Origin of the sequence: Actinomyces sp. 2119, from assembly GCF_003591215.1 — a bacterium.
Classification (GTDB): domain Bacteria; phylum Actinomycetota; class Actinomycetes; order Actinomycetales; family Actinomycetaceae; genus Actinomyces; species Actinomyces lilanjuaniae.
Window position 1 is genome coordinate 57672 of sequence record NZ_QYRR01000002.1, and the last position, 57671, is coordinate 115342.

The 57671-nt window shown below is 66.4% G+C and carries 53 protein-coding genes (2 of these 53 cut by a window edge); 40 read left to right on the top strand and 13 right to left on the bottom strand.

From position 1 onward, the window contains the following. The 7 genes from D4740_RS02095 to D4740_RS02125 form a co-directional block, all read left to right on the top strand. On the top strand, positions 1 to 945 hold the end of the coding sequence (locus D4740_RS02095; RefSeq protein WP_119835304.1) for an AAA family ATPase. It extends 1470 nt beyond the left edge of the window; the window shows 945 of its 2415 coding nt (coding positions 1471-2415); its start codon lies off the left edge, out of view; it ends in the stop codon at positions 943 to 945. A 12-nt stretch (positions 946 to 957) separates the two neighbouring features. Then, positions 958 to 2529 carry an ATP-binding protein gene (locus D4740_RS02100; protein ID WP_119835305.1) on the top strand — a complete coding sequence of 524 codons (1572 nt, stop codon included), beginning with the start codon at positions 958 to 960 and terminating at the stop codon, positions 2527 to 2529. Further along, the gene (gene pglZ, locus D4740_RS02105) at positions 2526 to 5063 is read left to right on the top strand and encodes a BREX-1 system phosphatase PglZ type A (protein WP_119835306.1); all 2538 of its coding nucleotides are present in this window, start codon (positions 2526 to 2528) and stop codon (positions 5061 to 5063) included. The genes D4740_RS02100 and pglZ overlap by 4 nt, the downstream gene beginning before the upstream one ends. A gap of 9 nt (positions 5064 to 5072) precedes the next feature. After that, positions 5073 to 7217 carry a BREX system Lon protease-like protein BrxL gene (gene brxL / locus D4740_RS02110; RefSeq protein WP_119835307.1) on the top strand — a complete coding sequence of 715 codons (2145 nt, stop codon included), beginning with the start codon at positions 5073 to 5075 and terminating at the stop codon, positions 7215 to 7217. A gap of 517 nt (positions 7218 to 7734) precedes the next feature. Continuing rightward, on the top strand, positions 7735 to 8871 hold the full coding sequence (locus tag D4740_RS02115; RefSeq protein WP_259390602.1) for an ABC transporter ATP-binding protein: 1137 nt from the start codon (positions 7735 to 7737) through the stop codon (positions 8869 to 8871). Next, on the top strand, positions 8868 to 9629 hold the full coding sequence (locus D4740_RS02120) for an ABC transporter permease (RefSeq protein ID WP_119835309.1): 762 nt from the start codon (positions 8868 to 8870) through the stop codon (positions 9627 to 9629). The genes D4740_RS02115 and D4740_RS02120 overlap by 4 nt, the downstream gene beginning before the upstream one ends. Positions 9630 to 9673: 44 nt before the next feature. After that, positions 9674 to 10564 (top strand): ABC transporter permease, encoded by an 891-nt coding sequence (locus tag D4740_RS02125; protein ID WP_119835310.1) that lies wholly within the window; start codon positions 9674 to 9676, stop codon positions 10562 to 10564. A 107-nt stretch (positions 10565 to 10671) separates the two neighbouring features. Here the strand turns inward: D4740_RS02125 and D4740_RS12805 are convergent, their stop codons facing one another. From D4740_RS12805 to D4740_RS13490, 4 genes are all read right to left on the bottom strand, one after another. Continuing rightward, positions 10672 to 10809 carry a hypothetical protein gene (locus tag D4740_RS12805; protein ID WP_182911318.1) on the bottom strand — a complete coding sequence of 46 codons (138 nt, stop codon included), beginning with the start codon at positions 10807 to 10809 and terminating at the stop codon, positions 10672 to 10674. A 330-nt stretch (positions 10810 to 11139) separates the two neighbouring features. Continuing rightward, a complete protein-coding gene (locus tag D4740_RS02130; protein WP_119835311.1) occupies positions 11140 to 11325 on the bottom strand; it encodes a hypothetical protein in 186 nt (61 codons plus the stop codon). 84 nt (positions 11326 to 11409) lie between these two features. Further along, positions 11410 to 11544, bottom strand: a complete 135-nt coding sequence (locus tag D4740_RS13100) for a hypothetical protein (protein ID WP_259390603.1) — start codon at positions 11542 to 11544, stop codon at positions 11410 to 11412. 56 nt (positions 11545 to 11600) lie between these two features. Further along, positions 11601 to 11735, bottom strand: a complete 135-nt coding sequence (locus D4740_RS13490; RefSeq protein WP_396027216.1) for a daptide-type RiPP — start codon at positions 11733 to 11735, stop codon at positions 11601 to 11603. A 571-nt stretch (positions 11736 to 12306) separates the two neighbouring features. On the opposite strand from D4740_RS13490, the gene D4740_RS02135 reads away from it, so the two are divergent. The 23 genes from D4740_RS02135 to D4740_RS02245 all read left to right on the top strand — a co-directional run bounded on the left by D4740_RS02135 (position 12307) and on the right by D4740_RS02245 (position 35642). Beyond that, positions 12307 to 13035, top strand: a complete 729-nt coding sequence (locus D4740_RS02135; protein WP_119835312.1) for an ABC transporter ATP-binding protein — start codon at positions 12307 to 12309, stop codon at positions 13033 to 13035. Between the two features lie 212 nt (positions 13036 to 13247). Continuing rightward, positions 13248 to 13922 (top strand): hypothetical protein, encoded by a 675-nt coding sequence (locus D4740_RS02140; protein WP_147392819.1) that lies wholly within the window; start codon positions 13248 to 13250, stop codon positions 13920 to 13922. Between the two features lie 22 nt (positions 13923 to 13944). Next, entirely contained in the window at positions 13945 to 15513 is a 1569-nt protein-coding gene (mpaP, locus tag D4740_RS02145) for a daptide biosynthesis intramembrane metalloprotease (RefSeq protein ID WP_182911319.1), read from the top strand. Between the two features lie 91 nt (positions 15514 to 15604). Continuing rightward, complete coding sequence (locus tag D4740_RS02150) at positions 15605 to 16510, top strand: hypothetical protein (RefSeq protein ID WP_119835315.1); 906 nt, start codon at positions 15605 to 15607, stop codon at positions 16508 to 16510. Next, positions 16503 to 17270, top strand: coding sequence for a daptide-type RiPP biosynthesis methyltransferase (mpaM, locus tag D4740_RS02155; RefSeq protein WP_119835316.1), 768 nt, complete (start codon positions 16503 to 16505; stop codon positions 17268 to 17270). Before D4740_RS02150 ends, mpaM begins: the two co-directional genes overlap by 8 nt. 46 nt (positions 17271 to 17316) lie before the next feature. Beyond that, positions 17317 to 18576, top strand: coding sequence for a daptide-type RiPP biosynthesis aminotransferase (gene mpaD / locus D4740_RS02160; RefSeq protein ID WP_119835317.1), 1260 nt, complete (start codon positions 17317 to 17319; stop codon positions 18574 to 18576). Then, positions 18573 to 19709 (top strand): iron-containing alcohol dehydrogenase, encoded by a 1137-nt coding sequence (locus D4740_RS02165; RefSeq protein WP_119835318.1) that lies wholly within the window; start codon positions 18573 to 18575, stop codon positions 19707 to 19709. The genes mpaD and D4740_RS02165 overlap by 4 nt, the downstream gene beginning before the upstream one ends. 137 nt (positions 19710 to 19846) lie before the next feature. Then, positions 19847 to 21040 carry a sensor histidine kinase gene (locus tag D4740_RS02170; protein ID WP_259390604.1) on the top strand — a complete coding sequence of 398 codons (1194 nt, stop codon included), beginning with the start codon at positions 19847 to 19849 and terminating at the stop codon, positions 21038 to 21040. Continuing rightward, entirely contained in the window at positions 21037 to 21762 is a 726-nt protein-coding gene (locus D4740_RS02175; protein ID WP_119835319.1) for a response regulator transcription factor, read from the top strand. The genes D4740_RS02170 and D4740_RS02175 overlap by 4 nt, the downstream gene beginning before the upstream one ends. Positions 21763 to 22503: 741 nt before the next feature. After that, positions 22504 to 23592: a sensor histidine kinase gene (locus tag D4740_RS02180; protein ID WP_259390605.1), complete on the top strand. Its 1089-nt coding sequence runs from the start codon at positions 22504 to 22506 to the stop codon at positions 23590 to 23592. Beyond that, positions 23592 to 24293, top strand: a complete 702-nt coding sequence (locus D4740_RS02185) for a response regulator (protein WP_119835320.1) — start codon at positions 23592 to 23594, stop codon at positions 24291 to 24293. The genes D4740_RS02180 and D4740_RS02185 overlap by 1 nt, the downstream gene beginning before the upstream one ends. A gap of 655 nt (positions 24294 to 24948) precedes the next feature. Next, positions 24949 to 25380 carry a thioesterase family protein gene (locus D4740_RS02190; RefSeq protein WP_119835321.1) on the top strand — a complete coding sequence of 144 codons (432 nt, stop codon included), beginning with the start codon at positions 24949 to 24951 and terminating at the stop codon, positions 25378 to 25380. 120 nt (positions 25381 to 25500) lie between these two features. Next, positions 25501 to 26919, top strand: a complete 1419-nt coding sequence (locus D4740_RS02195; RefSeq protein ID WP_119835322.1) for an MFS transporter — start codon at positions 25501 to 25503, stop codon at positions 26917 to 26919. Positions 26920 to 27516: 597 nt separating this feature from the next. Then, on the top strand, positions 27517 to 28680 hold the full coding sequence (locus tag D4740_RS02200; protein WP_182911320.1) for an NAD(P)/FAD-dependent oxidoreductase: 1164 nt from the start codon (positions 27517 to 27519) through the stop codon (positions 28678 to 28680). Between the two features lie 96 nt (positions 28681 to 28776). Continuing rightward, positions 28777 to 29052 carry an acyl carrier protein gene (locus D4740_RS02205; protein ID WP_119835324.1) on the top strand — a complete coding sequence of 92 codons (276 nt, stop codon included), beginning with the start codon at positions 28777 to 28779 and terminating at the stop codon, positions 29050 to 29052. Next, positions 29049 to 30290 carry a beta-ketoacyl synthase gene (locus D4740_RS02210; RefSeq protein WP_119835325.1) on the top strand — a complete coding sequence of 414 codons (1242 nt, stop codon included), beginning with the start codon at positions 29049 to 29051 and terminating at the stop codon, positions 30288 to 30290. Before D4740_RS02205 ends, D4740_RS02210 begins: the two co-directional genes overlap by 4 nt. 3 nt (positions 30291 to 30293) lie before the next feature. Then, entirely contained in the window at positions 30294 to 31370 is a 1077-nt protein-coding gene (locus tag D4740_RS02215; protein WP_119835326.1) for a beta-ketoacyl synthase N-terminal-like domain-containing protein, read from the top strand. A gap of 86 nt (positions 31371 to 31456) precedes the next feature. Then, the gene (locus D4740_RS02220) at positions 31457 to 32386 is read left to right on the top strand and encodes an AfsA-related hotdog domain-containing protein (RefSeq protein WP_119835327.1); all 930 of its coding nucleotides are present in this window, start codon (positions 31457 to 31459) and stop codon (positions 32384 to 32386) included. Continuing rightward, positions 32383 to 33051, top strand: coding sequence for an HAD-IA family hydrolase (locus tag D4740_RS02225; RefSeq protein ID WP_119835328.1), 669 nt, complete (start codon positions 32383 to 32385; stop codon positions 33049 to 33051). Before D4740_RS02220 ends, D4740_RS02225 begins: the two co-directional genes overlap by 4 nt. Then, positions 33048 to 33779: an SDR family oxidoreductase gene (locus D4740_RS02230; protein ID WP_119835329.1), complete on the top strand. Its 732-nt coding sequence runs from the start codon at positions 33048 to 33050 to the stop codon at positions 33777 to 33779. Before D4740_RS02225 ends, D4740_RS02230 begins: the two co-directional genes overlap by 4 nt. Positions 33780 to 33781: 2 nt before the next feature. Further along, positions 33782 to 34216, top strand: a complete 435-nt coding sequence (locus D4740_RS02235) for a hypothetical protein (RefSeq protein ID WP_147392821.1) — start codon at positions 33782 to 33784, stop codon at positions 34214 to 34216. Continuing rightward, positions 34213 to 34668 (top strand): hypothetical protein, encoded by a 456-nt coding sequence (locus D4740_RS02240; RefSeq protein WP_119835331.1) that lies wholly within the window; start codon positions 34213 to 34215, stop codon positions 34666 to 34668. The genes D4740_RS02235 and D4740_RS02240 overlap by 4 nt, the downstream gene beginning before the upstream one ends. 38 nt (positions 34669 to 34706) lie before the next feature. After that, on the top strand, positions 34707 to 35642 hold the full coding sequence (locus tag D4740_RS02245) for an ACP S-malonyltransferase (protein ID WP_119835332.1): 936 nt from the start codon (positions 34707 to 34709) through the stop codon (positions 35640 to 35642). Between the two features lie 184 nt (positions 35643 to 35826). On the opposite strand, the gene D4740_RS02250 is transcribed toward D4740_RS02245, so the two are convergent. Both D4740_RS02250 and D4740_RS02255 read right to left on the bottom strand, forming a co-directional pair. Beyond that, positions 35827 to 36897 (bottom strand): SGNH/GDSL hydrolase family protein, encoded by a 1071-nt coding sequence (locus D4740_RS02250; RefSeq protein WP_119835333.1) that lies wholly within the window; start codon positions 36895 to 36897, stop codon positions 35827 to 35829. Positions 36898 to 37584: 687 nt separating this feature from the next. Further along, complete coding sequence (locus tag D4740_RS02255) at positions 37585 to 38985, bottom strand: amino acid permease (protein ID WP_119835334.1); 1401 nt, start codon at positions 38983 to 38985, stop codon at positions 37585 to 37587. 344 nt (positions 38986 to 39329) lie between these two features. On the opposite strand from D4740_RS02255, the gene D4740_RS02260 reads away from it, so the two are divergent. From D4740_RS02260 to D4740_RS02290, 7 genes are all read left to right on the top strand, one after another. Continuing rightward, entirely contained in the window at positions 39330 to 40841 is a 1512-nt protein-coding gene (locus D4740_RS02260) for a DUF2079 domain-containing protein (protein ID WP_119835584.1), read from the top strand. A gap of 188 nt (positions 40842 to 41029) precedes the next feature. Continuing rightward, complete coding sequence (locus D4740_RS02265; RefSeq protein ID WP_119835335.1) at positions 41030 to 41977, top strand: ROK family glucokinase; 948 nt, start codon at positions 41030 to 41032, stop codon at positions 41975 to 41977. A gap of 136 nt (positions 41978 to 42113) precedes the next feature. After that, the gene (locus D4740_RS02270) at positions 42114 to 43163 is read left to right on the top strand and encodes an iron-siderophore ABC transporter substrate-binding protein (RefSeq protein WP_119835336.1); all 1050 of its coding nucleotides are present in this window, start codon (positions 42114 to 42116) and stop codon (positions 43161 to 43163) included. Then, positions 43160 to 44290, top strand: coding sequence for an iron ABC transporter permease (locus D4740_RS02275; protein WP_243106833.1), 1131 nt, complete (start codon positions 43160 to 43162; stop codon positions 44288 to 44290). Before D4740_RS02270 ends, D4740_RS02275 begins: the two co-directional genes overlap by 4 nt. Next, positions 44287 to 45432 carry an iron chelate uptake ABC transporter family permease subunit gene (locus tag D4740_RS02280; RefSeq protein WP_259390606.1) on the top strand — a complete coding sequence of 382 codons (1146 nt, stop codon included), beginning with the start codon at positions 44287 to 44289 and terminating at the stop codon, positions 45430 to 45432. Before D4740_RS02275 ends, D4740_RS02280 begins: the two co-directional genes overlap by 4 nt. Beyond that, positions 45429 to 46451: an ABC transporter ATP-binding protein gene (locus D4740_RS02285; protein ID WP_259390607.1), complete on the top strand. Its 1023-nt coding sequence runs from the start codon at positions 45429 to 45431 to the stop codon at positions 46449 to 46451. Before D4740_RS02280 ends, D4740_RS02285 begins: the two co-directional genes overlap by 4 nt. Positions 46452 to 46552: 101 nt before the next feature. After that, complete coding sequence (locus tag D4740_RS02290; RefSeq protein ID WP_120203063.1) at positions 46553 to 47503, top strand: siderophore-interacting protein; 951 nt, start codon at positions 46553 to 46555, stop codon at positions 47501 to 47503. A 120-nt stretch (positions 47504 to 47623) separates the two neighbouring features. Here the strand turns inward: D4740_RS02290 and D4740_RS02295 are convergent, their stop codons facing one another. The 3 genes from D4740_RS02295 to D4740_RS02305 are packed head-to-tail and all read right to left on the bottom strand — an operon-like array spanning position 47624 to position 49789. Continuing rightward, a complete protein-coding gene (locus tag D4740_RS02295) occupies positions 47624 to 48310 on the bottom strand; it encodes a hypothetical protein (protein WP_119835338.1) in 687 nt (228 codons plus the stop codon). A gap of 1 nt (position 48311) precedes the next feature. After that, entirely contained in the window at positions 48312 to 49088 is a 777-nt protein-coding gene (locus D4740_RS02300) for an ABC transporter permease (RefSeq protein WP_119835339.1), read from the bottom strand. Then, entirely contained in the window at positions 49082 to 49789 is a 708-nt protein-coding gene (locus D4740_RS02305; protein ID WP_119835340.1) for an ABC transporter ATP-binding protein, read from the bottom strand. Before D4740_RS02305 ends, D4740_RS02300 begins: the two co-directional genes overlap by 7 nt. Before the next feature lie 191 nt (positions 49790 to 49980). On the opposite strand from D4740_RS02305, the gene D4740_RS02310 reads away from it, so the two are divergent. Both D4740_RS02310 and D4740_RS02315 read left to right on the top strand, forming a co-directional pair. Then, positions 49981 to 50871, top strand: a complete 891-nt coding sequence (locus D4740_RS02310; RefSeq protein ID WP_119835341.1) for a sensor histidine kinase — start codon at positions 49981 to 49983, stop codon at positions 50869 to 50871. Further along, on the top strand, positions 50868 to 51527 hold the full coding sequence (locus D4740_RS02315) for a response regulator transcription factor (protein WP_119835342.1): 660 nt from the start codon (positions 50868 to 50870) through the stop codon (positions 51525 to 51527). The genes D4740_RS02310 and D4740_RS02315 overlap by 4 nt, the downstream gene beginning before the upstream one ends. A 71-nt stretch (positions 51528 to 51598) precedes the next feature. Here D4740_RS02315 and D4740_RS02320 read toward each other — a convergent pair whose 3' ends face one another. Next, positions 51599 to 53002, bottom strand: a complete 1404-nt coding sequence (locus tag D4740_RS02320) for a hypothetical protein (RefSeq protein WP_220475009.1) — start codon at positions 53000 to 53002, stop codon at positions 51599 to 51601. A 176-nt stretch (positions 53003 to 53178) separates the two neighbouring features. On the opposite strand from D4740_RS02320, the gene D4740_RS02325 reads away from it, so the two are divergent. After that, positions 53179 to 53436 (top strand): hypothetical protein, encoded by a 258-nt coding sequence (locus D4740_RS02325; protein WP_119835343.1) that lies wholly within the window; start codon positions 53179 to 53181, stop codon positions 53434 to 53436. Between the two features lie 753 nt (positions 53437 to 54189). On the opposite strand, the gene D4740_RS02335 is transcribed toward D4740_RS02325, so the two are convergent. The 3 genes from D4740_RS02335 to D4740_RS02345 form a co-directional block, all read right to left on the bottom strand. Beyond that, positions 54190 to 55341: an AI-2E family transporter gene (locus D4740_RS02335; RefSeq protein ID WP_396027218.1), complete on the bottom strand. Its 1152-nt coding sequence runs from the start codon at positions 55339 to 55341 to the stop codon at positions 54190 to 54192. Between the two features lie 221 nt (positions 55342 to 55562). After that, positions 55563 to 56033, bottom strand: a complete 471-nt coding sequence (locus D4740_RS02340; protein WP_119835346.1) for a response regulator — start codon at positions 56031 to 56033, stop codon at positions 55563 to 55565. Next, positions 56030 to 57671 carry the 3' portion of a sensor histidine kinase gene (locus D4740_RS02345; RefSeq protein ID WP_119835347.1) on the bottom strand. It continues 443 nt past the right edge of the window, so only the last 1642 of its 2085 coding nucleotides appear in the window; its start codon lies beyond the right edge, outside the window; it ends in the stop codon at positions 56030 to 56032. The genes D4740_RS02340 and D4740_RS02345 overlap by 4 nt, the downstream gene beginning before the upstream one ends.

Below are 57671 nucleotides of genomic sequence, written 5' to 3' on the forward strand. Positions count from 1 at the left end.
GGAGCGACAGAACTCACCGAGGGGCTGCGGAGACTCCTGGGACGCGATGAACTCAAGTTCAGCGCCCAAGATTCTAATCACTACACCATCAAGCGAGAAGGATCCCCTGCGACGCACCTCAGCGAAGGCGAACAGACGGCAATTGCGCTACTGTACTTTCTATCGAGTGTCAGGGAAGACAAGATCTCAGGGGATCCTCCGATCGTCATCATCGATGACCCCGTTTCCAGTCTGGACAACGAGATTCTCTTCGGTGTCTCTGCACATATATGGTCCGAGTTCATCGACAACACCTATGCCAGTCAACTATTCCTAATGACCCACAACTTCGAGCTTTTTCGTCAATGGCTCATCCAGCTCGAAGCCCGGCAGCAGTACGAAGACTGCAACTACGCTGCATATGAGATGACACCAGTATACGCCCCCCGAGGTCGCGACGAGTTCCTACGCAAACCTCGCCTCGCCCGGTGGGAAACCGATAAGGATCGCACCAAAGTACTGCGCTCCGAATACCATTTTTTATTTTCTAAGGTGGCACACGCCGTTGCGGATCGACGGGAAGACGAAACCAAAGCCGATCAGTTGATGGAACTCGCGCTCATCCCCAACGCCGCGAGACGCATGCTTGAAGCTTTCCTTAGTTTCCGCTGTCCCAACAGGGTCGGCTCTTTCCATGTAGCACTTGAAGAAGTTATGAACAGCGCACCGAATCTAGATATGACCGTTCGCACGCGTGTCGAGAAGTACCTACACGCCTACTCTCACTTCGACGGAGGCAATTTCTCACAGCCACTTAGACTCAACGAGGCGACAACCGTTCTCCGTTCACTGTTCCAGCTTATGTATTGCCTGGATTCCAGGCATGTCTCTTCAATGTGTGAAGCGCTAAGTATCGAAGAACATAAGCTGTTAGGCATGCTCACGCCGGTAGCGTCTAAGGGGTAGGGGTGCTGGCTCATGGCTGACTCTCTGAGACTTGATCAGGAAGGGCGGATCACGACCTCTGAGGGCAAGACCCTCGAGTTCAAGCGTGATCTGTCTTCACCCGACGGGCCACTGCGGACGGTTGTTGCCTTCGCCAACTCCGCGGGCGGGCGGCTCGTTATTGGTGTCGCGAACGATGGCGCGGTGGTTGGCGTCGAGGACCCGCTCGCCGAGGAGGAGCGCATTGCCAGCCTCATCGATGACCGGATCTCACCCCAACTGGTCCCCGCGATCGACCTGGTGACGCTGGTAGACAAGACGGTGCTGGTTGTTGACGTGCCGCTCAGCACGCGCCGTCCTCACTACATCACCCGCCAGGGTGCCGACGCAGGGGTCTACGTGCGCCTCGGCTCCACCACCCGGCAAGCGGACCCGGCGCTGGTCGCCGAGCTCGAGCGCAACGCTCGCGGCATCGCCTTCGAAGACCTGCCCGAACCACGTGCCACCTTGGACGACCTGGATCTGGAGATCCTTTCCGAGTTGCGCGGACGCACCACGTCGGTCGATGACCTCCTGGCGCTCGGACTTGCCGTCAGGCAGGGCGACCAGATCGTCCCCACCAATGCGGGCATCCTCGCCGCCTGCTCTGATCCCACCCGTTTCCTCCCCTCTGCCTGGGTCCAGTGCGGGCGCCTGCGCGGCCCGCACGGAACCGACATCTTCGACCAGACCGAGATTCACGGCCCCATGCCGCTGGCCGTCGACCCCGCCGTGGAGTTCCTGCTCAAGCACGCCTACAAGACCGCGGTCTTCGGCGAGGTCCGGCGCCGGGATGTCTACTCGATCCCCATCGAGCCGATCCGCGAGGTGATCGTCAACGCTCTCGTGCACGCCTCCTATGCGGAACGCGGAACGCCCATCCGCATCGGCTTCTACGACGACCGCATCCAAGTGGACAGCCCCGGCCTGCTGCTGCCGGGCATGACCATTGACTCGATGCGGCGTGTGTCCCGCCTACGTAACCCCGCCCTCGCGCGCATCTTCCGCGAGGCCGGGATCATGGAGCAGTGGGGCACCGGCGTTCAGCGCGTCTTCGAGCAGGTGGCCGAGGCCGGTCTGCCCGAGCCCGTTATTGAGGAGATCCAGGACCGCGTGCGGGTCACGATCTACGTGCCCAGCCACGATCCGGCCAAGGTCAGTGAACAGGCGAGCAAGTTGGGCGCGGATGGAGGTACTCCAAGCGAACCGGGCGAGTCACCAAGTCGAAGCACCAAGTCGAAGCACCAAGTCGAAGCACCAAGGCACCAAGATGAGGCACTAAGACACCAAGTCGGCGCGGCGAACACACCGCCCGCCACGCCGACTCCTAGTGAGTTGGCTGTCCTCCGTCTAGTGGAGTCAGCTCCAGCAAGCAGGGCAGAGATCATGGAAGGGCTGGGCATCATCAACCAGACGCGCGCATTCCGTCGTCACGTAATACCACTGATCGATGCAGGACTCGTTGAGCGGACCATTCCCGACAGGCCAACCAGCGGACACCAGCGCTACCGGATCACCGACGCCGGCCGCGCCTACCTGCGCAACCTCACAGGAGACGCCGAATGAACGCCATGTCAGCCATCCAGCGTCAGCTTCGCGAGCGCTTCGACCGCCCCGGGGAAGCCGGACGGATCGTCATCTGGTCGGACCCGGAAGGCAGGTACGGCGACTCTCTCGATGACCTCAACCTGCCCGACGTCACCGTGTTGCAGGTCGAGAGCAATGAGTTCGCCATCAAGCGCCGGGTACTGGTCACCGAGCCGAAGACCAAGTTCCTGCTCTACCGCCACCGCCAGCCAGATACGCCGGAGACCGTGACGGACAACTGGCTCAAGGACATGGAACTCGCTTACGGGACCTTCACCGCGGACCACGACTCACTCCTTACGCAGGAGCTCGGGGGCGGTCCGGCGCTGCGCGGCGTCGTCGAGCAGTACCCGCGCTTCTTCGACAGTAAGCGACGCCGTGAGGAGCTCAAACCGCGACTGCGTCCGAGCGACGACGCTACTGCCATCACTGCCTCCATGATCGCCGTCGTGCTGGGCACCGATGAGCGCTCACTGGAGGCGCTCTGGCGGGAGCTGCTGATGGAGAACGCAGAAGGCAAGTCGGACGGCATTGATGAGATCACCCGCCTGGGGCTGGCCGACTTCCATTGGAAGGGGACGCATGAAATCTACGGTTACGCCCCCGACGAAGCGCCCAGCGTCGATGACTTCGTGGCGTGGCTGTTCAACCGGGCATGGGAGCAGTTCGCTCCCACCCAGGCGGACTTGGGCGCCGATCAGTACGCCAATATCCGCCGCGACTTCAGCACCTGGCACAACGACTTCCGCTTCGCTCACACCTACCGAGTCCTGGCCGATCGCGCGGCAGAGCTGCTCGGCATCGACGAGCAGGTGGCCGACCTTGACCTACCCGAGCTGCTGGGGCGGAAGACATTCCCCCTGGTGGACCAGGAACTCGTCCGCCGACTGGCACACCAGGTGCACGAGCGCGCCCTCGCGGACACGGAAGCGCAGAATGCTGTGCACAGCCGTATCGCTCTGCCGTGGTACAGCGAGTTCGAGCACGGCTATGGGGCCGTCAGCGCGGCGTCAGCCTTGCTAACGCGTATCGACTCCGGCTCATGGAACTGCTCCTCCCCGCGGGAGGGCTTCGACCACTACACCCAGCAGTGGTTCGCCATCGACCAGGCCTACCGGCAGTTCAACCGACACCTCGACCTATATGAGCCGGACTCCCCCCTCGACGCCCTGAAGGCGACGGTCGAAGCCGCCTACATCAATGACTTCCTCACTCCCCTCGGACAATCCTGGCGCAAGCAAGTCGCCGGCATGGAGCGCTGGCAGATCGAATCGGTCCCCTCGGCCACGTCCTTCTTCACCGAGCAGGTCAGTCGGCCTTGGCTGGACAAGGGCAAGAAGGTCGTCGTCATTGTCTCCGACGCGCTGCGCTACGAGGTGGGTGAGGAACTGGGCCGGCGCATTAGCCAGGAGGACCGCTTTACGGCTCAGCTGTCCGCCATGCTCTCGGCCCTTCCGTCCTACACCCAGCTCGGCATGGCTGCGCTGCTACCACACGAGTCGCTGGCCTTCGCGCACACCGACGACGGATCGGTTGAGGTTGACCGCGCGCCCAGCGGAGGAACCGAGAACCGGGCCAAGCTGCTCGCGCCCATGAGCGGCACCGCGATCCAGGCCAATCAGCTCTTGAGCCTGAAGCCCGGTCAAACCCGTGAGATCATCAAGAACCACCGGTTGCTATACGTCTACCACAACCAGATCGACGCCACCGGAGACAAGCAGACCACCGAGCCGGACACCTTCCGTGCCTGTGAGGACGCCATCGCAGACCTGGTAAGGCTCGTCAAGAAGCTGGCGAACGCCAACGTCAACAACATCCTCATCACCGCCGATCACGGCTTCCTCTACCAGGAGAGCCAGCTGAAGGAGCAGGACCTGTCGGTCAAACCGCATGGTGACGCCCTGCTGCATGTGAACCACCGCTTCGTGCTGGGGCGCGGTCTCAAGCGGGACAACGCGTTCATCACCTACTCCCCCAACCAGCTCCGGATGTCCGGGGACATCGAGGCGCAGGTGCCCGGATCCATTCACCGCATCCGTACGGCGGGCTCCAGCACGCGCTTCGTGCACGGCGGGGCTTCTCTCCAGGAGGTCGTGGTGCCCGTCATTGCCGTCAACAAGCGGCGCGCATCAGACACTCGCCAGACCCCCGTGAAGATCGTCGCCGAGACGAACAGGATCACCACCGGGCAGATCACCGTGATGCTGTTCCAGCAAGAGCCGGTCAGCGAGAAGGTCAAGCCGCGCCGTCTGATCGCGGGCCTGTACGCAGGCGACACATTGATATCCGACGAGGTCACGGTGGACTGCTCTCAGGACTCCGCAGAGGCCCGGGACCGGTTCTTCCCAGTCACCCTGGTATTGAGCAGGGATGCGGATACCTTCAACGGTGAGACCGTTGAGCTTCGGCTGGCCGAACCGGTCGGCTCACAGCGTCGTCCCTACGGGGACAAGGCCCGTTTCACCCTGTCGCGCACCTTCACCAGCGACTTCGGCGCCGACTTCGACTTCTAGGATGCAAGCATGATCACCCCGCACCCCGCCAAGCCGGAGCCCACCGAGCCGGAGCCGACCGACCAGGATCAGCGCCCCTCCCCCACGCCGCTGGACCGTAAGATCGCGGCAGCATTCCCCGGCGTCGTCGTGCGCAAGGACCTCGTCAAGGCCGTCAAGGGCAACGCCATCGTGCCCACCTACGTGCTGGAGTACCTGCTGGGCCAGTACGCCGCCACGGATGACGACGCCACCATTCACTCCGGCATTGAACAGGTCAGACGCATCCTCCGGGACCATTACGTGCACCGGGGCGAGAACCGCCTCATCCAGTCGCGCATCCGAGAGAAGGGTCGCCACCGCGTCATCGATAAGGTATCCGTCTCCCTCAACGAGAAACTGGACATCTATGAGGCCGAGTTCTCCAACCTGGGCATCAGCAAGGTGGAGATCGGCGCCGAGACCGTGCGCAGCCACCCCAAGCTCCTGACCGGCGGGGTCTGGTGCATCTGCGGCATCGTCTACGCCTACTCGGGCGACCCGAAGGACGTTCCCTGGCGGCTGCACTCCCTCAAGCCCATCCAGCTCTCGCGCCTGGACCTGGACTCCTACACCACCGCCCGGGAGCAGTTCAGCACCGAGGAGTGGATCGACCTGCTCATCCAGTCCATCGGCTTCAACCCCGCCATGTTCGGCCCCCGGGCCAAGCTCCTCCACCTGGTGCGCCTGATCCCCTTCGTGGAGCGCAACTACAACCTGGTGGAGCTCGGTCCCAAGGGGACCGGCAAGTCGCACATCTACTCCGAGTTCTCGCCGCACGGCATGCTGATCTCCGGGGGTGAGGTGACCGTGCCGAAGCTCTTCGTGAACAACGCCTCCGGGCGGATCGGCCTGGTGGGTTACTGGGACTGCGTCGCCTTCGACGAGTTCGCCGGCAAGAAGAAGCGGGCCGACCGGGCGCTGGTCGACATCATGAAGAACTACATGGCCAACAAGTCCTTCTCCCGTGGCGTCGAGACGCTCGGCGCGGAGGCCTCAATGGTGTTCGTCGGCAACACCTCCCACACCGTGCCCTACATGCTCAAGAACTCTGACCTGTTCGAGGAGCTGCCCGAGCAGTACCACGATCCCGCCTTCCTGGACCGCATCCACTGCTACGTGCCCGGATGGGAGTTCGAGCAGATCCGCGGCGAGATGTTCTCGTCCGGCTATGGATTCGTCGTCGACTACCTGGCCGAGGTGCTCCGCTCCCTGCGCGACACCGACTACTCCGACCGCTACCAGGACTCCTTCGCGCTGTCAGACGACCTATCCACTCGTGACCGCGACGGCATCCACAAGACCTTCTCCGGCCTGATGAAACTCATCCACCCCTCCGGGCAGGCCAGCCCCGAGGAGATCGACGCCCTGCTGCGGATTGCGCTCGAAGGACGTAAGCGCGTCAAGGACCAGCTTGTGCGTATTGATAGCACCATGAAGGCGGTCCATTTCGATTACACCTGCTCAGGGGAATCGCGGTCTGTGACTACCCTGGAGGAAGAGGAATATCCCCGGCTCTACCACCAGGTCACCGAAGCGGATGAGGCTGGCACAGACAGCTCCGATGATGTCCCCTTAGCCAGTGCCCAGCAGCCCCAGAAAGAAACTGCCAGGCAGGCCAGTGCGCACTCCAAGCCCCAGGAGGGGCACCTGGAGTTCACCGAGGGCAGGCGGGGCTTCACTTACGACCGCTATATCGGCCCCTACCTGCATGGCGCCACACGAATCGACGTTATTGACCCCTATATTCGTCAGCCTTACCAGGCACGCAACCTGATGGAACTTATTGAGACTATCGCCAAGTTTACTGACACCACGAGCGATGTGACCGTACATCTGACTACCAAGCGTGACGATGACGGAGTCTTCTCAGCAAGACAGCAGGAGAGTCTGGAGACGATTCGCACCAATTCCGCCGTTGCCGGCATTAGTTTTGAGTACTCCTTCAGGCAGACGATTCACGACCGCACCATCACTACTGATAGTGGATGGCGCATCCTGCTGGGACGCGGTTTGGACGTGTTCCAGCCCTTCAACACCGACTGGCTCGACCTGCGACTGCGCCAGCAGTTCTTCCGGCAGCTCAAGGAGTTCACCATCACTTACGTGAAGCAGGATTCAGGTATCCGGTCCTGACAGGCTCTCTCGCGTGCTACCACCTAGCCCACAGCCAGCGCCGCAGGAGCACCTGATCAAGTCAGGTGAAATATGACCCTGCCCACCGTGGTACGCAGGGGCGTGCTCGGCGACGGCGTGCAGGATGCCAGGCAGCCCGCTCACCGCCCAGAGGTGCCCAGGCGCACACGGTCACGCAGCCGAGCACGTCCCCGTACAGCGTCAAGGTCAGAGAAAGGGCGTCCCAGATGGGTCAGGACCCCTTCCTGACACTAATTTTTACCGCGCGCTAGCACCACTGGCTCTTGACGTCGATACGACAGTGGGACGACGTCAGCGCTACCGTCGGCCAAGACTCAGCAGCACGTGAGCGTCCCCCTCCAGGGCGTCGGTGCGACGATCGGACTAGGTCGGTCGTCGCAGGAGAATCCTGGGTCACCACGGCCATCGCATTCTTGCCGATGTTATGGTGCATACACCTGTCACGCAGTCAGCGCCTCAGCGCCTGACGGGGGTGGAGCCGGAAAGGAGCTCAGCGGTGAGCAGTCAGCACCTGGTGGTGCGCAGTACCGGACTAACCAAGCGATACGGGACTGCTGAGGTGGTCAGTGGTGTGGGCCTGGAGGTGCCCGCGGGGCAGGTCTACGGGTTCCTGGGTCCCAACGGGGCTGGTAAGTCCACGACGATGAAGATGCTGCTGGGGCTGACTCGCCCCTCCGTCGGCAGCGTGGAGGTCTTTGGTGAGCCGTTCTCGCCCCAGCGCACGCTGGCGCGGGTGGGGTCCCTGATCGAGCAGCCCTCCTTCTACGGCCACCTCACCGGGCGGGAGAACCTCAACATCGTGCGCCGGGTCAAGCACCTGCCCGCCTCCAGCGTGGGCCAGGCCCTCGACACCGTGGGACTGTCCCACGCCGGCGACAAGCTGGCGCGGACCTACTCCCTAGGCATGAAGCAGCGCCTGGGCCTGGCCATGGCCCTGCTGGGAGACCCCGAGCTGCTGGTCCTGGACGAGCCCACCAACGGGCTCGACCCCTCCGGCATCCACGAGATCCGCGACCTCATCACCAGCCTGCCGCGCACCCGGGGCATCACTGTGCTGGTCTCCAGCCACCTGCTCAGCGAGATCGAGCAGATGGCCGACACCATCGGCATCATCACCCAGGGCCACCTGGTCTACCAAGGCCCCCTGTCCGCCCTGAGGGAGGCAGGCCGCCTCGTCGTCCGGGTGGACACCTCTCAGGCCGTGCCCGCCGCCCGAGAACTAGCCGCCCAGGGCTGGCAGGTCGGTTCCGTGGAGGACGGAGAGATCACCCTGCCCGCCTACAACGACGACCACGTCGCCCGCCTCGTCACCACCTTGGTCAGCGCGGGCACCAGCATCTACCGCGTCGAGCTGCGCCGCCGCTCCCTGGAGCAGATCTTCCTCGACATCACCGAACAGGCACCCCCACAAAGCCAGCCCACCCCTACCCAGCCCGGCGCGCCACGACACACCCACCAGCCACCCTGGCCGCAGGGTGTCCAGCACCAGCCACAACAGGCACCCCCACAGCCTGAGACGCCCCACCCGGTGACCGCGCACCATGCCATGGGCCAGGCTGCCCGCCCGGCATCGGCCACTCAGGTGCCATCCCACCAGACCGCTGACCAGAGGCCACGGGGAGCGGGAGAATGAGGACATTGGGACTGGAACTCTCCAAGCTCAAAAGGTCTCATCTGTGGCTGACCTTGGTCCTGGCCACTGGTATCGAGCTGGCCTGGGCCACAGCAGTCCTGAGCATTGTCATCACGCGCTCTGGCACTACCGGGATCGCTGTGGACGCCGGCTACGCGATCGGAGAGACATCAAGCGTGCATGCCGTGGTCACCCCCATCATCTCTGCAGTAGTCGCCTCACGCCTGGCCGCCACCGAGCACGACAGCACCATGCTGTCCCAGCTCCTCGCCGACGGCCAGCCGCGCGCCCCTTTTTTCCTGGCCAAGCTCACCACTGCCGTAGCCGCCTGCTCGGTGCCCGCCCTCGCCCTCGTGCCCACCACCACCCTGGTAGGCGCTGTCGGCGGGGTGCCCGCTGACCCTGGTCTGACCGCTACCTGGCTGGCCGGACTGATGGTGGCCAACATCGCCATGACTGCTATCCACCTGGCCCTGGCGCTGCTCGTGCGCCGCCAGGCCCTGACCCTAACTGTCGGCGCCCTGGGTGCCCTGAGCGCAAGCCTCGTCGGCTTTGTCGTGCCTGACTCCGTGGCCACCGTCCTACCCTGGCAGTACCCTGCCCTGCTCGTGCCCGTGCGCATGCAGCAGATCGAGGGCACGATCACCGGCTTCGTCCCCGTAGACCACCTGGGCACCTACGTCGCCATTGTCGTCATCGTCAGCCTGGTCGCCACCGCTGTTGCCCAGACCACCTTCAGCCGACAGGTCACGCGCTGACCTGCCTTCCGCCACCAGGCCGGAGACAACCAGGAGACCACCCCATGACCAGCGTCACCATGACTACCTCCATACCCGGCACACCAAGCCACCCCACTACGACAACGGGCCCGGTACTGCGGCCCGAGAGCGCACCCGTACCCACTCGCCCTAGCCCGCACAGCGAGACTGGCGGCTGGCTGCGCGAACGGCTCCTGCTACCTCTGGCTATTGAACACGCCAAGTCCAAGCGCCTCTGGATCCTGGCCACCCTGGCCCTGGCTCTGGCCGCCCTCAACGTCGCCAACGGAACTGGCAGGTACTTGTCCTACACCGAGAGCTTCCAGGCCCAGGGAATCACCTGGCAGGTCGTGTGGGGCCAGGGTGGGCTGCTATGGAGCGTCTTCTTCCTGCCCATGCTGATCACCTTCCGTGCCGCCGGCCTGACCCGCATGGAGCACGAGCACGACAACTGGCGTCGTATGGCGACCTACGGTGCCGCCACCACTACCTACACCGGCAAGCTCGCCCTGGTCGCTCTGTTCGCCCTCTACTGCCAGACGGCCTTCCTCCTGCTCGTGCTGGCCGCCAGCACCGCTCTGGGCTTCCACCTCACCTTCACCGACCTCGCCACCATGATTACCTGGGTTCTCCTGGGCACACTGGGAGCTGTCACCATCGCCACCGCCCAGCTGCTCATCGGCATCTACGTGCCCAGCCTGGCCACCACCGTCCTGACTGGCCTGGGAGCCTCCTTCCTCAGTCTGGCCATCACACTCGTCGTTCCACCGCTGACCAGCATCTACCCCTACTCCCAGGCCACCCTCGGCATGCAGGCCCGCACGCTGTCCACACCCTCACCCGCAGGCCTCGCCTGGTTCCTCATCTGGAACGGCATCCTCATCGCCGCTACCGTCCTCCTCAGCAGGCGGGGGCTCAGGAGAAAGCAGTACTAGTTACAGGAAACCAGCGGAACGCGTTGGCAGGCCTGAGAGCCAACAACACGTACCGTCATAGTTTGAGTTACCGTACTCGCGCGCACGGGTGCGTTCCTGTCGCTAAATTACCCACGGTCGTCCGTCCTTCGCAGACCAACAAGCAGCAGTCCGAACAGAACCATCTCCATCACGACGAGGACGGATATAAGCACCAGCCTCACAAGACCGTCAGCAAAGAGCAGCACCAGAACACCGATCGACACCAGCTAGCCTGACCAGGCGATGGCCATCATTCTCATCCTGTTGGAGGATACGTCAAGCATGTCATATCCCTTCTTCCGCAAAAAGTTGGACTCAGCTGAGGCGGCACTGATGAGCGCCCGGGGTGCGGTGGAGCAGCCACGACCACCCCACCCCGGGGGACTCTTCCTGCCTTCCGCCACGAGGACCAGCTGCCGCAGATGTAACCCACTCCAGGACACTGGTCACAGGCCCGCACCCACCCATAAAGGAGACAGCGGGAGCGGGATGCCTCACCCCCACAAAGCGCATTACCCTGAGGGGCGGATATCTACTCGTTGGCGGAAACTGCCCTACTCCTTGCCCCTCGCCCTCATGACGATCGCAGCGAGAACCCCAACAAGGACAAGCATAACCGCAACATTGATGAACTGAAGATGGGGCGCATTAATAAACACGGCACCCAGTGCGACGAGAGCCCCGAGGGTAACAATCAGGGCCGCTATAACTCCAGATGTTCTCATAGACTTGTCAAACACTGTGTCTCCTTAAATTGAGATGGAACGGTGTCCGGTCTGCGTGAGGACGGAAGTCCTCACGCAGACCGGATGGGGCAGATGGGATCAAGTAACAACCGCTGCGGTACCAACACCGACAGCCACGAGCCCAACACCGACAGTGCACCCAGAGGCGAACTCCCCGACACCAGGAGCGTCAATCGACTCTAGCTCATCGATGCGAACGTCTCCGTTAGACATGACTACCTCCTTTCCTATAATAGCGCGAACCAGCTTTGAGAGAGAGCACCAAAGCACTACGTCAAGACTACGACTCCGCCGACTACGAGGCAACCTGCTGCCGCTCCGGTCGCCACACCTGCACCGAAGTCGACCCAGTCATTGGGTGTATCGAGCGACTCGAGCTCGGTAATCTGAGTGTACACAGACATCTGTGTGTCCTTTCCCCGTGCTGTTGTGATGATGGCTACCCTGACCTGCCACCGGTGAGAAGCACCCGTGCTCCCCCTCCTAAGGCAGAAGGACCGACACTCCAAAGGCTGACTCGTCAAAGGCAAACGGTGGCACAGACGGTAGAGCCGGTCGAGACTGACGGCTCTGGCACCGTGCCCATGCGAGATGCGCCTTGTTGGGATGACAGGCACTATTACACAAGGGGTGAGAGGCGTGCGGATCAGCCAGCCGGGCTAGCCGTTCGGACGAAGTTTCCCCGGCGGATATCACCCACCCGGAGCCAATCCGGACCAGACCGGTGAGACTCCTGGACAGCATGACCTTCACGCGATGCTGTCGATGGACAGCGCCAGAGCCCAATCGTCCTTGGCGTAGCCGAGTGGCGGAAAGGATGCTCGACCCAGCCACCTGCTCTACCCGGCCGCATCCCGCTTCTCCCTTTGGATGAGCCACTCGTCCGATGTGTGCAGGCACGGTTCGGTGTTGAGTAGGTGACGCCTCCTACTTGCGAGGCTGTCCGCGACGGGGCACAGGGAAGGAGTAGAAGAGATGAGCAGTCTCCTTGACGTGAGACGGCTGACCAAGTGGTTCCGTTCTACGACAGCGGTCGAGGGCATCGACTTCTCTGTCGCACCGGGTCAGGCGGTTGGTCTCCTGGGGCCGAATGGGGCAGGGAAGACGACGACGATGCGGGTCCTGCAAGGCACGCTGCGCCCGAGCAGGGGGAGTGTGTCGCTGTTCGGGCTCCCCCCGCTGAAAGTGCCCGAGTTTCACCGCCGCGTTGGCTTCGCCTTTGACTCCACAGGTCTTTCTGGCTCCCTGAGCGTCCAAAGCCATCTTGCCGCGCACAGACTCCTAGCAGGTCTGTCTCAGCGCGACATCGACAATGTTGTTGAGAGATTCGCGATCTCTCACCTTCTTGGTCGCCGAGTCAAACGGCTGTCCACCGGGGAGCGTAAACGCGTGGCCCTGGCGACGGCTATGGCCTGCCAGCCCCAGCTGCTGGTCCTGGACGAGCCAACTAACGGCCTCGACATCGAGGGGGCGCACTGGCTGCGTCAAGTCATCCTCACCCACAAGAGCCAGGGCGGAGCCGTGCTGATATCCAGCCACATTCTGTCCGAGGTCGAGCAAGTTGTCGACTCCGTCGTCGTCATCAAGCGCCATCAACTCTTCATTGGCGGACTTGATGACCTGCGTGATCGCGAGAGCCTCAGTCTTGAGGACGCCTACCTCAGTATTGTCAGTACCAACAGTGTCAGGGGCGCTGCAGCATGACCTCCCTACCTACCACCACCGTTTGCTTGAGTGACAGCCCTGGTGGGCCGGGCTCGCAGCCGTCCACTCCGCCTCAGGAGGATGAGTTGCAGCTGTCCAGCGAGGAGCTACAGCCGAAGTTTGGTCCGCAGCGACGGCGTCCTCTCACGTCCCTCATGCTCAGCAATCTTGCCGATCCGTCCTGGTGCTGGTTCCTTCTTGTAGGGGTTGCGATGACTGCGCTTAGCGCCTTTGGCAACACAGAGAGGTACCTTGACGGTGTTGAGGCCTCGGACCAGGAGGCCGTCAACGAGGCGGGCCTGCTGTTCCTGCGACTAGGGTTCGCCCTCCTAGTGTTTGTCGCCATGTGGGGGGCCACACGTGTGACCGCAGAGTTTCGTAATGTCACCGTTGCGCCCAGCGCTGCCGCCTGCGGCGGTCTCGGCCGACTTATGGCCCATCATGCTCTCGCGGTCGTGCCCGGCGGGTTTCTCTTTGGCGTCGCGGGCCTGTTCGCCGGGGCCGCGCCCGGATATGTCGCTCTGCGCCAGCAGGGAATGACTGTAACCCCTGACGGCGAGTTCGCTCGGACCGCTGTGGGAATTGTGCTCGTCTCCGCTCTGGCGGCACCGTGGGGTACGTGCTTTGGCTGGTTTCTGCGTCGGACCTTGCCTGCGGTTGTCGTGTTGGTCGGATGGACGATGGTCCTGGAGACGGTATTCATCAACTGGATACCTGAGCGAGTGGGTCGGTTTCTTCCTGCCAATCTCCAGAACTCTCTCACACTGGACCGGGTAGCATTCGGCGACATCGGCCAGCCCGCCGCTGCCGCCCTTCTCCTGGCGTGGATCATTGTTCTTGACGTCGTGGCCTTCCTGTGGATGAGGAGCCGTGATCTCAGTGCCTGACACAAACCTACTAGACTCTCCAGTGGATCTGGCAGCTAATGTGGAGATTATTCCGCCGCAGGACCAGGACCTGACCTGGGTTGTCCGCAGGCCCGATCACCGCCTGCTGAGCGTCTCCCCAGATATCGGCAGGCTCTTGTTGACCCTGCGAGACACGCCGGGCTTCCTTACCATCCCAGATCTGGCAAGCCTAACGCCCGACCCCTGGAGCCACGAGGAGGCGGAGGCGGCCGTCCAGGCAATGCGGTCCCACGGTCTTCTGAGCCTGCCTGGAGAGGTAGGCAGCGTAGCGCACCCCAGTCGGGTCAGCCTGGACCACGACGGACCGTTTATCCTCAAGCTCTGCCTGAATGGCACAGAGCGGTTCTTCCACTCCCTGGAACCCTGGGTAAGGCGAGTGCGCGACTCCCGTCTGCGCTGGCTCCCGCCGACACTGTCCCTGGGAGGAATTCTTCTCCTGGCCCGCGCTGTCAGCAGCCCTGAAGGGGGACTATACCAACCACTTGGCGTCAGCACATTTCTTGGGGTAATTGTGGCGCTTATCCTGACAACTGCAGTCCACGAGCTGTCCCATGGTCTCGCCCTCACGGCCTGCGGCCAGGTACCCCACCGCGTCGGTGTCATGGTCTTCTATCTGGCTCCTGCGGCCTTCTGCGACGTCACCGATGCGTGGCTGCTGCGACGGCACCAGCGAGTCGTTGTTGCCGCCGCAGGGGTAACCGCCCAGACCTGCCTGGGCGCCATCGCCCTGGGGGCCGCCCCTGCTGCCAGCGCGGATCTGGCTGGTGCGCTGACCTGGTACGGCGCCATGACCTACCTGGGGGCGGTCGTCAACATCATCCCCTTCCTCAAGCTTGACGGCTACGTCGCCCTTGTCGGCTGGCTGGACCAGCCGAACCTTCGACGGCGGTCCATGCAGGCAGTGCGCGATACGCTCGCAGGGACACCAGGGCACGGGGGAGAATCCTGGCGAGTCATTCTCTTTGGTCTGGGCTGCACCCTCACCCCAGTTCTTATTATCTGGCTGGGGATGTCCTCACTGCTATCCGCGCTCTCGCAGTTCGAGACCCTTAGCATGGTGGCTCTCGTCGGAATTCTTTTCTCTGTCGTCGTCGCTGCCAGTTCCCTAAGTGCGAGGGCACTCCGTTCTACCCCTGCAGGTCACCGCATCCGACTGGGTGTCGCCGCCGCACTGCTGTCCACACTGGCCATGCTGCTGCCGGTGAGCACAAGCAGCTCTCACGGATTCATTGCCCAGCAGGACGGTTCCGTGCTCGCCTACGCCGACGTCACCACCACCGTCCACCCTGGCACCACGGTCAGCCTCCACCGCGCGGGACTTCTTGCTGGCCCCCCCCTGGGATCTGGCACAGTCGTCGGCACGCAGCGCTGCAGAGTACCAGTCAACGCGGTCTCACCGGTACGCTCCGACGCTGCTATGCCAGAGGGGGACTGTCTACGCGTCATCCCGACAACTCCCCAAGACCCCGACTCCACGGGTCGTATCACCACCGACTCACCTCCTCGCCCTCTCGGTCTGGTCGTCTGGCGTCAGATGGCCTCCGTCTTGAGGTCCTTCACGTCATCCTGAGCCCTCACCCGAGAAGAGTCCTGAACAGGCATACGTGCCCCCTTGCAAACTCGCAAGAAACCATTCAGTCACCCAACAAGGAGCTCATGTCATGACTGATACCACCCCTTCCGCCGACCTGGCGGATCTTGGCCGATACCTGACCGCTGCCCCGGCTGACCGCCACCTCGTGTGGCTGGGCAAGGGTGTCCCTTACATCCCCGAGACACTACCTGACCGCGCCCTTATTATCTCCGACACTTTCGTGAGTACAGCTCCCGGTCATGAGGTCCTCACGCGCGAGGGAGAACTCGACTCTGACTGTGAACAGCTGATCATCGACAACGTGTTTGACGTGACCGTGATGGGCTACTCCTTGTCCGCCTACCTACCGTGCACAAGCCCCACACTGCTGAGGCTGGCTAGTGACGAGGACTGGCAGGTTTTCCTTGAGGACGCTGACGACGCCCTTGCCACAGGTTTTGTCCCCGAGCAGCTGCTGCTCCCTCAAGTCCTTCTGGAGGATGCTCATGCCCTGAGGACGGGGACAGCGGCTGCGGACCGGCTCACGATCACCGCTGAGGCGACAACGAGCTGCCTGCCAGGAACCAGCACCAGCCCGGCCTGCTGGGACAACCACGGACGAGACTGGCTGCGACGCTACCTGACCGTTCTTGAGGTCCTACGCGGCCTGCGTGTGAGGGAGCAGGGCGTGGTCGAGGTCTCCGGACTCGGCATGCGGATGCACCCACACTCTCCCTCCGCGCTGGTCGAGCCTCCAGCGGCGCCCGTCGTCGTGCGCACCCAGTCCGGCCTGCGCTGCGTCCTGCCAGGCAGCGGGCGCTTCCTGGCGGTGCCGGAACTCGTTGCCACAGCAGTTGAACTCATTGGCACTGCTGGTGCGACCGCTGAGACCCTGCCCGAACTGCTCGGCATCACCTCCGAGATGACATCACCGCTGCTCGATGCCCTGCACAAGCATGGACTGGCTCCGCAGGAGATGAGCATCTATGGCTGACATCACCGCCGAGACCAGCACGGCACCAACTACCAGCGTCCCGAGCCTTTACACCGGTACGGGCGCTCACCGGTATCACAGGCTCTCCCTCAATGACGACGCCGAGATCGCCGTAGTCCTTGACCTCCTCCGCTCCCTGCCAGACAGCACGCTGGCGGACCTGCGAGTCCTCGAGCTGGCCTGCGGCTCCGGCCGGGTCACCCTGCCGATGGCCACTGCCGGGCACCGCGTGCTGGCCACGGACCTGAGTGACGACATGCTGGGGCTGCTGAGGAAACGGCTGTCAGAGCCCAGACTCACCCCTGCCGACGTTGCCGAGCGGATCGAGATCCGCAACATGGACATGACCACGTTCAACCTCGCAGAGTCCTTCAAGGCAGTCTGCCTGCCCACGGCATCTGTCGCACTGCTCTCTCCCGAGCAGCGCCGTCGCACCATCCACCACGCGGCATCTCACCTTCCGGCGGGCGGCGTCCTTGTCATCTCGACTGAGAACGTGCTACCCGAGGCTGAGGCCTCCACCACCATACGACTGCAGCCAGGTGTGACGATCACGGAGGAGATCGACCACGAGGCGCGCAGACGTCGCACGACAGTGCGCTGGGAGAAGGAGGAGTACGTCACCGACCTCTACCTCGTCACGCCCCGGGAGTTGACTGAGGACTGCCGGGACGCCGGGCTGAGGATCGCCGCGCAGCACGCCTCCCCTGACCCGACCCTGGCGCACCATGTCGACGTCCTCCTCGGAGCTGTCAAGTAGCCGGACCGTACACCTTACGACTAGTCAGGACCACGGGAACCCCATCATGCGTACTCCTGCATCAACTGGCTTTACCGCCCAGTTCTTTGTCTCGCCAAGCCAGCAGTCCCTCTCCCCTCCGCTCGCCTCAGCCCGAGGCACCACAGTCACCTACGCGGACGGAACACGGTGTCGTGACGGGATATCTGGTCTGTGGAACGTCCCCCTCGGCTACGGGCACGCCGGTGTCGCCGAGGCCGTCCACCAGGCGCTCCTGGACGCCTCCTACCTTACCTGTTTCAGAGGCACCCACACGTGGGTCGAGCGGGCCAGCAAGGCGCTCCTGGACGCAGCCGGGGCACAGAACTACAGGAGGGTCGCCCACGCCACCTCCGGGTCTGCCGCCGTTGACTCCGCAATCAAGCTCGTCCGTCAGTACCAGGCGGTGCGTGGCGAGGGCCTCCGTCGGACGATAATTTCCCTGAAAGGCTCCTACCACGGCATGACCCTGGGCGCCATGTCCCTGACAGGGGAGAGTCTGAGACAAGTTGTTTACGGCACCGACGCGCGGGCGGTGCGTCACGTCGACCACCGTCGCCCTCGCGAGCTCGAGCACCTTCTCGAACGTGAGGGTAGCAGGATCGCGGCAGTTGTCGTCGAACCGTTGCAGGGGTCAGGGGCCCACGTCGTCGGAGACGACTTCCTGTCAGTCGTCTTCCAGGGACGCCGCCAGCACGGCTACCTGGTTGTGGCGGACGAGGTAGCCACGGGATTTGGCCGGACAGGTCCCATGTTCGCCAGCCAGTCGTGGACGGAGTCACCGGACCTTCTGATTACCTCCAAGGGCCTGACCAATGGTACCCAGGCTGCTTCCGCCGTCCTTGTCTCGCATCAAGTAGTCCAGACCTTTGACGATGCAGACTCACCTTTTATGCACGGGGAGACTCAGGCTGGGACTCCAGCCTCCTGTGCGGCGATTCTCGCTACTCTACGAGCCTTTGACGAGGATGACGTCCTTGCCCAGGGCCGTCGCGTCCACGCCCAGCTGGACGGCCGCCTCCAGGCGCTGGTGGAACGTGCTCCTGGCACTACCTGCACCGGTTCCGGCTGCTTCCGTGCTGTCCACCTACCCGACGCCTCGGGGGCCGAGGTCGCAAGAATCATCGAGAGATGCAGGCTCTCTGGTGCCATTGTGCAGCCAGGACCGTCCTCGCTCCAGCTCGTCCCAGCACTGGTCTACGAGCCCTGTGAGCTCGACCTCCTCATGGACCGGGTGGAGGATGTCGTCGTAGCGTCTTGTGCTCCACGAGGGGCGGTTGTCGCATGAAGTCCCCTGTTCTCGCCCACTCGGCCCCGGAACTTGGAATCGGCCCCTGGCCTGCTGCTGTCCCGCCGGGTTCCGGGATAGCCTTTATTGACGCTGCCGTGGCCGACCAGGTTCTCCCAGGCCTCCCACAGGAGGTTACCACTGCCCTTGTTGACCGAACCGCCGACCTTGACGCCGTTCGCGCTGCTGCACGTCTTGTCGAGTGGACAGACCCGGTGTGGGTCCTTGGAATCGGTGGTGGAGCCACCATGGATCTTGCCAAACTTGCCGCAGCCGCTGCTGAGCGCCCTCGGCTCGTCAACCATCTTGCGCATGCCACACGCCGGTGCGGGCACGTCCAGATGTCCCAGGCCAGGCGACGTCGGCACCTTCTCCTCGTCCCAACCACTGTCGGCACGGGCTCCGAGTCAAGCCACGGAGCCTGCTTTGACCACCCGCTCCGGGAGGTAGAGCCGGGAGAGCGCGCACGGACCCTGGTCACAGGTACGTTCTTGGCCGCTAACCAAGCCTGGTTGGACCCACAACTTCTCACCACTCTTCCTCACCAACTTGTCCGAGAAGGAGTGCTTGAGGCTCTCAGCAGGGTACTCGTCAGCACTGTATGCTCACCTTCTGCCCTGGAGCCTCCGGAGTGGGAGGCTCAGATGCTCATCGACCGGCTCCTTGACACTCTTGATCGGCTCACTACCGACCACCCTGATCGCGCCCTCCTGGAGCTGGCAGCCATCGCCTCCACGATGACCCACAGAGGTATGGGCCTTGCTGGTCGCGGTAGCGCGCCCTCGCCGGTCTGGTTCGTTGCCACGGAGCTGTCAATGGTCACGAGAACCCGCAAGAACGAGGCTCTCAGCGCTCTTGTAGCCCACTGGACCAGGGTCGTCGCCGACGGACACTCTACATGGGGGGATCCAGACAGGCTTGCGGCTGTATGGCCACTGGCCAACGAGGATCCCATAGCGGTCATTCGACGCTGGAGACTACAGAGTCACCTGACCTGCCCCGCCGGGACCTCCGTCCGGGTCGCGGAGCGGGTGGAGCAGCGATGGGGAGGGCGGCTCCCCATGATGGGGCGGTTCACCAGGGCCGATCTTCTTACCCTGCTCAACAGGGCTGTCACGGAGCGTGGTGACTGACCCACGTGCCCCTCCGAGTCAGCTCTGCCGGTGAGACGCCTGGCAGAAGACCTTCAGGCAGGTCAGCACGATCCGCCTCGACGTGCGCACCCCACTGCCTCTTGACAAATCTGTGACACATACTGTAGAAAATTTGCATGGGTGTGTCGAGCGGGCGCGAGCGGACCGAGACCGGCCAACCAGGCGCAACAGCCTCGGCACCGCTAGTGCCTCGTGACGAGCGCAGGCGTTACGCTGCCGCCGGGTTCCTCATCGGGCTGGTCAACCTGGTGCTCATGATGACTCTCCTCGAGCCTGCAAGCCTGGCACGCCTGACCTTCCTCCTCCTGGCGCTTCTCACCCTGACAGCAGTGCCGATGCGCCCGCTGACCGGTGCCGTGGCCTACCTGGTGCTGTGGGTGGTCCTTCTCAGGTTCCCAGGACCCTACGCCGACGACGTCGCCATCACCCACGCAGCTCTTTTCTTCTTCCTGGGGCGCTTCCTGCCTCTGCGGGCCGCACTGTGCCTGGGAGCGGCAGTCCCACTGGCCACTGTCGTGCTCGCTACCCCGCCCACAGTGGTACTTTACCTGTTCCTTCTTGCCTGCACCCTTCCACCGGGTGCGCTCCTACGACGCAGGGAGTCCACCCTGCGTCAGGAGATCAGCGCCGGGGAAGAACGGCTGGAGGCCGTGCGCGCCGAGGTGGCACGGGAGATGCATGACCTGGTGGCCTACTCCATGTCCCAGACCGTGCTGCGTGCCCGCAGCGCGGCCGCCGACCCCTCCTACCCGGAGGACGTACGCCAGGAACTCCACGCGATCAGCGCTACCGCTGCTGACGCGCTCCACGAGCTGCGCCTGGTGCTGCGGGTGCTGCGGCGCACCCAGGCAGGCTCCACGCTGGAGGACCCTTCAGCCACTTCGCAGACCGTGGTCGTCGGCCTGGACGCGGCGCTCCAGGCCGTTGCCGACGACCTGTCCGCTTCTGGGTTCAGCGTGACGCTGCGCAGCACAGACGAGGGCGAGTGCCCCCGGCTCCAGGCCGTCACCCTGTCCCGGGTTGCCCGGGAGATGGGCTCCAACATCATGCGCCACGGCACCACCGACCAGTCGGTGACGATCACCCTGGCCAAGGAGACCAACCAGGTGTGCCTGGTCATGACCAACGGGACCTCTCCCAACCCCGCCCACGACCTGCCTACCTCGGGCACAGGACTCCTGGGCATGCGGGAGAGGCTCGCCGCCGTCGATGGCTCCCTGTCCACCCGGGAAGAGGACGGCAGCTGGACCGCCTCTGCAGTTGTGCCGCTGGAGCCACCACCCGCCCTCTCGCCGGAAATACCATCATGACCAGCACCGAGACCACCGCCACGATCAGCATCGGGATCGCCGACGACGACCCCCTGGTACGCCGCACCCTCACTGGCCTGCTGTCCGGCACCGGGCAGGTTCACGTCGCCTGGACCGCCAAGGACGGCCAGGAGGCCCTCGAGCTCATCCGCTCCCCGGACACCCCACCCGTCCAGGCGCTCCTTCTCGATGTCCAGATGCCCCGCACGGACGGGCTCGTCCTTACCCAGATCCTCCACAAAGAGGTCCCCGACCTGGCTGTCCTCATCCTGACCGCCTTTGCCACCGACTCCGTCATGGAGAAGGCCATGGCCGCAGGGGTGCGCGGGGTCGTCGCCAAGGACGACGACATCGGCTCCTTGGTAGGAGCCATCCAGCAGGCTGTGGCAGGCAACTTTGTCATGTCCCCGACATCCTCAGCCGTCGTCGCGGAGCACCTCCGGCCAGACGGTGCCCACAGTACCTCCCACTCATCGCCCTCCTCACCTGGGAAGTCGCAGCAGCACGCCTCTGCGGCACTCCCCAGCGGCGTCACACTGACCGCCCGGGAGCAGGAGATCCTGGCCCTCCTCGCTGAGTCCCTGACCAACAAGCAGATCGCCCGCCGTCTTACCCTCAGCCAGGCCACGGTCAAGGCTCACGTCTCCGCCATTATCGCCAAGCTCGGCGTGCGGGACCGGGTCGGCGCCGTCGTCTACGCCCTCAACAACCACCTCCTCTAGCCGAGCCGTGGACGGGGCGCCGACCAGGTGGCTACGGGGCTACGGCGCCACTCATCCCCGGCACCCACGTGTGCGGGAAGCCGACCCGGTGGTTGACGACGACCTCCTCCAGAGCCGACCCCAGCCCGGGCCACCACCTGCAGCCAGAAGCACGACCTGGCTACCAGCCAACCGACCGGGCCGCACGGCCGATGCCAGGACACTGCAGCCGGAGGAGGATGGCCCTGCTAGAAGCCACCAGCACCCGGAAGGAGTACCAGTGCTCTTCCTACGCCTCATCCACACCATCACCCGCGACGGAACATGCGCCTGGCTCGACAAGCTGTTCTGGCCGTAAGCAGCCGTAAACGCTGAGCAGCAGGGCACCGGTGTCCGGCAGGTCCTAGAACAGGAGGCCGACTCCAGCCTTCCCGAACCCGCCACTGCCGCCCCCAGCACTACCGGATCACCGACACCGGGTACCCGCCGCGCCACCTGCGCACCCACACGGGAGCCACAGGCCGGACACCAGCTAGCCGCGGCCGCCAGCCCGCGACCACCTCACCTACCCACCACCACGACAGCCTCAGACCACCACCAGCCTCTCTCCCCACCTGCCTCCAGATGTGAGATGAGGTTGCGACGCCGTTGACCTTGACAGATCTGTGATACACGATATATCACAGTGTTGTGGGGGTATCTACCGGACCCAGGCAGATCCTCCGCCGCCCGCTAAGGTCGGCGGACCACTGGCCGTACGCCGTGGCCGGGCTCCTCCTGGGCCTGGCCAACATGGCGTTCGTCCTCGTCTACGGTGACGCCCTCAGCCCACAGCGTCTTGCCTTCCCTCTCCTGGCGCTACCGATGCTGCCCCTCGTCGCGCTGCGCCCGCTGCCAGGTGCCCTGGCCTACCTGCTGCTGTGGACCGCCCTCCTCCACACTCCCGCCGCATTCCCCAATGACGTCCTGGCCCCCACGGCCGTCTTCCTCTTCCTCCTGGGGCGCTTCCTCCCCCCGTGGTCTGCGCTCGCCCTGGCCTCGGTGCTCCCAGTGGCCGCCGTCGTCCCCCTCGGCCTCTACCAGACCGCCGTCCACCAGTTGTTTCTCCTCAGCTGCTCGCTCATCCCGGGAATGCTCCTGCGTCACCGCGACCTCGCCCTTCAGCGGGAGATCTCCAGCGCCGCCGACCACCTGGCCTACACCCGGGCGGTGGCCAGAGAGATGCACGACCTGGTGGCCTACTCCATGTCCCAGGCCGCGCTACGCGCTCAGCGCGCGGCAGCCGACAGCACCTACCCAGCTGAGGCCCAGAAGGAGTTCAGCGCCATCGCAGCCGCCGCAGTCGACGCCCTGCACGAACTTCGACTTGTCCTGGGACCGCTGCGCCGCGGCCAGAGGTTCTGGCCAAACTCTTCGCTCACTCACCCGGACGCCCTAGGAGTCGACCTGGAGACAGCCGTGCAGGCCATCAGCGACGACCTGGCTGCCTCCGGCTTCAGCGTCACCTTCCACAGCACCGGAGACAGTCAGTGCAGCCGCCTCCAGGCTGCTACCCTCTCCAGAGTTGCTCGGGAGATGGGTGCCAACATCCTGCGGCACGGCACGACCTACCAGCCGGTCACGATCACCCTCGCCCGGCGGCCTGAGCAGGTGCGCCTAGTGATGACCAACGGTGTCTCAGTGGCGACCTCCCACAACCTCCCCGCCTCCGGCACCGGCATTCAAGGAATGAGGGAGAGACTGGCTGCTATCGACGGCACTCTGGCGACGCTCAAGGAGGGGGACACCTGGATGGCCTCAGCCACTGTCCCTCTCTCCCCGTCGTCCTCGACCTTCCCGGAGACACCCTGATGATCAGTATCGGCATTGCGGACGACGACGCCCTGGTACGCCGCACCCTGGCTGATCTCCTCGCCAGGAACGAGGACGTCTCCGTGACCTGGAACGCGAAAGACGGCCAGGAGGCCCTCGGGTACATACGCTCCCCAGAGGTCCCCGCGGTCCAGGCGGTCCTCCTGGACATCCACATGCCTCAACCAGACGGCCTCACCCTGGCCACCACCCTCCAGGACGAGGCCCCTGACCTGGCCGTCCTCATACTCACCACCTTTGTCAACGACTCCATTATTGAGCGGGCTATGGCCGCAGGGGTACGTGGCTTCGTGGCCAAGGAGGACGGCATCACCTCCTTAGCACGCACCATCCGGCAGGTTGTTGACGGCAACCTCGTCTTGTCGCCGACGTCGTCGACCTTCGTCACCAGGCGCTACCAGGCCGACCAGCCTGACCAGGCTGACCAGCCTGACACCACCCCATCACCCGGCACCACCCCCCAGCCCTCCTCCGAGGCCTTCCCTGAGGTCAGGCTCTCTGAGCGTGAGCAGGAGGTGCTGGCACTCCTTGTGGACGCCCTGAGCAACAAGCAGATCGCCAGCCAGCTCACGCTCAGCGAGGCGACGGTCAAGACCCACGTGTCCACGATCATCGCCAAACTGGGCGTCCCGGACCGGGTGGGTGCCGCTGTCTACGCGCTGCGGCACAACCTCGTCTGAGCCCCCCTGCCCTCCTGCGCAGAAGCCCTGCGGTGCCGACCTGGCACGTCCACGCCCCCCTATTCGGATGCTGGGCGCGTCGGCTGCGTCGGCGGATCCTGGGGCACACCCACGCCCCCCTATTCGGATCTTCCCGGCGAGGACGCCAGCCCTGCCTCGCAGTCCCGCGTACACCGCCCAGCTCCAGTCGAGCCGTCGGCACACGCCCGGCGCAGACAGATCCAGCGCGGGACAACAACTAGACGCTACGAAACAAAATAGGTACACTAAGGCGACATCCTGTTATTTTATATGCCGCAGGCGCGACAGTCATACGATCGTCGCATGCAGCGAAACCACGATTCATTCTATCAGCTACACCAAACGGCCGATGTGCCTCCCTCGGATTTCGAGCACAATCTCCTTTGTCCCAATCAAATCAACGAGGCGCTGAAAAGTGCAGGATTTCCACGCCCCTGGAGTTCTGTGCCGCCGAGACGTGTCCCAGCCAGCCTCGCACCATTTGCGCACAATTCCCGACAAGCAACAGAGCACCGGGAGGAGTGTGTCCCCGAAAGAATGGAGTTAACATGTCGGCGACATCACCGACGATAAATGTTGCGCGATATCATAAATCACCTAGAGTAGATGCGGTTGTCACCACTTTTGCACTCTCGTGAGCAATAGTATCGCTGAGGAGACGCGCGCAGCCAAAACAGGCGACCCAGACCCCGTTGAGGTGGCTCTTCGCTGGTCCGACGTAGACCAGTACGGCCACATAAATAACTGCGCTATTATGCGTCTCCTTGAGGAGGCACGCCTAAGGTGGCTACACAGGTCCGGCTACTTCAAGGACATTGCGGCGGTTGTGGCAAGCCACCAGGTCACATACCTGCGGCCCCTCTACTACTCAGAGGAACCTGCACTGGTGACAGTCGCGCCGATCCTGGTGCGGCGGGGGAGCTTCGACCTTCGCCACGTCATCCGGGACGCAGGCGAGTCAGAGGTGGCCCGAGCCACGACAAGGCTTGTGCTCATCGACCTGGAGACGCAGCGTCCCCAGTCGCTCCCAGACGGGCTCAGCAGTTTTCTTGGGTCGAGGATCTAGGACTTGACCAAGAACGTCTGTAGCCGCCCACAAGCTATTCGTCAGCGTGTTATATTAGTTTAATGCGCGCCGCCGCAGAGCATATATTCACGCCGCACCCTTCCTGGATAGGATGAGCCGATGACAGCAGAGCAAGTCACGACGGAGACCAGATACCACTTCCCCCCGGCAGGCCAGGCAGTTCTTCTCCTGGCTGCGGCAATGACGACGATCGACTCCTTCATCGTCAACGTGTCCCTTCCCTCCATCCAGTCCTCTCTTAACGCGGACGCCTCACGGTCCCAGTTCGTGATCAGCGGATACACGCTTGTCTACGCGCTCTTACTGGTGTTTGGCGGGCGCTCAGGAGACCGCAGAGGCCGCCGCAGAATGCTGGAGATAGGAACCGTGGGATTCACGGCAGCCTCCCTGGTCTGCGGGCTGGCTCCGTCCATTGAGGTGCTCATCGCCGCCCGCGTGGTTCAGGGCGCCTTCGCGGCACTGATACTTCCACAGATCCTGTCCACCATCCAGACTGCCTTGGTCGAGCCAGCCAAGACAAGAGTCCTCAGCTACTACGCAGCGATAGGCGGGCTCGCAGCAGCCATCGGGCAGCTCCTCGGAGGAGTCCTGGTATGGGCCAACATAGGCGGGCTGAGCTGGAGACTCATCTTCCTCATTAACCTGCCCCTGGGAGTTCTCGTGTTCTTCGGCGCCCGCGCCTGGGCACCGGAGACGATGTCTGACAAGCCCGACGACAACGACCTGGGCGGTACCATCCTGTTCGGAGCCGCCGTCCTGGCCCTGCTTATCCCCCTGAGCCTGGGTACCCAGGTCTCCTGGGCCCCGTGGACCTGGGTGCTAGGGGCCGTCTCGTTGGTCCTCCTCGCCGCCCTATGGAGGTACGAGATGCGGATCGAGGGCAACGACCGCGCAGCGCTCATCCCGCCCTCGCTCCTGCGCGTGACCACTATGCGCCGGGGCCTCCTGGTGCTGGGAAGCGGGTTCATGATGTTCGGGGGCTACCTCTTCGTGTTCGCCCTCTCCATGCAGGACGGCAACAGCATGACCCCCCTAGAGTCAGGAATGTCCATGGCACCCATGGCGCTGGGGCAGTTCTGGGGAGCGATGCAGGCGCCAAAGTTGATCGGCCGCATCGGTGTACGCACGCTCCAGGTCGGAGGCCTGGCCCAGGGGCTCGGCGCCGCCGCCGTCATCCTGCCCGCCTACCTGTACTGGCCCCACATGCACTTCTATCATCTCCTTCTGGGAATGTTCCTCATCGGGCTCGGAAACGGCCTCTTTGTCCCTGTCATCTACCGGACCGTGCTGGCAGCCATCCCGCCGCAGCGCGTCGGTCTCGGGAGCGGGCTGATTACCACGGTCCAGCAGACGACCGTTGCCATGGGAGTAGCAGCCCTGGGGGCCGTGTTCTCCATCGCCACCACCATGCAAGCCGGATTTATCTGGGTTCTGGGAATCTTCGTCACCGTCGCCATCCTCTACATTATGTTTGGCGCACGCATTGACGCCAACCCGGGTAACAAGCAGGCTCGCTAGACCCCGAGCACTATTCACCCATGAGCGCGTCCTCTCCCCTTCCTGCACGCAGCCACCTGGTTGTGCCGACGTACCCCGACCGCTCTGTCAGCCCTCGCCATCAACCACACCAGCCCGCACCAGGAGGCCCCTAAGCCCTGCCGCAGAGACGCACAGCACTCCCTCCCCCTCCGGTCAGGCCCGCGCACCCACCAGCACCGGCCTCTCCCCACCCAGGCACCAGGCCTCGGTCTCTCCGTGGCCTCTCTGTAGGCCTCTCTGGCCTCTCTGTGGCCCCTCCGTCGGTACGCGCCGCCCGGGCGCAGCCGACAACCACCTCCCTCCCATAAGCAGCACCACGACCCTGGCTCGGAAAGCAGCCACCCCGTCCCCAGGAATCCCCTAACAGCGGCGGGAGCTGGGGCTGCTCGCACCGCAACGAGAATCCAGGGCACCAGACCACCAGACTCCGGGACAAGTTTTTAATAATAGTTAAAGGGCCAGCGGAATCGTCGGAGCCATCCGACTGTACTCCCAAGTACGGCCAACACAGTAGGCACCCACATATGTCGTATATATGCCATAAATCCGCAAATACACTATAAGGGAGAAAGAAAATTGAGCTCAGAGACACTTGTCATCGGTGGAGGACCCTCCGGACTCACAGCCGGGTGCTGCCTGGCCGAGCGCGGGCAGAGCGTCAGGATCATCCGAAAGCACCCCCTGCTGACCAGCCAGTCCCGCGCCACGGTCCTGTGGCCCAAGGCGCTGGAGGTCCTGGATCCGTTCGGTATCGTAGACAAGCTCCGGCCCCTGGGAGACGTCATCAACAGCCTCTCCTACTACTCCGACGGCCGTCAGATCGGCACACTCAGCACCCGGCTGCTGGAAGGCACGCGGTTCAACTATGCGCTGGGTATCTCCCAGCACAACGTCGAGACAGCCCTGACCGAGGTCTTCACGGCCCGAGGCGGAGTCATTGAGGACGCCGAAGTCACCGACCTCACGCAGGACGAGGGCTCAGTGCTCCTGACTATCCGCTCCTTTGACGGAACCGTGCGCCAGGAGCGAGCCGAGCACTGCGTGGTCGCTGACGGTGCCAGGAGCCTAGGCCGGGAGAAGCTCGGTCTGCGTATGGAGGACCTGCGTGACACCGTCGAGTTCCAGATCGCGGACGTCAGGGCTGAAGGGCTCCCCCGCGACGAGGCCTTCTACTGGTGGTCTCGGCACGGGGCCATGGCCGTGGCTCCCCACGACAAGACGACCTTCCGTCTGGCCTATCCTGCCGTCAAGGGGACTCCGGCACCGGACACGGTATCGACGCAGTACCTGGAGTCCCTGCTGGACCAGCGAGGTCCCTCCAACCCGGGCAGGCACGTCACGCAGCTGATCACAGCGGCAAACTTTGTCGCCCGGTTTGCTGTCGTGGACCAGTTTGCCAAGGGGCGCTGCTACTTGGCGGGAGACGCCGCCCACGTCATGACGCCTACCGGTGCCCAGAACATGAACGCCGGAATGCTGGACGCCGTGTGCGCCAGCAGGTTCATCATGGGCGACATCGAGCCCGTTGACTCAGGTACTCCCCTGGCACAGCTCTACGACAAGATGCGCCGCGCCAGCATCGACAAGGTGTTCGACACCGCGCTCGGGCACGCCAGGGACGGCGCAGCCATGACCCCCGAGAGCATTGCCGAGCGAGACGCCAGGTACGCGCTCCTGGAGAACACGGACGCGGCGCGGGCGCGGCTCACCCGTATGTCTCAGCTCGACATCGAGGCGTGAGACGGGCCCTGCCCGTCTCCAACGGCTGACCCTCAGCCAGTGGGCGCTTATCTCACCATGCCCACAAACCATGTAAAAGAAATGGAGTAACCAGAAATGACAAGTAGTACCAGCAGCGAGATCCGCGACGCCATCAGCGAAATCGTCGTCGAGGAGCTCGAGCTTGATATCGAGGTTGCCGAGCTGGACCCGCACGCGGACCTCATCGACGAGTACGGCGCCGACTCCCTGGGTCTGATCCAGGTCCTGGCGCAGATCAACAAGACCCTCGGCATCCGCGTGCCGCGGGAGGAGGCGGCCGACCTGCGCACGCTCGACCTGCTCGTGGCAAAGACGGTCCAGCTGCAGGCCGAGCAGGGCGCCGACAAATGAGTCGCAGCAGACGAGTCGTCGTCACCGGGCTCGGCCCGGTGAGCAGCATCGGTATCGGGGCGGAGGAGTTCCGCGCCCTGCTGTTCGCGGGAGAGAGCGGCATCTCCCCCGTGGAGTCCTTCGACAGCAGCGTCTTCCAGGCGACGCTGGCGGGCGAGGTGAAGAACTTCGACCCAGCGGACATCGTCGAGAACATCAACCCCCGTCGGTGGGGACGTACCGCACAGCTGGCCGCAGCGGCCGCCAGGCTGGCGGCACGCGACGCAGGGCTCGACCTCGACCAGGAGACAAGGCTGAGCACAGGCGTCGTCATCGGGACGACCAACGGCGAGTCACAGGCCCTGGACGAACTGACCGTCCAGTGGCACGAACGTGGTCCGGGATGCATGGCACCAACCGTCGTGCGCCAGATCCCGGCTGGCAACATTGCTGCCGCCGTGGCCACAGAGCTCCAGGTCGAGGGTGACGTCATGTGCCTGCCGACCGCCTGCTCGGCCGCCAACTACGCCATCGGCTCAGCCGCCGACAGTATTGCGACCGGCAGTGCGGACGTCATGCTGGCCGGGGGTGCCGACTCCGTCAACCGCACGACGCACGCCGGGTTCATGAGCCTGGGCGCTATCGCCAAGAAGCTGCCGCAGCCCTTTGACGCTGACCGCTCAGGCATCGTGACCGCTGAGGGCGGCGCGGTGCTGGTCCTGGAGGAGCTCAGCCACGCCCTGCGGCGGGGAGCACCGATCTATGCCGAGGTGCTGGGCTACGGTCTCAACTGCGACGCCCACCACATCGTGCACCCTGACGCCACGAGCATCTCGGAGTGCATCAGGCGCACCCTCGCACAGGCCGACATCACCCCGGACGACGTCGACTATATCTGCGCCCACGGCACAGGCACTCCGACCAACGACGTCACCGAGGTCTCGGCCACCCGCATGGTCTACGGAGACAACCACCCCCCGGTCAGCTCCATCAAGTCCATGCTCGGGCACACCATGGGTGCTGCCAGCGGGTTCGGTGCGATTGCCTGCTGCCAGGCCATCCAGATCCAGAAGCTGCCGCCCACGACCAACCTGAAGACGGTTGACCCTGAGCTCGGAGAGGGAATCGACTTTGTCGCTGGCAGCTCGCGCCCGGCACGGGTGCGGACCGCGCTCAACCACGGATTCGCCTTCGGCGGAAACAACGCGATAACCGTCTTCTCAGAGTTCCACGAGGACTCGACGGACAAGGAGGTGTGACGCATGGCAGCCCCTGAGATGCAGATCAGCGAGTGCGCGGTCCTGACGGCGGCCGGAAACAGCATGGACACGCTCACCGAGGCCATCGGTCGGCCGCTGGGCAGCCGTGCGCCGCTAGAGCTCGGCGCGATCCCCGACCCGGAGGTGTATGAGGAGGTCCCAGGACGCGTGGCCGCAGTCCCGGACTTCCGCATTGAGGACTACGTCCCCCGGCGCGGCACGAGGAGCCTTGACCGCATGACACGGCTAGGCATCGCAGCCAGTGTCCTGCTGAGGCGCCAGATGGAGGAGCGGCGTGACATCACTGCCGACTCCTGGCACGAGACGGGAATCTCCCTGGGGACGAGTGCAGGCAGCCTGAGGAGCAACGTCGACCTCACCCTCGACGTGATCCGCGGGCACGGGGCGGACCTGATCAACCCCAAGGTCTTCCCGAACAGCACCATGAACTGCTGCGCGAGCCAGGTCGCGATCTGGAACGACTTCCACGGACCCAACGCCACGGTGGCTAACGGCACCATCAGCGCCCTGTCCGCCCTGCGGTACGCCTCGCGACTCATGTCCCTGGGGCACTGCTCCCGGATGCTGGTCGGCAGCGTCGAGGAGCTCTCACCCCAGCGAGCCTGGGGAACACGCCTGAGCGGCAGGATCGACAGCGAGGTGGTTATCGGAGAGTCGGCCACCCTGTTCAGCCTGGAGCCTGCGGGGGCGTCACCGAGCCCGGTGGCGACAGTCACCGGTTGCGAGGTGGCCTTCTGCCCCATCTCCGCCGACGGGGCCCGGTCTGAGGCCCTTCGGCGGGTGGTGGACCGAGTGTGCAGTCAGCCCGAGGACGTGGACCTGGTAGTCCCCGGAGCCACCGGCACGGTCTGGCAGTTCAGCGAGGAGCGCTCGCTGGAGCACGTCACCGGCCGTCGCCTTGACGTGCGACGCTCCGTGGGCGACTGCGGCGCCGGGACCTCTGGCGTCCAGGTAGCCGCCGCCCTGGGGTGCGCCGGGCCGGGTGACCGCGTCCTGCTCACCAGCATGGACGAGTCGGGGGTGGTGGCCGCCGCCATGCTCCAGATGTGCCCCTCATGAGCCGGGGTCCCAGCCAGACACCGCTATCGACACCGCTACTGACACTGTTACCGACACTGCCGCACGCACAAGGAGGGATATAGCGTATGGCACCACAGGCAGCAACGGTCGCCCCCCAGAACCTGGTCCACCGTCAGCACGAGCAGGAGGTGCTCGTCTCAGCTCCCACCAGGCTGGAGGACGGGCTGTACGAGAGCGCACCGGGTCCGGGGGAGCCGTCTCCCTACTACCAGGACCACCCGCACTCGTACTGGGCGGACGTCCTGTTCCTGGCCGAGCTCGGCAGGCAGGCGGGAATGAGCGCCGGCCACGCCTACGCAGGGCTCTCGCTGGGAACCGCGTTCTTCTTCAACTCGGTCATGGTGGAGATCCTCGACCTGCCCAGGCTCAACGACCTGAGGGACAGGCCCCGGGTCCGCACCCGTCAGGAGGTCCTAGCCACCCGTAAGGACGGCACACCCCGGCAGCTGGTCTTCTCCCAGGAGATCATCGACCCTGCCAACGTGCCCCTGGCCCGGACCAAAATGGAGGTCCAGGGCCTCCAGGCCGCCAAGTACGAGGAGATACGCAGGTACCAGCGGGGCGGGTCGCAGCCGCCCCAGACGTCCACCGTCGAGGTCCAGGCCGCTCCCGGTGCGCACGTTCTGCCGAGCCCGCTGCTGGGACGGGAGGACCGCAGCAACGTCGTCGTCTCCGACCTGGAGTGCGGCCCGGGACGCTCGCACGCAAGGCTGTCGCCGGACTTCGCCAACACCAGCCTCTTCGACCACGACTACGATCACTACCCCGCCATGGTCCTCATCGAGGCCGGTCGGCAGGTGACGGTAGGTTCCGCGTCGGGAGGAAGCGGGTTTCCTGTCGTCACCCGGGTGAGTGCGACGTTCCCGGGGTTCGCCGAGCTCGACGCGGTCACGACCGTCTCAGCACAGGAGTGCGCCAGCCGCTTCGAGGTGTCCGTGGAGCAGAACGGCTCTGCCGTCTCCTCCATGCAGATGGCTGTGGAGTGGTTACGATGACTCTCGCCATATGGACAGACTTCCGGGGCGTACTCACCGTCCCCCTGTCTGAGGGGCTCGCGCGCTACTGCCAGGACAAGCCCTTCACATCCCGGCAGCTGGGCACCTGCCTAGCGGCTCTGGCCAACAGGCACGGCTGCCCGGACGGGATGGCTGTCCTGGACTCAGGCGTGCTGACCGAGCGCGAGTGGCTCGACGAGATCTCCGGCCTGCTGTCCCAGCAGTTCGGTATTACCGGCAGCTTCTCCGGGATGGCTGAGGAGTGGTGGTCTGACAGGAGGCTCAACCACCAGTGGCTTCAGTTCCTTCAGGAACGCAGGCAGGCCGGGGACTTCGTCGCAGTCATGTCCAACCTCCCGCCCGAGTGGCGGGGCCGCTTCGAGGAGTTCCTGCCCTGGCACGACCTCTTTGACGCGGTGATCGTGTCCTGCGAGGTGGGCGCCAGGAAGCCCGAGTCCGACATCTTCAGGGAGGCGGAGCGTGTCAGCCGGGTCCCGGGACGCAGCAGCGTGCTCGTCGACGACATCACCGCCAATGTCCAGGGAGCCAGGGACGCTGGCTGGAACGCCGTCGTCGGCGGAGGCGACGCCACCGACGCCAGCATCGCGTATATAGAAGAACTCGTCAGCCTGCGCAGCGGGCTGCAGGAAGGACAGCACTCATGACGGAGGAGTCAGCAGGGCCCGCACGGTCCGCGTTCGTCACTGGCGCCAGTCGAGGGCTTGGCGCCGCCATCGCCAAGGACCTGGCCGCTCAGGGGTACCGCGTGGTCGGCACCGCACGAAACCCCGCCGAGGACGTCGTTGACGGCGTCTCGTTCGTGGCCTGCGACGTCACGGACCCCGAGTCCATCCGCAGCGCAGTCGCCCGGGCCCGCGACCTCGTGGGCACGATAGACATCGTGGTGACCAGTGCGGGAATCATGCACGACGGTCCGCTCGTCTCCCTCCCCCAGGAGGCCGTGGACGACGTCATCACCACCAACCTGCTCGGCTCAGTCAACGTAGCCCGAGAGACTCTGGGCGACATGATGATGAACCAGTGGGGGCGCCTAGTGTTCGTGGGCTCCGTGGTCGCCATGTGGGGGTCCCCGGGACAGGTCAACTACGGCGCCTCGAAGGGCGGGCTGGTAGGGGCCGCGAGGTCGCTGGCCTGGGAGCTGGGGAGGTTCGGCGTCACTGTCAACGTCGTCCTGCCAGGCCTGATCGACACGGGCATGGCGGCCAACGTCTCCGCCAAGCGCCACAAGGAGCTGATGGCGGGTACGCCGATGCGTCGTCCTGGCAGGCCGGAGGAGGTGACCTCCCTGGTGTCCTACCTGGTCTCGGAGGGAGCCGGCTACATCACCGGAGCGTCGATTCCCGTCAGCGGCGGCGCCGGAATGGGGCTGTGAGCATGGCCGCCCCTGAGACGCTGGCCCCTGGGACGCCCGCGTCCCAGACACCGCCAGTACGCCCAGACGCCCGGCGCCTCCCTCTTATCGCTCTGGACCGCTGCGAGGTGGATGGGGAGTCGATACGGTCGACAAAGACGGTCCGCGCCGACGACCCCTACCTTGCAGGGCACTTCCCCTCCCTGACCGTCTACCCCGGCGTCTTCCTGCTGGAGGGCGTCCAGCAGACACTGGAGACCGCCCTGGACGGCGTCCTGGGAGGGGTCGAGCTCGTCGAGGTCCGGTCCATACGCATCTCCCGACCCGCCTTCGCGGGGCAGACAGTCGACTTTGACACTGCTGTCACCCACGACGGCGACCTGGTGCGCACCAGGACCTCCTGCACGGTCGAGGGGCGGCGCACGGCCAGCATCAAAGCCTCCTGGAGGCGACGGTGAGTCAGACAGTTCCCGACCCCGGACATCTCCTCCCCTACGGCTACCCCGCGCTGCACGTCGACAGGGTGACCGGCTACGAGGCGGGCAGGCTGACAGCGGTCAAGGCGGTCTCCTCCCACGAGCTGGACGCGATGGCAGGTGGCTCCTCACGTCCGGCGCACCTGCCTGCAAGCCTCCTGATCGAGTCGTTTCTGCAAGCCTGCGGGATCCTGCTCAAGCACGAGGCCCAGGGGGACCAGGAGACCCTGGTGGTGTTCGCTGCGGCACGCGAGATGACGGTGCAGGACCTCCCCTGTGCGGGCGAGCTTGTCGTCCACACGGTTGAGTGCCTGGACCGCGACGGCGACGTGGCCGAGTTCACCGGATCGTCAGCCACCTCGGACGGGCGCCCGCTCATGAGCGTCACACGGGTGACGGCGCTGCAGAAGCCGGCGGAAAGCCTGGGTCAGTAAGCACATCGGTATACTATGAGACGAACTGGAGATATTCAGTGAAATACGACTACATAGTAGCAGCGCCGGGGCAGGGCTCGCAGAAGCCGGGGGTCCTCGACGGGTGGATGGACCGCTCTCGCACGGCACGGCGGCAGGTAGAGGAGTGGTCGTCGCGCTGCGGCGTCAACCTCATCGACGCCAGCCGGGACGACGAGAAGCTCAAGGACACCGCGTTCGCCCAGCCTGTGATCGTCGCGGCCTCCCTGCTGTCCGTGCGTCAGACGGTCCGGTACCTGGGGACGTCGTCCGAGGTCATCCTCTTTGCGGGCCACTCGGTAGGAGAGCTAGCAGCCGCTGCGGCGGCGGGGTACATCACCGACGCCGACGCCGTGTTCCTGGCCTGCGTGCGAGGAGCAGCCATGTCAGCGGCGTGCACCGAGCCCCGTACCGGGATGGCGGCAGTTATGCCGGCCCGCCGCGACCCCGCCTCTGACGAGGAGATCCAGCAGACCATCCACGATGCCGGACTGGAGATCGCCAACTGGAACGGGTGCCACCAGTACGTCGCCGCGGGCCGCTACGAGCGGATCAAGGCCCTGGCGGAGCAGGAGCACAACGGAGTCCGGGTGGTCACTCTCCCGGTGGCCGGAGCGTTCCACACCTCCACCATGGAGCCGGTCGTGACCGTGTTCGAGAAGGCCCTGAGCGACACGGAGTTCCGTGACGCTGGCACGGCGCTGGTCGGCAACGGGGACGGCGAGGTCGTCACCAAGGCAGCCGACGTACGCTCGCGCCTGCTGACGCAGGTGACGTCACCGGTACGCTGGGACCTGTGCATGCGCACGCTGAACAAGCAGGCGAAGGACGCCACCTTCATCGAGCTGGCGCCCCGTGGCCCCCTGACCCGGCTCTATCGCGGGACCTACCCTGACACCACCTGCGTGCCCGTCAGTCGGCCGGAGGACCTGGCCGTCTTCAACATGCTGGGCTGAGGGCGCAGTCGGCACAGCACTGCGGGGACAAGGTACTCCGTTGCACAGGCCTTCTGCCCGCCTGCCGGAGAGGGGCCGACCAGCGCAGCTGGTCGGCCCCTCTCCGGTTTTCCGTCGTCTGCCCTCAGGACGTCCCGACGGCAGGTCCGGGACGCGAGGGAGCCCCGACGACCCGTACGGGGTCTCACCCGGCCTGGAAACGTGCGGCCTCCAAGGCTTCCAGGGCCTCCACGATGTCGTCTGCGACCGCCTGGTGGCCCTCAGCGGTGGGGTGGAACTGGCCCTGGGAGGAGACCCCGTAGAACCACGGCTGCGAAGAGCACAGCTCGTGCCCGGCAAAGGTCTGCGACGGGTCCACAAAGACCATGCCGTGGCGCTGTGCGGCCTGCCTGATGACGTCGTTGAGCTCGTCAGTCCGCTCCACTATCCAGCGCTGGTCCGGTGCGAGGACGCCCTCGCACCGTCCCGCACTGCCCTCGGCGCCCTGGGCAGGGAACATGTGCGGGTAGCCGACGACGACAACCTGTGCCCGGGGTGCCCGGGCTGCGACGTCACTCAGCAGCGTGTCATAGCTGTAGGTGCCCTCGCGCGCGCCCGTGCCCCGCAGGGCGTCAATGGCGGAGCCGACCCTGGAGACAAGCTGCTCATCGGTGTTGCACGGGCCACGATCGCCTTGCTGTGCCCGGCTGAGACACTCGCCCAGCACCTCGGCAAACCCCGCGTCGTTACCGCCGACGGAGAAGGTCACCAGGTCCGTGTCCACACTCAGAGCGTCAAGCTGGGCCGACTCCTCCCACGCGGCGTTGTCCTGATAGAAGTCCGCAGTCCGGGCGCCGCTGCAGGCACGGAAGACCAGCTCGGTCCCAGTGCGCTGGGAGACCAGGTGAGCGTAGGCCGAGGTGGAGCGCTGACACCTGTTGCCGTCCTCGACGTCGGTGCCCGGAGCGTAAGGAGCCACCCCGAAACCGGAGGCGTAGGAGTCGCCGAGGGCCACGTAGGCTCCCTGCGGAAGGAGGAGGTCGCCGTTATCGGTATCAGGCTGTACCGGCTGCCCGGACACGGGCGCGGCCGGAAGAAGCATCATGGACAGAATGGACAGAACGGCCAGGAGTGTCAGCAGTCCCGGCAGCGGGCGAGGCAGCACCGTAGGCATGACCGTACAGGCGGGTGCGCGGGACATACGGGGCGACGTACCGCATGATGTGCGGATCGTTGCGGGGGTCGTGGGGGTTACGGGGGTCGTCGTGGGGGTCATGGCGCTCCTGTCGGCTCGCGTGTCAGAGAGGAGGTCGGCGGGGAGGAGGTCGGCGGGGCTGTCAGGCAGGTGGGCGGGGCTGTCAGGCAGGTGACTGAGGCGGAGAGAAGCCGGAGCGGCAGCACAGAGCACCGTAGAGCACTGCAGAGCACTGCACGCGTGGAGCACGCGCCCGGGTCGCCTGAGACCGCCCTGTCACCTACCTTAACCTCACGGTTGAGACTCGTCTCCCAGAAGTGAGCGAGGTGTGTGCCCCGCCGGTGCCGCCAGACCCGCCAGACCCGCCGGTGCCGCCAGACCCGCCGGTGCCGCCAGGGCCAAGAGTGTTGTCGATGTCAGGGTGTCACGTGGGGTGGAGCGGTGCGAGCCTGCACGACCCGCTTCAGGAGCAGGTGGATATCGTCCCGCCAGGATGGAGCCGCGTGAGCCAGGCTCACGAAGCCCTGGTCAAGGCACGCTGGTAGGAGTTCCACCCACACGGACGCGCTCCATCTCAGCCTGATTCACGCAAGCCCACTTTGCACCCTTCCCGCTGGGACAGCATCGCTGATACGACTACTCCTACCCCATCCGGGCTATGTAAGAAACGACATAACAGGCCGCCACGCCCCGCCGAGCAGAGGAGCTCTTGCCCGGGGCTCTGGCCCCAGCCACGCCCAGTCCTAGCGTGCTGTCACAACCCCCTGGCTAGCGCTCCCGCCGCTGACGTAGCCACCAGGAGCCACCCATCACCACGAACCACAGAGGCGAGACGAATACAGCCAGCCGGGTGTCGTCAGCCAGGGTCAGCGTCCACACCACGAAGGCGAAGAAGCCCAGGGTCCCCCAGGCCGCCACCCTGCCACCGGGAAGCCGGAAGGCGCTGGAGCGGTGGCGCTCGGCACGCAGCACCCTAAAACGCAGGTAGGACACCACGATGATCCCCCAGATGAAGATGAACAGGACGCTGGCTACCGCACTGACCATGGTAAAGGCCTCCATGACGGAGCCCGACATGTAGAGCAGGGGAATGGAGGCCAGCAGTGCCGAGCAGGTAACCACCAGGGCCGCCCCGGGCACGGACCGCCCTGTCAGGCGCTGGAAGACCCGGGGCGCCTGGCCTGCCCAGGACAGGCCATACAGCATCCGGGAGGTGGAGTAGACACCCGAGTTCGCGCTGGAGGAGGCAGCGGTCAGCACCACAAAGTTGACCACCCCGGCAGCCGCGGCCAGGCCCGCCAGGGAGAACATAGACACGAACGGGCTGGAGTCGGCGTCGATCTGGCGCCATGGAGTCACCGCCATGATGACCGCGAGCGCGCCCAGGTAGAAGAGGACGATACGCACCGGGATGGCGTTGATCGCCCGGGGCAGGGTAGTCGTAGGGTCCTTAGCCTCCGCCGCCGTCGTGCCCACCAGCTCGGTGCCGATAAAGGCGAAGACCGCGATCTGGAAAGCCATGGCGAAGCCGTTGAAGCCGTTGGGCATGAATCCCTCGCTCACGATGTTGCCCAGGGAGGCCTGAGCCCCGCTGGGCGAGGTAAAGCCGGTGGCCACCATGATCAGGCCGACTACCACCAGCGCCATGATGGCCACGATCTTGATGGTAGAAAACCAGAACTCGATCTCGCCGAAGGCCCGCACCGTGGCCAGGTTAAGCCCCAGGAGCAGGGAGACGGTGGCCACCGGGGCCACCCACAGCGGCAGGTCCGGCCACCAGAAGGCGATGTAGCCTGCGATCACCACGACCTCGGCCACCGCCGTCACCAACCAGCTGAAGTAGTAGGTCCAACCGGTCAGGTAGCCCGCCCACGGGCCGATCAGGTCGTGGGCGACGTCAGCGAAGGACTTGTAGCTCAGGTCGCTGAGCAGCACCTCCCCCAGCGCCCGCATGACCAGGAACATGACGGCCCCGATAAGGACGTAGACGATGAGGACCCCGGGTCCGGCCAGGGAGATCGTCTTGCCTGAGCCCATGAACAGGCCAGTCCCGATCGCCCCGCCGATGGCGATGAGCTGGACGTGACGGTTGGACAGCCGCCGCTGCAGCCGAGGCTCCTCGACGGGGTCCTGGGTCCCCGCCCCGGTCCCCTCAATGGTGGTAGACATCGTGGCTCCTCACGCTTGCTCGATGGTGCTGGACGCGGGTACACGGCTGACTGCGCCGCACAGCAGATCCCTGCCCCTGGCCCCCCGCGGGACAGGCGCTGGCCGAAGAGGACTCAGGCAATGTAGTACAGGTAGGCTTCACAGCCGTGAAACCTACGGACCAGGCACCTGGTGAGGAGTTGCTGCCTGCGCATGAACGACGGCGCGCCACAACCCTGCGCAGCGTTGCGGCCGCGGCCGGGACCGCAGTCCGGTCCACTGCCCGCAGAGCCGTGAGGGCCCTCGCGCCCGCGCTGCCCACCGTCCTGCCCGCCAGCATCGTTGTCCTCGTCGGGTCGTGGGCGATGATCTCCTTCTCGGTGGTCCAGTGGCGCACCATGCAGGTCCCCAGCTGGGACCTGGCGATCTTCTCCGAGCTCGCCAAGGCCTACTCCCGCCTTGAGGCCCCCATCGTCCCCATCAAGGCGGACGGGTACAACCTGCTGGGCGACCACTTTCACCCCATCCTGGTCCTGCTGGGACCGGTGTGGCGTGTGTTCCCCTCCCCGCTGGCCCTGCTGGTGGTCCAGGACCTGCTCCTGGCCGTCTCCGCGTGGCCGCTGACCCGCCTGGCCGCTCGCCTGACCAATGCCTGGGTGGGCGGCGTCCTGGGACTGGTCTACGTGACCTCGTGGGGCCTCCAGGGGGCGGTCGCCGCCCAGTTCCACGAGGTGGCCCTGGCTGTTCCCATGCTGGCCTGGGCGTCAGCAGCCTTCGTAGAACGCAGGTGGGCTGCTGTGGCAGCATGGTCGGTACCGCTGGTTCTGGTCAAGGAGGACCTGGGGCTGACTGTCCTGGTGATCGGCCTGGTGACAGCGTGGACAGGCTGGCGCGAGCCGAGCCCTGTCCGCCTGGTTGGCAGCCTGCGGGTCCGTGTAGGCTCCCTGGGGCTGGGGCTGGCGCTCTTCGGCCTCCTGGCCTTCGTCGTCACCACCCTGGTCCTGCTGCCGATGCTCAACCCGGAAGGGACCTGGGCCTACGGCCTGGGCTCGCCCGACGGGACCGACCCCACCTCCCAGGGCTCGCTCCTGGCCCGACTGGTGACCCCGACAGTCAAGCTGGAGACACTGGCGGTCCTGGTGGCGACCGGTGGCGTCATTGCCTTGCGCTCCCCGTGGGTACTGGTGGCCGCCCCCACCCTGGCGTGGCGGTTCCTGGGCTCGGTGGAGTTCTACTGGGAGTGGCGCAGCTGGCACTACAACGCCGTCCTCATCCCGATCGCCCTGGGTGCCCTGCTCGACGTCCTCGCACGCCTGAGGACCAGGAGGGCGGAGGTCCCACAGCCCCAGGTACTCACCGCTCCGGCGTCCTCGCAGGCGCCAGCACCTGCCGGGAAGCCGCAGCGGCCCGCGAGTCCCGACCCGGTCGGCACACCCCGCCGGCCCACGGGCCACGGCTGGCGCACAGCACCCAGATGGGTACGGGCGGTAGCAGCCGTGGGACTCCTCGTCCCCGTCATGACCGCAGCCCTCACCGCACCGCACCTGCCCCTGTGGGCCATGACCCAGGACGGTTTCGCAGAGCCGTCCGAGCGCACCCGTACCGCGCAGCAGGTCATCAACTCGGTCCCCGAGGGCGCGAGCGTGGAGACCGACCTGTCCCTCCTGGCCTACCTGGTCCCTAAGGCGGAGGTGTCCTGGGTGGGAACCAGTGAGTCGGACAAGGACTACGTCGTCGTTGACCAGTGGTCCTCAGCCTGGGGAGGTAACCCTCCCGCCGACGCGGCCCGGTGGGCTGAGGAGACCTCCACAGAGGGCTCCTCCTACGAGCTGGTCCTAGACACCAATGGCTTCCAGGTAGCCAGGCGCCTCCCCTGAGCAGCTAACCACCTAGCCACACCCCCGGCACGTAGCAGCCGTGCCTCCAGACTCGCAGCCTCATGGTGCCCGCGCCCCCAGGCAGACGGCAGCACCTGGGCAGGGCTAAGATCCTCCCGTCTGGTCAACGGGTGACCGGCCTCCGGTCACCCTGCAGCACGCAGGGAGCGAGGGAAAGGGCAGGAAGCATGGCGCTGGGTATCGGTGTGGACGTCGGCGGGACCAAGATCGCGGCAGGTGTCGTGGACGAGGACGGCACCGTCCTGACGACGGTACGCGAGGACTCCCCGGCCACGGATCGTCAGGCGATCATTGACACGATCACCAGGGCTGTCCGTGGCCTCAGGCAGGACTTCCCGGAGGTCGCCACCGTCGGTGTCGGGGCAGCGGGCTTCGTGGCTGCCGACCGCAACACGATGGCTCACGGCACCAACCTGGACTGGACCGGCATGCGGATCGCTGACGCCGTCTCCCAGGGCACGGGCCTGCCCGCCGTGGTAGAGAACGACGCCAACGCCTTCGGCTGGGCAGAGTTCAGGTTCGGGGCCGCTCGGGGCCGCGACAGCGCTCTGGTGGTCGCCATCGGTACTGGCGTGGGCGGCGCCGTCATCGTCGACGGCCGCCTGGTGCGCGGGGCGGCGGGCTTCGCCGCAGAGATCGGCCACATCAACGTGGTCCCGGACGGCCGCCCCTGCGGCTGCGGCCTGTACGGCTGCCTGGAGCGCTACGCCTCAGGCACTGCCCTGGGTGTCAACGGCTGGGAGCTGGCCAGGGTCCGGCCTGCCTATGCCGCCCGTATCATCGAGCTCTCCGGCGGGGACGCCGACCGCATCTCCGGCAAGGCGGTCACAGCGGCCGCCCGTGAGGGGGACCCGGCCGCCCTGGAGTGCTACGCCCGGCTCGCCCACTGGCTAGGAGTGGGGCTTGCCGACCTGTGTGCGGTGCTGGACCCGGAGGTCATCGTCATCTCCGGGGGCTTGTCCGAGGCCGGGGACATCCTGCTGGACCCGGCCCGCAGGGCCTTCACGGACAACCTCACCGCAGGGCACCACCGCCCCGAGATCCCTGTGGTCCTGGGCCAGGGCGGCCAAGAGGCCGGGCTCGTGGGGGCCGCAGACCTGGCCCGCCAGCCCTGAGGGCATCAAACCGAAGGTCGTGGGTTGCCCCAAGGGGCGTGGGCTGTCACACGGCCTCTCCCCTTGTTAGGCAAGCCTTCACTGGGATACTCTCCGGTACCGAACCCGGTACCAGATGCCCAGAGAGTGAGGTCCTGTGTCCGTCTCGCGCAAGTCGTTCCTCGTCAGTGCTGTCGCCCTACCCGCAAGCGCCCTCCTGGCAGCGTGCTCCGGCTCTGCCACCAGCGGCTCCGGCAGCGGGGCGGCCTCCAGCGGCTCGGCGGAGTCGGCGGGGACCATCACCGTGGAGCACGCCTTCGGTACCACCGAGGTTCCGGTCGGCGTCACCCGCGTGGCCACCATCCAGTGGGCCAACCAGGACGTGCCCCTGGCCCTGGGGGTCACGCCCGTGGGCTTCACCGAGCAGACCTGGGGGGTTGAGGACGGCTCCGGCATGCTCCCGTGGACCAGGCAGAAGGTGGACGAGCTCGTCGCCGACGGCGCTGAGGAGCCCACGCTCTTCGCCGAGAGCGACGACCTGGACATGGCCGCCATCGAGAAGACGCAGCCGGAGGTCATCCTGGCCGCCTACTCAGGCATTGACGAGGACCAGTACAACCAGCTCAGCGAGATCGCGCCCACGGTCGCCTTCCCGACCGCCGCCTGGAGCACCCCGTGGCGTGAGATTATCACCATGAACGCCACCGCGATCGGTAGGCAGTCCGAGGGTGAGGCCCTGGTCGCCCAGCTGGAGGAGACGATCGAGGCCGAGGTCGCCAAGCACCCCCAGTTGACGGGCAAGACAGCCGCCTTCTTCTACCAGAACGAGCAGAACAGCTCCATCGGCTTCTACACCACGGCGGACCCGCGCGCCGCCTTCCTGACTGACCTGGGCATGGAGGTCCCTGAGTCGGTCAAGGAGGTCTCCGAGGGCTTAGAGGAGTTCTCCTACGACCTGTCGGCGGAGAACGCGGACCAGGTATCCGACGTCGACATCATCGTCATGTACGGGGAGGGTTCCGACCTGGACGGGCTCCAGTCCGATCCCCTCATCGGGACGATTCCCGCAGTCAGGAACGGGGCCGTCGCCCTGATCGGTGCCGACGGCCCCCTGGCGGCCTCGGCCAACCCAGGCCCGCTGTCGATCCCGTGGGGAATTGCCGACTACGTCAAGCGGATCGCTGCGGCCGCCGACAAGGTCCAGTGACCACCACCTCCCCTGTCCCCGGCCAGGCTGCCGAGGACAGGGACGGATCACCCGCCGCCCAGCCTGCTGCCCATCCTGCCGAGCCGCCTGTCGCTACGTCCTTCCCGGACGGCCGCACGACGCCTGCCACGGGGCACAGGCGGCGCCACCTGGCCGCCCTGGTAGGCCTCCTGGTGCTCCTGGGCGTCGCCGTTGTGCTCTCTGTCGTCCTCGGAGCTAGGGTGGTCAGCCTGACGGAGGTCCTCAGCGGGCTGCGCGGCGACGGCTCCGAGATCGGCGCCCTGGCCGTGGGACAGCGTGTGCCCCGCACGGCCACGGCGGTCGTGGCCGGGGCCTGCCTGGGGCTGTCCGGCGCCCTCATGCAGGCGGTGACCCGCAACCCGATCGCCGACCCGGGCATCCTGGGTGTCAACACGGGGGCCTCCCTGGCGATGGTGACCGGCATCGCCTTCCTGGGGACCCGATCCCTGTCCCAGCAGCTGTGGCTGGCCCTGGCCGGGGGGCTGCTGACCGCCGTCTTCGTCTACGCAATCGGCTCGGTCGGCCCGGGAGGAGGCACTCCCGTCAAGCTGGCGCTGGCCGGGATGGCTACCACTGCGGCACTGTCAGCCGCTGTCAGCGCCATCATGCTGCCACGCGCTCAGGGAATGGACGGCTTCCGCTTCTGGCAGGTGGGCGGCCTGGGGCGGGGCAGCTGGGAGTCCCTGTCCGCAATCGCCCCCTTTGTGGCCGTGGCCGCCGTGCTGAGCCTCCTGGTGGCACGCCCCCTCAACTCCCTGGCGCTGGGTGAGGAGGTGGCGGTGGGCCTGGGGGTCCGGGTCGGGCAGACCCGGCTCCTGGCCGCCGGGGCCGGGGTGCTGCTGGGCTCGGCCGTCACAGCGGTGACGGGGCCGATCAGCTTTACCGGCCTCATGGTGCCCCACGCCGTGCGCATGCTCTGCGGTCCCGACCACCGCTGGCTCCTGCCTCTGTCCGCCCTGGGAGGTGCCGTCCTGCTGACTGCGGCCGACGTCGTGGGGCGGGTCCTTATCCGCCCCAGCGAGGTTCCTGTCGGGGTCATCACTGCCTTCGTCGGCGCGCCGGTCCTCATCGCCATCGCCCGGGGGGCAAAGGTGCGGCAGCTGTGAAGACCGCTGCCACCAGACCCGCAGGCACCCGTGCCCCTACGGGCGGTACCGAAGAGGCTGCCACAACCCGCCTCCCCGGCCCGCCCGCCCCCGCTGGGACCTCCCCCGACCTCCCCCAGCCGGGCTTTACCCTGGCAGGGCAGCGCGTCCGCACCCGCCGCTACCTTGCCGCCACCATGGCACTGTCCGGCCTGGTTGCCGCCCTGTGGTGGGTCATGCTCAGCTACAACGACGGCTGGTTCCCCCCTGGTGACATCATCGCCGTCATGCGCGGGGAGACCGTACCAGGCGTCACCTTCACCGTCAGGCGCCTCCAGCTGCCGCGCGCCCTGGTGGGTCTCATGGTGGGACTCGCCTTCGGGATGGCAGGCACCACCTCACAGACGATGCTGCGCAACCCGCTGGCCAGCCCTGACATCATCGGGATCACCTCTGGGGCCTCCGCCTCCGCGGTCTTCGCCATCCTGGTGCTGGGCTGGTCCGGCACCGGCGTCAGCGTCCTGGCTATCATCTGCGGCCTGGCCACCGCCGTGGTCATCTACCTGCTGTCCGGCTCCGGCAGCGCCCAGGGCGGGCGGCTCATCCTCATCGGGATCGGGGTGTCCTCTATGTTCACCTCCCTCATCGCCTACCTCCAGCTGCGGGCCAGCATCTACGACGTCGCCGATGCCCTGCGCTGGCTCTCCGGGTCCCTGGGCTCCCCCACCTGGCAGCAGGTCAGGCTGTTGGCCGCCGCCCTGGCGGTGTGCGGCACGCTTCTACTCGTCATCGCTAGGGACCTGGGCCCCCTGACCCTGGGCGAGGAGGCCGCCACGGGCCTGGGAGTGCCCGTGGGCCGTACCAGGCTGGCGCTTATCCTCATGATGGTCGCCCTGTCAGCCTTCGCGACCTCGGTCACCGGGCCGATCGCCTTCGTCTCCTTCCTGGCTGGTCCTGTCGCCGCCCGGCTTGTGGGGCGAACCAGCCGCATCCTCCTGGTCCCGGCGGCACTCACGGGGGCCGCCATCGTGCTGGGAGGCGACCTCGTGGGCCGCTACCTCATGCCGACCGTCCTGCCGGTCGGGGTGGTCACCGGGCTGGTGGGCGCCCCCTACCTCATCCTCCAGCTGTTCCGGACCAACCGCCGGGGAGGCTCCGCATGAACCATGACTCTCCTGACACCCCCGAGGCTCCTGGCACCACTGACACCCCGGACACTACCGGCACCCCTGAGACCGCTGAGGGTGCCACCTCCCCGCCCCACGGACTGGCCGGGCCGGCTGCACCCGCGCAGGCCACAGCCGGGACGACTGCGGGCACCACGACCCGCGCCCACCTGACTACCCAGGCGCTGCGCTCAGGCTACGGCAGACGGGTCGTCGTCCACGACGTGGACGTGTCCGTCCCCAGCGGGAGGATCACCGTCATCATTGGAGCCAACGCCTGTGGCAAGTCCACCCTGCTCAAGACGATGGCGCGCGTCCTGGCCCCGATGTCGGGCAGCGTCATGCTGGACGGCAGGAGCATCAGCACCATCCCCACCCGGAAGTTGGCCACCCGGCTGGGTCTGCTGCCCCAGCAGCCGATCGCCCCGGAGGGCATCACGGTGGCCGACCTGGTGGGGCGCGGGCGCCACCCCCACCAGCCCGCCTTCTCCCTGAGGCTCTCCTCGACCTCGGCTACCGACCGCCGCGTCGTGGAGGAGTCCCTGCTGGCCACCCGCACCGCCGAGCTGGCCGACCGCAGCATCGACGAGCTCTCCGGGGGGCAGCGCCAGCGGGTGTGGATCGCCATGGCCCTGGCCCAGCGCACCGACGTGCTGCTCCTGGACGAGCCCACGACCTTCCTGGACCTGGCCCATCAGGTGGAGGTCCTGGACCTGCTGACCGACCTCAACCGGGAGCGCGGCACCACCGTCGTCATGGTGCTGCACGACGTGAACCTGGCCGCCCGCTACGCCGACCACGTCATCGCCATGCGGGAAGGACGGGTCGTGGCCGCTGGTGAGCCGGGCGAGATCATTGACGCCGCCCTGGTCCGCGAGGTCCTGGGTCTTCAGGCCGAGGTCATCACCGACCCGGTCTCCGGCACTCCCCTGGTCCTGCCCCGGGGGCGTCACCACGTGCGCGGATGCGGGGCGGTCGGGGGCGCCGACAGACAGGACTCCAGGGGTTGGCCGTGAGCCCGGCGGCCATCCGGGGTACGCCAAGCAGCACCGCCGGGCGCCGTCCCTTCCGGTTCTTCCACGTCCAGGTGGCGGCGGTGCGCGACCTCACCCCCCACATGCGACGCGTCACCTTCACCGGGCCAGACCTGGGGGACTTCGCTGACCCTGGTTGGGACCAGCGCATCAAGCTGGTGCTGCCCGCCCCGGCCTCAGGCTACGAGCACCTGCCCACGGGGGAGGACTGGTACAGCGAGTGGCGGGCACTGCCGCAGGAGCACCGTCCCCCGATCCGCACCTACACTACCCGGGCCGTGCGCCCCGGTGCGGGAGCGGGACGGGCCGAGGTGAACGCCGAGGTGGACGTGGATATGGTGGTCCACGCCGCGCCACCCACCCTGGCCGGGCGGCAGGATTCAACCGTACCGTCCACACAGCCCGGGTCCGCGTCGCAGGACTCCACCGGATGGCAGGCTGCGGTCGGCCCCGCCGCCCGCTGGGTCGCCTCCGCAGCCGTGGGCAGCGAGGTGGTGCTCCTGGGGCCGGACCGGGGCTGGGCGGGGGAGCCTGGGGGCGTGGGCTTTGTGCCGCCACCGGTCACCGAGCGCTTCCTGCTGGGCGGGGACGAGACGGCGGCCCCGGCCATCGCCCGCATCCTGGAAGACCTTCCCACCACCGCGCGCGGGGTCGCCGTGGTCGAGCTGCCCACCGAGGCAGACACGGCCTACCTGCCCACCCACCCGGGCATTGAGGTGCGGGCAGCAGGGCGGGAGGGCCGCCCCCACGGCAGGGCGCTCGTGGAGGGCGTGCGCGCGGCGGCCGCTGAGCTGTGCCCAGCGGGTCGGTCTCGGAGGGTGGAGGAGGTCGCCGTGGATACCGGGCTGCTGTGGGAGGTGCCCCGCACCGCCCGGGGCGGGGCCGCCCTGCAGCGCACCACCCTGTACGCCTGGCTGGCCGGGGAGGCCACAGCCGTGCGCGCCACGCGCCGACACCTCGTGTCCGACCTCGGCATCGACCGGCGCACCGTAGCCTTCATGGGCTACTGGCGCCAGGGCAGGCCAGAGGGGTGAGCAGACCGACCAGGCACCAAAACGGCCCGCAGGACAGCCGAACCAGCCCACAGCACCACGGGCCCAGGCACACCACCTGACTGCAGCCGTACCGCACATCAAGCTGAAGGCGACTGGCTATCAGCTGTCATCCAGGCAGAACCTTCCTGCTCCGGCAGCACTGGTCACGACGACCCAGGCCGACAGAGCAGCCATGGTGGCTGCGGCTCCTGGCGGTCGCGTCTTGGTCAGGAGCAGCTCGTCTCCAAGACGAGTCGGAAGCCACTGGCTCCAGCCAGCAACAGGAGTCAGCACAAGAGGCGCTATGACCAGCAGCATCAGTGCTGAGGTCAATGCTCCTGTGGTACTTCGCACAAGAAGCCCTAGAGGAAATGACAGCAGCGACACCACTACCAGGTACGCCGCGCCGCGCAGCACAAGGGGCCACACCCTCGCCTCGAAAGCCAGGCCCATCACGCCAACCGCAACAACCATCGAGACCAGCGACAGGCCAGCTGCCAGCACAGTCAGGCTGGCATACTTCGCCGCCAGCAGGCTCGTCCGTCTCGGCACCGCTGTCAGTGAAGTCCTGATCTCACCACCCTGATACTCGGTGGACCCGGCCAGCACCCCCAGGGTGATCACCCCGTAGGCGAGGTAGTCAGGCACGCTTAGGAGAGCGTCGATGTCGGTTGCCATGATCGAGTCCACCGAGCGATTGGCTAGCACCAGCGCCACCAGTAGCGTCAGCGCGAGCGTGGCCATGACAGTCAGCCAGGTGTAGGGAAGGGTTACTGCCTTCCTCACCTCAGCCCTGAGCACGTCCATCCTAGGCGTCCCTCCCCATCCAGCACCAGAACGTGATCGCCGTCGCTGCGGCACACCATCCGGCGCATACGACCGCAGCCGGACCCGGTTCCAGTGCCGCCGAGATCGGAGGAGTCACCAGGAACGTGCTGATCGCTGCCGTGTCTGGCAAGTAGCGGGCCCAGTCCGTGACCAGGGAGACCAGGAGGCTCACGGACACGACCGAACTGTTCGTCACCAGGAGCACGAGCGACAGGACACCGTTGCGGGTCACTGCGGTGAGAGTCAGGGACAGTATCGCCGTCGTCACCCAACTGAGGAGGACACCCGCCATGCGTCTCACGGGGTCATGGTCCAGCGCAGTCGCGTACGGACCCAGGATCCGGTCAGACAGGAGCACCGCCAGTGGAACAGCGACGACGGCCAGTCCCGCCGTCCACGACACAACTGCGCACAGCTTGGCAGCGATGACCCGGCCCCGCCTGGGTGTGGCAACCATGGTGGTGGACACCTGCCGTGTGCGCCCCATATTCTGCGCTGTCCTAGCGTACTCACTCGATATAGCCACGACGCCAAGCACGACGATCCCCACCGTCCCGTACACCAGGGAGCCGAACCCGGCGTCAACGGTGGAGGTGTCAAGCAGCCCCCCGGTGTCACCGGTGCTCAGCGCGCGGTGGAGAGTGCTGGCGTTCAGCGACGCCAAGGCCGCCGGAATGCCCACGGCGAGGACCGAGGCCAGCCACACAGACGGCAGCGTGGCCAACTTCAGGAGCTCGGCCAGGACCAGCCTCACCACGCCACCGCCTTCTGGGTGTGCGCAAAGAAGGCGTCCTCAAGGTTGCGGTACCCCCGAGTCACCTCGGCGAGCGTCCCGGTCGCAGTGATACGACCTTCTGAGATCACAGCGACGTCGTCGGCTATCTCCGCCAGCTCGCTCATGAGGTGGCTGGACAGCAGGACCGTGCCCCCCATGTCCGCGTGCCTGCGCAGCAGCCCGCGAATCCACCTGACCCCCTCCGGGTCCAGTCCGTTGACAGGCTCGTCCAGCACCAGGTACTCCGGCTCACCCAGAAGGGCGGTAGCCAGCCCCAGGCGCTGGCCCATCCCCAGGGAGTAGGTACCCACACGTCGTCTGGCAGCATCGGCAAGCCCCACCTGCTCAAGCACTTCGTCGACGCGCCGCCGGGGAATCCTGTTGCTTGCTGCAACCCATCCCAGGTGCGCGCGGGCCGTACGCATCGGGTGTGCCCCGGCACCGTCGAGCATGGACCCCACCCGGGTGAGCGGGTGCCGGATGGTCTGGTACCGGCGACCGGCTATCGTCGAGGTTCCCGACTCAGACCTGTCAAGACCCAGCAGGATGCGCAGCGTCGAGGACTTCCCCGAGCCGTTGGGACCGACGAACCCGGTCACCCGCCCCGTCCTGGCGGAGAACGACACACCGTGCAGAACGGTGCGGTCTGCGTGCCGCTTGACGAGGTCCTGAACGTTGATCATGCCTTGATGCTGGCACGGTACGGCCCTGGGCAGTATGGGCCTACGGGCTGATATGTGCCGTCTGCTGGCCCCTGGGGCTGAGGGAACCCGTTGGTTGCCCCAGGTTGGGACTGCCCGTCGGTGTGGGGCGGCTATGGCATGTTTCTCGTCAGGGTCTTGCTCGCGCTCCACCTGGGACATACCCTCATACCATGGCCCGTACCACACCCCACGGAGTCTGCGCCCTTGTCACTGCCTGCCTCGCAGTGGCCGGTGTGGTCACGACCGGCCCCGCTACCGGCTCAGAGCACTACGCCCCGCTGGTGCTGCTGACACTCCTGGCAGCACTCGTGTGGGCGGCAGCCGTGCGCAGCCGGGACCGTTCGCGCTTCTACCGTCGCCTGCGTGAGCAGGCGGTGGCTCAGGCGACCCACCGCGAGCGCCTGCGCCTGGCCGAGCACCTACACGGCCTGGTCTCGCACCGCCTGGCCGCGATCACCTTGCAGGCCAGTACGGAGCCTATGCTGGACGAGGCCATGGCCCGGCGCGCGCTGCACGACATCGAGGACAACGGGCGGGCAGCCACCGCAGACATGCGAGACCTGCTCACGGCGCTCCGCAGCCCCTGCACAGAGTCACTAGCCTCGCCTCCCAGGTCGGCCCCTGCGCTGCCTGAGGTGCTGACCTGGGCACGGTCCACGGGCCTAGAGGTCACAGTGACAGGCGCGACCGCAGACATCGTGCCAGTCCACACCCCGGAGGCGGGTGAGACGATCGCCGCTGTCGTCCAAGAGGCCCTGGCCAACGTGGCCCGGCACGCCGGTGGCGCACGGGTGCACGTGCAGCTGGGCCGGGGCGAGGACTGCGTCTGGACGGTTGTCGACAACGACGCACCTGCCCCGGACCACCAGGCAGTCCCGGGAGCGGGCACCGGGCTGGAGGCCCTACAGGGCCGCTGCGCCGCCCTGGGCGGCAGGCTCACCGCCTCTCCGACTGCGGACGGCTTCCGGGTGGAGGCCAGGCTCCCCGACCCCCAGCCCCCGGGCACTCCCCTCCCGGTCTCCGGGCTCCCAAGCCCTCAGCCGGAGCAGCCAATACCGTGAGCGCCCCCGTCCGCGTCCTGGTGGTTGACGACCAGAGGCTCCTGCGGCGCTCCTTGGTGACGATCCTGGACGCCGCCGCAGACGTCGAGGTCGTCGGCGAGACTGACAACGGGACGAGTGGCGTAGCTGTCGCCCGTGCCGTGCGCCCCGACGTCGTCCTCATGGACATCCGCATGCCCGCAGGGCTGGATGGCATCGCGGCCACGGAGGCGATCTGCTCCGACCCCGGCCTGGGCGGCACCAGGGTGTGCGTCCTGACGGTGTTTGAGGAGGACGCCTACGTGTTCCGTGCGCTCCAGGCCGGTGCGTCAGGCTACCTGCTCAAGGACACCCCGCCGGAGGGGGTGGTCCAGGCGGTGCGTGCCGTACACGCTGGCGGCTCGCTCCTGTCACCCGGTGTGCTGGCCACCGTGGTGGCCCACGCGCCTTCAGGCGGGCGCGGGCCGACTCAGTTGGAGGGCCTCACGCCCCGCCAGACCGAGGTGCTGCGGCTCGTAGCCTCTGGGCTGTCCAACCAGGAGATCGAGGAGCGCCTGAACGTGTCCCACTCCACCCTGAAGACGCACATGGGTGCCCTCCTGCGCCGCCTGGGTGCGCGCGACCGGGCACAGCTGGTCATCGCCGCCTACGAGGGCGGTCTCATGGGCTCAGGCTGACGGGTGCCTCCCGCCAGGCGGCCCACCCCACCGACCCGGCAGCACCCGGCCCAACCCGGCCCACAGCCGCCTCAGCCCACGCTGACCTCGCCGGAGGTGGTGCCGGTGGCCTGGCCCCCGTTGGTTACCGTCACGGTGATGGAGGAGGTGTCCCCGGCGGTGAGCGCGCCGTCGGAGACCGTGTCGTCCAGGGTGAGGGTGAGGGTGCCCCCGTTGGACCCCGACTGCCCCCAGCGGTCCTCCTCGGCGGTGGCCAGACCACCCGGAGTACTGAGCGTGCAGGAGGTCAGGGTGGCCTCGGCGGTCGTGTTGGTGACGTAGAGGACCGGCACGTCCTGGGTACATGTGAGCTCGACGTCACTCATCTCCAGGGCGGAGACCTCGGTGGCGGCGTCGGCGTCGGCCGCGTCCCCGGACATGGACTGATAGAGCATGACGCCCGCTCGGGTGGAGCCGGTAGTCAGTGTCGAGCCGGAGACCGTGGCCTGGTTCCTCCCCTCCACGACCACGGCCTGCGCTCCGGTGGCCTGGCCGGTCAGCCCGCTGACGGTGATCGCCCCTGTGGAGTAGATAAGGGGTGAGCCGTCACCAGCGGTGGTGAAGGTGTTGGTGCCCTCCACCGTCACCGTGCCGTTGCCACGATCGGTGGCCACGGCCGCGCAGTGGGCACCTGTGGTGTCAATGGTGAGGTCGGAGCCGGTGATGGTGCCCTGGTAGGTGGCGTGCAACCCACGGGCGGACTCCCCGGTAGTAGTGATGGCGCACGCAGTGACGGATACCTGGGCGGAGTCGGTGGCCACGACGGCGTTAGAACCCGATGACGTCGTCTTGATCGTGGTCTCGGCAACGGTGGCGCTGGAGTCCTCCCCGACCACGACGACGGCGGAGTTGAGCCCGTAGAAGCTGTAGGCGTCGTCCACGCCCCTGTCGTTGCTGGAGGTGGCGTCGCCGGACTTGGTCACCGCGGCGTTGGTCAGGGTGAGACTGCCCCCATTGACCACGAGGAACACGGCCTGGTCAGGTTCGGTGGACTCCCAGGTGCCGCCGTCAATGGTGGCCTGGGTGCCGTCAACGACATAGGCGCCAGCCAGGTCAACGGTCCTGTCGCCGACGGTGCCCGACCAGCTGCCAGCGCTCAGGGCGGTGTTGTCCGCAGCGGGCTCGTGGTACTCGGGGCCGGTGGCTGATGGGGCGCCCGCCGAGGTGGTCCCAGTGGTGCCGTCGGCGGTCGCAGGTGCCGAGAGCACCGGAGCCGCGCTCCGCCCGGGGGCACCTGTGGAGCCCTGGCAGGCGGCCACTCCTGCGATGAGCCCCAGGCCGACCCCTGCTGCCAGGAAGGAGCGGCGGTGGGGGCTGACTTGCAGCAGGCCGAGCCCTGAGGCTGGCTCCCGGTCACCTCCCCCGCTTGTGGTGCGGCCGGTGGTGCTCCCACCACGGCCGTCACCGGGTACAGGGGTCACAGAACGGGTCGTCATCAGGGCTCCTGGCTGGTTGCTGCTGGGGGCTGCCTCCGCCGCAGCGGTGGAGGCAGCCATGCTGTCAGCACACAGTCTGTCCGTCCCAGCCATGCCCACTCTGTGCCGGCTCTGTGCGCGCAGCATGAGCAGGTCCCGCCCTGGCGGCTGGCGGCACGGGCGCGGAGCATCTCACCGTGGTCGTCAGGGATGCCACAGGTACCGGCCACGTCGACCTCGGAGACGTCCCCACCACCCTTGACCCCAACGCGGCGAGATATGGCTGTATCACCGGCGGCGATCTCGGTGAGACGCTGCTGGGGATCGCAGGCCCCTTGCCCGACGCGATCCAGGTGCTCCGGCACGCGCCGTCAACCCTGGTCTCCCGGGTGGTCCTGGACCAGAACACGGTCGAAAAGCTCGTCGCGCTGCCGCGGCAGCAGCAATGGTCGTAGACACGGAGGATACGGAGGATCTGGCACCAGGATGCGCCTGCCACCCGTGGTCCTGCTGCATCAGGTGGGTTGAAGCAGATTATGTGGGGCACGGTGGATTCTCGGTGTACCCGCTTACCTCACGTGCACCGCCGTCGGGTTTTGCACGCTCATCTGGCGGTGCACCTGGACGCTGGGGTAGGTGGGTCATGAGGCCGGTTGCACGCTCACCTTCCTGGGTGGTGGGCGGGAACGGCGTGATTCCGCCGATCTCGGTCAAGCATGTGGCCGGTGGCCTGGGCTCCCATGTGCATCGAGCACCTCACTGCACATGGGAGCTTTTGAGGCCTCTCCGGCCCTACTGGTGAAACGCCGTGATTCCACGGATCCACATAAACACGGAGAAAGGTGAGCGTGCAGCTGGCCCTGGGACGGTCGGCGGCTGGCCGCAAGCGCCAGGGCACCACACTGGTGGCCCTGGCTGGCTGGACTAGCACTGCCCGACCGCAGACACATGGCCGCGGGCGCCTGGCTCTGGTGAGCCGGGGCAGCCCCATCACCGTGTGCAGGATCCCGGTCCGCCGGACCCGCACCAGCCCTCTTCTGCCCAGCAACCGCCTGTACGACTTCCGCGACAGGCCCGGGTACACCTCACTGCGAGGGCATGGCTGACATAAAACGAGACCGTAGCCTGGGCCGCGCCCGAGCGCGCTCCTGACGGTGACGGTACACCGGAGTGCCGCCTCGTTTCATGCTGGTCACAGTGAAGGTGAGTCAGGACCGCAGCCTCTCAGGTCCCTTCCCAGGACCGCCCAGGGCATCAGGAGCCTCGGGCTCCTGCTCCTTCAGCGGCTGGTCCCCGGCGGTCAGAAAGATCCCCACCCAGCGCGAGCGCGGGTCGGAGTCGATGAGCAGCGCCTTGGCGAACAGGGTCAGCGGCACCGCAAGGATCGTCCCCAGCCCGCCGATGACCGTGGACCAGAACATGAGGGAGACAAAGGTCGTGGTGGTGTTGAGACCCACGGCGTCGCCAGTGAACTTGGGCTGGATGAGGGTCTGGATGACAAAGTTGAGGACCGAGTAGGCCACCACCACCCACAGGGCCGTCCACGGGCCGGAGTCCACCAGCGCCAGCAGCGCCGGGGGAATGACCCCGACGACGAAGCCGATGTTGGGAATGTAGTTGGTGATGAAGGAGACCACGCCCCAGGTGACCGCCATCGGCACGTTGAGCGCCCACAGGGCAAAGACATCCAGCACTGCGACGATGAGGCCAAAGGTGGTGGAGACGAGCCAGTAGGAGCGCACCGAGGCAGCAAAACCCGTCATGGCGGAAGCAATCTCCGGCTTGAACTCAGTCAGTGCCCGCACCCGGCCCTCGATCCTCATGGTGTCGAACATGAGGAAGACGATGACCAGGGCCATGATCATCATCATGGACCCGGCAGACGTCAGCTGCTCCAGGAGCGTCTGCGCCAGCGACACGACCCGGGAGGTGTCCAGGGCACTGGTCGCCTGGTCAAGGAGGGAGGCCTGGTCCACCCCCATGGAGGTGAGCATCCTCTCGATGTCGGCCCAGATCTGCTGGAACCGGGAGGAGTATCCAGGCAGCGTGTCCACCAGCTGGGCGACCGCCACCCCTAGGGCGGCGAACAGGCTGAGGACAAAGGCGTAGAGGATGGCGATCGCCCCCACCGCCGCGATCCCTCGCGGCACGTGGTGGCGCGCCGCCCACGACACCAGCGGACGGATGGTCACCACCAGGGTCAGGGCAAAAAAGGCGGGCGCCACCAGCGAACGAACCATGTACAGACCCACCGCAGCCACAACAAGCGCCGCAACTGTGACAACAATCACCTCGCCTTGGCTGCGCGTCGGCCGGGTGGTGTCACTCGCCCCGTCCTGTACACGGGACACGGAAGGCACCAAGGTGTCTGAGGAGCCTGAGGTGTCTGAGGAGCCTGCGGAAACCGAGGACACAGCGGTCATGGCGCCATCCTTGCACGCACCGCTACCTCCTGCTCACCGCAACCGCCCGGGCGCCCCGGGATGTGGCCGGATGGACACACAGATACCCCAGCCTGCGTGAGGCAGCGTCGCCGCACCATGAACCAGCCCGGGGCCAGCCTGCAGCAGACTCAGGCTGCCTAGCGAAGCACCTCCATGGCCCGGGGGCCGTCCAGAGCGCGCAGGTGGGGCAGCGGGTCCACGCCGACCTCCAGCACAAAGTCCGTCAGCTGGGTACGCACCACGTCGTGGAGCTGCTCAGGCTGCCAGGGCTTGGCGATGTAGTGGTCCAGGCCGGCCTCGTTGACAGCACGAATCGTGTCCGCCTGGTCCGCCTGCCCCGTGACCAGGACCTTGCGGGCGCTAGCGGTGCGATGGTCACTGCGCATCTGGACCAGCATGTCTACACCCGTACGCCCTGGCAGCCGGTGGTCGGCCAGCACCAGGGCGACAACATCACCGTCGTCGTCCACCTCGGAGACCACCTCCAGGGCGTCTTCGACGTCCTCGGCAGGCTCCACACGCACCACCGAGGAGAAGGGCTCCAGGTCCGCCACGACGGCGTCACGCACCTCCGGCTCGTCCTCCACGACGAGGATAGTCAGCTTCACGGGTCCTCCTTGCCATCTGCCGTCTTGCCGTCGCCGGGTCTGCCGGGCTCGTTGACCAGGGCGGGGTCGCGGGGCAGCCGCACGGTCACCACCGTACGTCCCGGCCGGGACTCCACGGAGATGGCACCCTCGTGTGCGTCGACGACGCTCCTGGCCAGTCCCATCCCCAGCCCCAGGCCAAAACGCACCTGGCCGTGCTTGGTGGTGAAGCGCGGCTCAAAGATGCGGGGCAGGACCTCCGGGGAGATCCCTGGCCCGTTGTCCTCTACCTCCACACGCACGCCGACAGGACCCGCGCCACCCCCAGGACCCGCACCACCCCGGGCGCCCGTGCCCTCCTCAGCACCCCCGGGCGGCTGCGCGCCCCCGGTGTCCTGCCTGTCCCGGGTGTGGAACAGCTCGGTGTCCTCGGCCTGCTCGGCCCGCACCCGCAGGACGACCCGGCCGTCATCTTGGCTGGTGGTCGCCAACGCGTCCGCCGCGTTGGCCACGATGTTGGTCCATACCTGGGCCAGCTCCCCAGCACGGCCGCGCACCACGGGGACCTCCTCGTAGTCGCGCTCTACCTCCACCCCACGCAGCCGGTGGGCGGTCAGCCGCAGCGCGTCCTCCAGGACCTCGCGCACGTCCACGTCGTCGTCCATCTCCCCCTCGGGACGCACGTAGGTGTGCAGAGAGGACACCAGGCCGCGGATCCTCCTGGTCGCCAGCTCGATGTTGCGCTCGTTGCGTCCGATCGCCGCAGCGTGCTCCACCTCCTCCAGGTGGTGGGGAGCGGCCGCCAGGGCGCGCGCGTCGTCAGGGTCGCCGACCCCGGCGGCCACCAGGCGCCGGGCCAGGTCACGGTCCCCCACGACCTCCTCCAGCGCCCGCCGGGCCTGACGCTCCTGCCTGGTGGAGGCTGCCGGGCGGCTGCGGGCCTCCTCTCCCACAGAGCGGATAAGCTCCCCGGAGGGGTGGGAGGCCAGCAGCGCGGCGACGTCGCTGCGCAGGTGCTCGGCCGCCCGCCCCAGGGCAGCCACCGGGTTGTTGAGCTCGTGGGCGATGCCTGCGGCCAGCTCGCCCAGGGTGGCGAAACGCTCCTGGGCCAGCAGCTCCAGGCGTGCCTGCTCCAAGGCCTCCAGCGCCTCCTGGGCCTGGGCCTTCTCCGCGTCCAGGGCTGCCGCCAGCTCGATCTTCTCCACCTGGAGCACCTCGGAGCGCGACAGGCGCTTGGTCAGGGAACCGATGAGCAGGGCGGCCAGGACCTGCTCGGTAGCCGGGTTCTCAGCCAGGGCCCGGTCGAGTTGCTCAATGGACAGCAGGATGAGGTCCACGTCGGTGGTCGTGGTGGCGGTGACGAAGGCACGGCCCTGGGAAGCCAGGGACACCAGGCCGATAACGCGCCCGGTGGTGGCGTGGTGCAGGATCACCTCCCCCACTCGCGTGTCCCGGGTCAGAGCCACCGCGCCCTCGACAACGATGTACACACTGTCCACGGCCTGTCCCTGGTGGGTCAGACGCACCCCGGGCGGCAGGCGCAGCCGGGGGCGCGGTCCCAGGACGTCCTCGCAGGCCTTGATAAGCTCGCGTGTCAGCGCCTCCGGGGAGTGGGTCAGAGTCTCCAGGAGCGGGGAGCGCCCAGAGTGCTCCGTCCCG

Excerpts from the sequence above, each read along its gene's own strand:
- D4740_RS02285 (WP_259390607.1), top strand. The coding sequence starts at position 45,429 with ATGAACCATGACTCTCCTGACACCCCCGAGGCTCCTGGCACCACTGAC.
- D4740_RS02220 (WP_119835327.1), top strand. The coding sequence starts at position 31,457 with ATGGCACCACAGGCAGCAACGGTCGCCCCCCAGAACCTGGTCCACCGT.
- D4740_RS02170 (WP_259390604.1), top strand. The coding sequence starts at position 19,847 with ATGGGTGTGTCGAGCGGGCGCGAGCGGACCGAGACCGGCCAACCAGGC.
- D4740_RS02135 (WP_119835312.1), top strand. The coding sequence starts at position 12,307 with ATGAGCAGTCTCCTTGACGTGAGACGGCTGACCAAGTGGTTCCGTTCT.
- D4740_RS02125 (WP_119835310.1), top strand. The coding sequence starts at position 9,674 with ATGACCAGCGTCACCATGACTACCTCCATACCCGGCACACCAAGCCAC.
- D4740_RS02260 (WP_119835584.1), top strand. The coding sequence starts at position 39,330 with ATGATCTCCTTCTCGGTGGTCCAGTGGCGCACCATGCAGGTCCCCAGC.
- D4740_RS13100 (WP_259390603.1), bottom strand. The coding sequence starts at position 11,544 with ATGTCTAACGGAGACGTTCGCATCGATGAGCTAGAGTCGATTGACGCT.
- D4740_RS02150 (WP_119835315.1), top strand. The coding sequence starts at position 15,605 with ATGACTGATACCACCCCTTCCGCCGACCTGGCGGATCTTGGCCGATAC.
- D4740_RS02250 (WP_119835333.1), bottom strand. The coding sequence starts at position 36,897 with ATGACCCCCACGACGACCCCCGTAACCCCCACGACCCCCGCAACGATC.
- D4740_RS02175 (WP_119835319.1), top strand. The coding sequence starts at position 21,037 with ATGACCAGCACCGAGACCACCGCCACGATCAGCATCGGGATCGCCGAC.
- D4740_RS02295 (WP_119835338.1), bottom strand. The coding sequence starts at position 48,310 with ATGGACGTGCTCAGGGCTGAGGTGAGGAAGGCAGTAACCCTTCCCTAC.
- D4740_RS02225 (WP_119835328.1), top strand. The coding sequence starts at position 32,383 with ATGACTCTCGCCATATGGACAGACTTCCGGGGCGTACTCACCGTCCCC.
- D4740_RS02140 (WP_147392819.1), top strand. The coding sequence starts at position 13,248 with ATGACTGCGCTTAGCGCCTTTGGCAACACAGAGAGGTACCTTGACGGT.
- D4740_RS02305 (WP_119835340.1), bottom strand. The coding sequence starts at position 49,789 with ATGATCAACGTTCAGGACCTCGTCAAGCGGCACGCAGACCGCACCGTT.
- brxL (WP_119835307.1), top strand. The coding sequence starts at position 5,073 with ATGATCACCCCGCACCCCGCCAAGCCGGAGCCCACCGAGCCGGAGCCG.
- D4740_RS02290 (WP_120203063.1), top strand. The coding sequence starts at position 46,553 with ATGCGACGCGTCACCTTCACCGGGCCAGACCTGGGGGACTTCGCTGAC.
- mpaM (WP_119835316.1), top strand. The coding sequence starts at position 16,503 with ATGGCTGACATCACCGCCGAGACCAGCACGGCACCAACTACCAGCGTC.
- D4740_RS02165 (WP_119835318.1), top strand. The coding sequence starts at position 18,573 with ATGAAGTCCCCTGTTCTCGCCCACTCGGCCCCGGAACTTGGAATCGGC.
- pglZ (WP_119835306.1), top strand. The coding sequence starts at position 2,526 with ATGAACGCCATGTCAGCCATCCAGCGTCAGCTTCGCGAGCGCTTCGAC.
- D4740_RS02100 (WP_119835305.1), top strand. The coding sequence starts at position 958 with ATGGCTGACTCTCTGAGACTTGATCAGGAAGGGCGGATCACGACCTCT.
- D4740_RS02320 (WP_220475009.1), bottom strand. The coding sequence starts at position 53,002 with ATGACGACCCGTTCTGTGACCCCTGTACCCGGTGACGGCCGTGGTGGG.
- mpaD (WP_119835317.1), top strand. The coding sequence starts at position 17,317 with ATGCGTACTCCTGCATCAACTGGCTTTACCGCCCAGTTCTTTGTCTCG.
- D4740_RS02185 (WP_119835320.1), top strand. The coding sequence starts at position 23,592 with ATGATCAGTATCGGCATTGCGGACGACGACGCCCTGGTACGCCGCACC.
- D4740_RS13490 (WP_396027216.1), bottom strand. The coding sequence starts at position 11,735 with ATGTCTGTGTACACTCAGATTACCGAGCTCGAGTCGCTCGATACACCC.
- D4740_RS02195 (WP_119835322.1), top strand. The coding sequence starts at position 25,501 with ATGACAGCAGAGCAAGTCACGACGGAGACCAGATACCACTTCCCCCCG.
- D4740_RS02230 (WP_119835329.1), top strand. The coding sequence starts at position 33,048 with ATGACGGAGGAGTCAGCAGGGCCCGCACGGTCCGCGTTCGTCACTGGC.
- D4740_RS02255 (WP_119835334.1), bottom strand. The coding sequence starts at position 38,985 with ATGTCTACCACCATTGAGGGGACCGGGGCGGGGACCCAGGACCCCGTC.
- D4740_RS02310 (WP_119835341.1), top strand. The coding sequence starts at position 49,981 with ATGGCCCGTACCACACCCCACGGAGTCTGCGCCCTTGTCACTGCCTGC.
- D4740_RS02210 (WP_119835325.1), top strand. The coding sequence starts at position 29,049 with ATGAGTCGCAGCAGACGAGTCGTCGTCACCGGGCTCGGCCCGGTGAGC.
- D4740_RS02120 (WP_119835309.1), top strand. The coding sequence starts at position 8,868 with ATGAGGACATTGGGACTGGAACTCTCCAAGCTCAAAAGGTCTCATCTG.
- D4740_RS02235 (WP_147392821.1), top strand. The coding sequence starts at position 33,782 with ATGGCCGCCCCTGAGACGCTGGCCCCTGGGACGCCCGCGTCCCAGACA.
- D4740_RS02265 (WP_119835335.1), top strand. The coding sequence starts at position 41,030 with ATGGCGCTGGGTATCGGTGTGGACGTCGGCGGGACCAAGATCGCGGCA.
- D4740_RS02215 (WP_119835326.1), top strand. The coding sequence starts at position 30,294 with ATGGCAGCCCCTGAGATGCAGATCAGCGAGTGCGCGGTCCTGACGGCG.
- D4740_RS02205 (WP_119835324.1), top strand. The coding sequence starts at position 28,777 with ATGACAAGTAGTACCAGCAGCGAGATCCGCGACGCCATCAGCGAAATC.